The organism is Janthinobacterium sp. PSPC3-1 (genome assembly GCF_049896105.1).
Classification (GTDB): Bacteria; Pseudomonadota; Gammaproteobacteria; order Burkholderiales; family Burkholderiaceae_D; genus Janthinobacterium.
Map to the genome: position 1 here is coordinate 1 of NZ_JAFCTQ010000035.1, position 56,889 is coordinate 56,889.

Sequence of the window (56,889 nt, forward strand, 5' to 3'; positions counted from 1 at the left end):
GCTTACGGATTTCGGGACGCATCCTACTTCTTTCTGAAAATCAAGGATGCGTTCCCCGGTAAAGTGCGATGAACCTATTTTTTACCCGTCAGCAGGCTCTTGCTCAGCTCTTCAGTAAAACCCGGCAGGTCTTGCATCCGATGCTTGCCATCGGCCAGCGCCGCATCGCGGTGGATCAGCACGGTGCCATTGGCGCGCACGATATACACGTAGCCGGTCTGGCCGATCTTGTAGCTGCGGATGGTCTGGGCCAGCGTATCGATAGCCAGGCCGAGGCCAGCCGCATAGGGCTTGCCGCCGGCCGTCTGGCCGCGCGCATTGAGGTACAGCATGATGCTGCTGGCATCGACGGCCTTGTCGATATCGAGCGTGTAGGCCTTGTCGCTGGCCAGCAGGCCGTAAAACCACTGGTCCGACGCCGCATTCCTGTCCAGCGTGCGCAGCAGGCCGTCGGTGGTGAAATACTTGCCGGTGCTGCCCGAGGCCCAGTTGATCGATGCCGCCTTGTTTTTTGTTTTGATGGCCGTGGCGTAGCGCTGGAATGCGGCGATGCCCTCGTCGGGCAGGCCGGCGTCTTCCCAGTCCTGCAGGTAGATATCGTTGGCCATGGTCTGCACCACCGCCAGCGGCTGGCTGATCTGGCGCAGCACGTCGTTGCGGATCTCGCCCACTTGGGCCGGTAATTCCTGGCTGACCACGCGCTCGCGCACATAGTCACTGCTCATGCGCACGCTGAGGAGGGACGAAATCGCCATGAACAGCAGCAGGCAAAAGCCCATGCTGAACATCAGTTTTTTCTGGATCGAGAGACGGCGGAGAAAATGCATGGAAAACCTTGTGCGTGACCCCGCAGGCGGCGGGCAAGCGCGAAAGTATACCGACTGGCGGTATGCACACCGCTGATTTCCCTATCTTTCGGCCAGTTTATGTTGCGATGCAGCAACGTAGCTGAAGAGCAAACTTAGGCAAGCTGCAATAGTTTCAAGCCGGCAAACCATGCGAGATCAGTTCCAAGGGCAACTCCGTGCTGTACTTGATCTGTTCCATGGAGAAGGCCGACGATACGCCCAGCAACTGGGCCGCCTTGATCAGCTTCTTGTAGAACAGGTCGTAGCCCTTGATATCGGTGGTCACCACTTTCAGCAGGTAATCGATATCGCCGCTCATGCGGTGGAATTCCTGCACCTCGGGCATCACGATGACGGCGGCGGCAAAGCGGCGCAGCCATTTTTCGTCATGCTGGCCGGTGCGCACGCTGACAAACACGGTCACCGGCAAGCCGACTTTCTGGCGGTTGACGATGGCCACGCGGCTTTCGATATAGCCCTCTTCCTCCAGCCGCTTGACCCGCTTCCAGCACGGCGTGCTGGACAGGCCGATGCGCTCGCTCAGGGCGGCGATCGACAGCGTGCCGTCGCTCTGCAGGGCGGCCAGGATGGCGCAGTCGAATTTATCGAGCGGGTGAGAAAGAGAATTCATTTTTATATATCGCCATTGGTAGCATGCTCATGCTGCATGGTAGCCTATTTGCAGTATTGTTTGGCATATCTTCACGGGCAGCGCTTGGTAGACTATTGATCCGCCCAACCCCTAGCGACGATCATGAAAGACATTTACCTCGACTGCAACGCCACCACCAGCGTGCTGCCCGCCGCCGTTGCCGCCGCCAGCGCCGCCATGGCGCATGGCTATGGCAACCCCAGCAGCACCCATGCCACCGGGCTGCAAGCGAAGGCCATGATGGATGGCGCGCGCGCGCTGGCGCGCCGCCTGCTGGGCACGGGAGACGGGCGGCTGATGTTCAACAGCGGCGCCACCGAGGGCATCCAGACGGCCGTGCTGTCGGCGCTGTGCGCGCTGCGCGAACGGCGCGACGCCGGCCAGCGCATCGGCGCCCTGTTGCTGTATGGCGCCACCGAGCACAAGGCCGTGCCGGAAAGCCTGGCGCACTGGAACCGCTTGCTGGGCCTGAACCTGACCTTGCGCCAGTTGCCGGTCGACACCGACGGCCGCCACGATCTGGCCGCGCTGGGCGAACTGATCGGCGACACCGCCATGCTGTGCACCATGGCGGCCAATAACGAAACGGGCGTGATCAGCGACCTGTCGGCCATCGCGCAGCTGCTGAACGAACGCGGCGCCGATGCGTACTGGATGGTCGATTGCGTGCAGGCGCTGGGCAAGCTGCAACTGAACCTGGCCGCCACGCGCATCGATTACGCGCCGTTTTCCGGCCACAAACTGTATGCGCCGAAAGGCATCGGCATGCTGTATGTGCGCGCCGGCGCGCCATTCACGCCCCTGATGATGGGCGGCGGCCAGGAAACGGGCCAGCGCTCGGGCACCGAAAACATGGCCGGCATCGCCGCGCTGGGCGCCGTGCTGCAGGCCTTGGGCGACGGCAGCACCTTCCGCAGCGCGGCAGAGCTGGCGACCTTCCGCACGCGCCTGGTGGCCAGCCTGGAAAGCGCCTTGCCGGGCATCGTCTTCAATATGCCGTTCGCGCTGGCGCTGCCGACCACCCTGAATTTTTCCGTCCCCGGCCTGTCGTCGAAAGAACTGCTGGACCTGTTCGATGCTGCCGGCGTGCGCGTCAGTTCGGGCAGCGCCTGTTCGGCCTCGAAAGCCCTGCCCAGCTATGTGCTGGAAGCGATGCGGGTGCCGGCCTGGCGCGCCAGTTCGGCGATCCGCCTGTCGTTCGGCCCCTTGAGCGACGAAGCGACCATTCTTGCCGCCTGCGAACGCATCGAGCGCTGCGGCGAGGCGCTGCGCGGCAGCGGCCTGCTGCCGTCCGCATTGGCACCTCTGGCGGCCATGCGCGATGGCGTGACGGAACTGAGCGTCGACGGCCGCAGCACCTGGTTGCTGACGGATGCGGCCAGCGCCAGCTGCGTGGTCATCGATCCGGCGGCGGCGCTGGTGCCGCGCATTGCCGCCTTTATCCGCTGCCAGGATTACGTCGTAAGAGCCATTGTGCAGACCGACGCTGCGCAGGGCGGCGATACGGACCGCCAGGCCCTGATCGCCGCACTCGACATTGTTCAACTGGACGCATTCGACGCGCAAGGCCGACTGGCGTTTGGCGCCGGCCTGCGCCGCGTTGTGATCGGTGCATCTGCCGTGTATCTGCTGGGCCAGGAATTTGCCTTTATCGGTGCGCTGGCCCCGCTGACGACGATCGCCGCGCTGGGCGATGCCCTGAGCGATGACACCGTGCTGTGCGCCTCGCGCGACGACGGCAGCGTCTGCAATACCGTGCGCGCCGCGCAGCAATCCCTGGCGGCCACCACCGCGCCGCAGCTCGATGCGGCCGGCCTGGACGCGTTCCTGCGCGCGCACCCGGACGCCATCGTGGTCGATGTGCGTGAAGCGTATGAACATGCGGCGTGCGCCACGCGCGTGTTCGATGACTGCGCAGTGCAGAGCGTACCGTTGAGCCGCCTGGCCGGCGAAGTGGCCGGCTGGCTGCGCGCGCCGCAGCGTCCGCTCGTGTTTGTCTGCCGCAGCGGCAACCGCAGCGCGCGCGCCGCCGCCTGTCTGCACCGCCTCGGCCACCAGGCCGCCTGGCAACTGAACGGCGGCCTAGCGATGGCTGCGCTCGCCACGCGTCCATCACTGGCATTCGCGGCCTGACCGGGCGCAGTCAACGTCCTGCCGAGTCGCATTCACGCCACTCGGCAGGACGGCTTTATTACCCAATAGAATCATTCTTCCTGCCTCGCGGACACTTTCTTGCTCCGCATCCTCCCAAAGCCCCACGTATGTTCGCTAGCGCACGGTGTCGCACGGGGCGCGCCCCTACGATGAAGTTCAGAAAATCTCACTGATATTGAGATTCATCGCAACGCTCCGGCGCTTTGCTTTCCGTTTTTGCCAGTCCCTGCTTTGCTCCCGCAAACCGGCCCTGGCCTTGCGGCGGGTGCCGTCGTTTCATGCGCGCACCTAGCGAGGCCAAGTTGAAAGAGTACACAGCAGCAGTCAAGGAACAGCTTTCCCGGTTCAAGGACATTTTCCAGGGCAGTATCAATCCGGGCCGCCCGGGCGACAGCTTCGATGCCGCGCGCGACGACGCCTTGCCCTTGCGTTCGGAACTGTTCAGCGCCATGCAGATGGCGGCGCACGGCAAGAATATCGCCACCGGCCATGCGGTCGGCAAGCGCCAGGGCCGCGACCGGCTGCTGGCGCGCCTGGCCGACAATGCGGCCCTGATCACGGCCACCGTCAATGAGCTGACGGCCACGGTGAAAAGCGGCCGGCAAGTCACGCCCGCCTCGGAATGGCTGCTCGATAATTTCTACCTGATCGAAGAACAGATCCGCACCACGCGGCGCCACCTGCCGAAGAACTACAGCAAGGAATTGCCGCGCCTGACGACCGGCGTCGATGCCGGCTGTCCGCGCGTATATAAAATCGCGCTGGAAATCATCTCGCATGGCGATGGCCATGTGGACCTGGAAAACCTGTGCCACTTCGTCGAAGCCTACCAGGACGTCGCCACCCTGACCCTGGGCGAGCTGTGGGCCGTGCCCATCATGCTGCGCCTGGCGCTGATCGAAAACCTGCGCCGCGTGGCCGCGCGCGTGGCCGACGACCGCATGCAGCGCGACCTGGCCAACAGCTGGGCCGACCAGATGATGGACATCGCCGACAGCAACCCCAGCGGCCTCATTTTGCTGGTGGCCGACATGGCGCGTTCGAATCCGCCCACCACCAGCGCATTTGTCGCCGAACTGTCGCGCCGCCTGCAGGGGCAAAGCCCCTCATTGACGCTGGCGCTGTCGTGGCTGACCCACAAGCTGGCCGAATCCGGTCTCACCATCGACCAGCAGGTGCAGGTCGAGATCGGACAACAGGCGGCCGACCAGGTGTCGATCGCCAACAGCATCGGCAGCCTGCGCTTCCTGGGCACCATGGACTGGCAGGAATTCGTCGAGACCATGAGCGTGGTCGAACAGACCCTGCGCCTGGACCCGGCCGGCACCTATGGCGCGATGGATTTCGCCACCCGCGACAGCTACCGCCATGCGATCGAACGCATCGCCAAGCGCAGCGACCGCAGCGAAATGGAAGTGGCCGAAATGGCGGTGCAACTGGCGCAGACACATGGCGCCAGCATCGACACCCGCCGCGGCCATATCGGCTTTTACCTGGTCGGGCGCGGCGTGCTGATCCTGGAAAAACAGGCCGGCGCCAAGCTGCCATTGCGCGAAGCGCTGGAGCACACGGCGCGCGCGGCGCCGCTGGCCGTCTACCTGGGCGCGATCTCCTTCCTGAGCCTGGCCGCCAGCGCGCTGCTGCTGGAACGCGCCGTGCGCTACGGCGTGACTGGCTGGCCGCTGGCCGCGCTGGGGGGGCTGGCGCTGCTGGGCAGCAGCCAACTGGCCGTCGCCCTGGTCAACTGGGTGGCGACCCTGATGACCGTGCCGCATCCGCTGCCGCGCATGGACTACAAGGCCGGCATTCCGTCGGATGCGCGCGCCATCGTGGTGGTGCCGACGCTGATCTACAGCGAGGCCAACGTGGCCGAACTGTGCCAGGCGCTGGAAGTGCGCTACCTGGCCAACCGCGATGCCAACCTGCGCTTTTGCCTGCTGACCGATTTTGTCGACGCGCCCACGCAAACCCTGCCCGGCGACGAGGCCCTGCTGCGCCAGGCGCAAACCATCATCCGTGGCCTGAACCAGAAATACTGCGTCGAAGGCGAACAGTTCAAGGAAAACGGCGACCCGGCCGATGCGGAAGACCTGGGCCAGGTCGGCCCCTTCCTGCTGCTGCACCGTCCGCGCCTGTGGAATTCGCAACAGAACGCGTGGATGGGCCAGGAGCGCAAGCGCGGCAAACTGTCGGACCTGAACCTGTTCCTGCGCGGCGGCGCGCGCGACAAATTCATGCTGGTCGAAGGCGAATTGCGCGGCCTGCGCACCATCAAATACGTGATCACGCTCGACACCGACACACAGCTGCCGCGCGACGCGGCGCGCCATTTCGTCGCCACCATGATGCACCCGCTGAACCACCCCGTGCTCGACGCGGCCGGCTCGCGCGTGATCGCCGGCTACGGCATTCTGCAGCCGCGCGTGGCCGTCGCCCTGCCCAGCGCCAACGCCTCGCAGTACGAACTGCTGTGCGGCGGCGAGCCGGGCATCGACCCGTATACGCGCACCGTGTCCGACCTGTACCAGGATGTGTTCTATGAAGGCTCGTTCATCGGCAAGGGCATCTACGACCTCGACATGTTCGAGCGCGTGCTGGGCCAGCGCCTGCCTGACAATAAAATCCTCAGCCACGATCTGCTGGAAGGCTGCTACCTGCGCGCGGGCCTGTTGAGCGACTCGCAATTGTACGAAGAATATCCGGCCCGCTACGATGCGGACGTCAGCCGCCGCCAGCGCTGGATCCGCGGCGACTGGCAGCTGATCGGCTGGCTGCTGGGCCGCGTGCCCGGCCGTGGCGGCAAGCGCGAACGCAATCCGCTGTCGATGCTGTCGCGCTGGAAGCTGTTCGACAACCTGCGCCGCAGCGTGGTGGCGCCGGCCACCACCGCCTCCTTGCTGCTGACCTGGGGCCTCCTGCCGCAGGTGGCGTTCTGGAGCGCGGCGGTGCTGGCGATCATCTTCCTGCCGCCGGTGGTGTCGGCCCTGTACGACCTGCTGCGCAAACCGCGCGACACCTTGTGGCGCCAGCACCTGGCCGCCTTCGAGCGCCGCTGCGGCGTGCAGTTTTCGCACGCCATGCTGACCCTGGTGTTCCTGCCGTATGAAGCCTATATCAGCCTGGACGCCATCGCGCGCACGCTGTGGCGTCTGAGCGTCTCGCACAAGCATCTGCTCGACTGGCGCGCATCGAACCTGCACAGTTCCAAGGGCGGGCAGGGTGACAGCTGGCGCGCCATGTGGTGTTCACCGCTGCTGGCGATCGCCACCTTCGGCGCGCTGCTGCACTGGCGCCCGGAAGCCCTGCCGGCCGCCGCCATCATCTTGCTGCTGTGGCTGGCCGCGCCCGTCATCGCCTGGCGCATCAGCCGCCCGATCAAGCGCGCCGTCGCCCGCCTGTCGCCTGAGCAGGGCCAGTTCCTGCACGGCGTGGCGCGCAAGACGTGGGCTTATTTCGACACCTTTGTCGGCCCGGACGACCATTGGCTGCCACCCGATAACGTGCAGGAGCACCCGAGCATGGTGGTGGCGCACCGCACCTCGCCAACCAATATGGGCCTGGCGCTGCTGGCCAACCTGACGGCCTACGATTTCGGCTATATCACCATGGGCCAGCTGATCGAACGCAGCCGCGCCACCTTGCACAGCATGGGTGAACTGGAACGCTTCCAGGGCCATTTCTACAACTGGTACGACACGCAGACGCGCAAACCCTTGCAGCCGATGTATATCTCGACGGTCGACAGCGGCAACCTGGCCGGCCATTTGCTGACCCTGCAGCCTGGCCTGGTCGAACTGTATGACGCGCCCATCATCGGCAGGCAGATCGTCGACGGCATTCGCACCACGGCGCAGGTGCTGCAGGAATTCATCACCGCCGACGGCGGCGCGAATGGCGCGCGCGAGGCGCTGGCGCTGCTGCTGGCCGAGGCCACGCCGGCCAGCCTGCCCGAGTGGCACGCCTACCTGAGCGCGGCCAACAGCGCGGCCGATGCGCTGCTGTCGCTGTCCCTGCAAGACAGCGCCAATGAACTGGCGATGTGGAGCGATGCGCTGGCGCGCCAGTGCCGCGCGGCCCTGGCCGAACTGCTGCAACTGGCGCCCTGGGCCGCCCATGCGGGCCTCGATGGTGCGCTCGCGCGCGTGCCGACCCTGCGCGAACTGGCCACCCTGGACGCGGCGCCCGGCACCTTGCCCGAGCTGGCCAGCCTGCTGGCGCAAGGGCGCGAACAGGCGATCCGCCATGTGCGCGATATCGCCCAGGCGGCGGGCCAGGCGCGCGACTTTGCGCAGATCGAATACGCCTTCCTGTACAACCCGTCGACCAAGCTGCTGGCGATCGGCTACAACGTCAGCGAGCGCCGCCTCGACGCCAGCTATTACGACCTGCTGGCCTCCGAAGTGCGCCTGGCCAGCTTTATCGCCATCGCCCAGGGCCAGCTGCCGCAGGAGCACTGGTTTGCCCTGGGCCGCCAGCTGTGCATGGTGGCCGGCCAGCCGGTCTTGCTGTCGTGGAGCGGCTCGATGTTCGAGTACCTGATGCCGCTGCTGGTGATGCCGAACTACCCGAACACCCTGCTCGACCAGACCTACCACTCGGTGATCGAAGCGCAGATCGACTATGGCCGCCAGCGCGACGTGCCGTGGGGCGTGTCCGAGTCGGGTTACAACACGGTCGACGCCAGCCTCAATTACCAGTACCGCGCGTTCGGCGTGCCGGGCCTGGGCCTGAAACGCGGCCTGGCCGACGACCTGGTGATCGCGCCGTATGCCAGCATGATGGGCCTGATGGTGAAACCGGAAGAGTCGTGCCAGAACATGCAGCGCCTGCAGGCGGCCGGCTACATGGGCCGCTACGGCTTCTTCGAGGCGATCGACTTTACGGCGGCGCGCCTGCCGCGCGGCCAGGCCAGCGCCGTCATCCGCTCCTACATGGTGCACCACCAGGGCATGGGTTTCCTGGCCTTGAGCTACCTGCTGCACGACCGGCCGATGCAGCGCCGTTTCGAGTCCGATCCGCTGCTGCAATCGGCCCTGCTGGTGCTGCAGGAACGCACGCCGCAGGCGGGCGCCTTTTACTCGAACACGGCCGAACTGGCGGTGCTGCGCAGCAGCGCCACCGAGCAGACCATGCCGATGCGCATCCTCACCCAGGCCAACAGCGCCGTGCCCGAAACGCAGTTGCTGTCGAATGGCCGCTACCACGTGATGGTCAGCAATGCCGGCGGCAGCTACAGCCGCTGGAAAGACCTGTCGGTCACGCGCTGGCGCGAAGACAGCACGCGCGACAACTGGGGCAATTTCTGCTACCTGCGCGACCTCGATGAAGGCGATGTCTGGTCCACCACCTACCAGCCGACCCTGGTCGAGCCGAAAAAATATGAGGTGATCTTTTCGGAAGGGCGCGCCGAGTTCCGCCGCGCCGACCATGGCCTGGACCTGTACACGGAAATCGTCGTCTCGCCCGAGGACGATATCGAGATCCGCCGCACTCGCATCAGCAACAATTCGAACCGCCAGCGGCGCATCGAGATCACCAGCTTTGCCGAAGTGGTGATGGCGCCGTCGGCGGCCGACGCGGCCCATCCGGCGTTCAGCAAACTGTTCGTGCAGACCGAAATCCTGACGCAGGAAAACGCCATTTTGTGCACGCGCCGGCCCCGTTCGAAAGACGAGCAGATGCCATGGATGCTGCATGTGATGACGGTGCATGACGCCAGCGGCTACGAGGTCTCGTTCGAGACCGACCGCTCGCGCTTCATCGGCCGCGGCAACACGGCGCAGCTGCCGCTGGCGCTGCAGCAGGAGGGACCATTGAGCGGTGGCCAGGGTTCGGTGCTCGACCCGGTGGTGGCCATCCGTTACGTCATCACGCTGGCGCCCGACCAGGCCATCACGGTCGACAGCGTGACGGGCATGGTCGAGCAGCGCGAAGCGGCGCTGCACCTGATCGACAAATACCAGGACCGCCACCTGGCCGACCGCGTGTTCGAACTGGCCTGGACCCACAGCCAGGTGGTGCTGCGCCAGCTCAACGCCAGCGAAGCCGACGCGCAGCTGTATGCACGCCTGGCCAATGCCGTGATCTACCCGAACGCCTCGCTGCGCGCCGACGCCAGCATCCTGCTGAAAAACCATCGCGGCCAGTCCGGCCTGTGGGCCTACGCGATCTCCGGCGACCTGCCGATCGTGCTGCTGCAGATCCGCGATCCGGCCAATATCGAGCTGGCCCGCCAGATGGTGCAGGCGCACGCCTACTGGCGCCTGAAAGGCCTGGTGGTCGACCTGGTGATCTGGTATGAAGACCAGTCCGGCTACCGCCAGCTGCTGCAGGAACAGATCATGGGCCTGATCGCCTCGGGCATCGACGCCCAGGCGATCGACCGGCCGGGCGGCATCTTCGTGCGCCTGGCCGACCAGATCGCCAACGAAGACCGCATCCTGCTGCAATCGGTGGCGCGCGCCATCATCAGCGACACGCGCGGCACCCTGGCCGAGCAGGTCAAGCGGCCCGCCAGCCCCGTGCTGCGCATGCCGCCGCTGATGCTCGAAGGCGGCCGCGACCTGGTGCTGGCGCCGCACCGCGCGCGCAAGCGCGAGCTGATCCTGGAAAACGGTTTCGGCGGCTTCACGCCGGACGGGCGCGAATACGTGATCACCACCGGCGAAGGCCAGCGCACGCCGGCGCCGTGGTCGAACGTGCTGGCCAATGCGCAGTTCGGCACCGTGGTGTCGGAAAGCGGCCAGGCGTATACCTGGAGCGAGAACGCGCATGAATTCCGCCTCACGCCATGGCATAACGATCCGGTCTCCGATCTGTCCGGCGAAGCGTTTTATATCCGCGACGAAGACAGCGGCCAGTTCTGGTCGCCGACGGCCTTGCCGGCGCGCGGCAGCGGCGACTACGTGACGCGCCACGGCTTCGGCTTCAGCACGTTCGAGCACTGCGAGAGCGGCATCGCCAGCGAGCTGTGTACCTACGTGGCGCTGGACGCGCCGGTGAAGTATTCGGTGGTCAAGCTGCGCAACGACAGCGGCGTGGCGCGCCGCCTGTCCGTCACCGGCTATGTGGAATGGGTGATGGCCGATTTGCGCGCCAAGTCCGGCATGCATGTGGTGACGGAAGTGGACTCCATCAGCGGCGCGCTGTTCGCGCGCAATAACTACAACACCGAGTTTTCCGGCCGCGTGGGCTTTTTAAATACCGACGCCAGCATCCGCTCGATCACCTGCGACCGCAATGAATTCATCGGCCGCAACGGCAGCCTGGCGCAGCCGGCCGCGCTGCGCCGCGTACGCTTGTCCGGCAAGGCCGGCACGGGTCTCGACGCCTGCGCGGCGATCCAGGTGCCGTTCGAACTGCAACCGGGGCAGGAGCGCGAAATCGTCTTTATCCTGGGCGTGGGCGGGCGCCGCAATGCCGACGCCAGCACCATGGTGCAGCGTCACATGGGCAAGGATGCGGCCCGCGCGGCGCTGGCCAATGTGCACGCGCACTGGGAAAGCACGCTCGGCGCGGTGCGCATCGAAACGCCCGATCCCACCCTGGACGTGATCGCCAACGGCTGGCTGATGTACCAGACCATCGCCTGCCGCATGTGGGCGCGCAGCGGCTACTACCAGTCCGGCGGCGCCTTCGGCTTCCGCGACCAGTTGCAGGATGCGATGGCGATGATACATACCGCGCCGCAGCTGCTGCGCGGCCACCTGCTGGTCAGCGCCGCGCACCAGTTCCTCGAAGGCGACGTGATGCACTGGTGGCATCCGCCGGCCGACCGCGGCGTGCGCACGCATTGTTCGGACGATTACCTGTGGCTGCCGCTGGCCGCCTGCCGCTATGTGACGGCCACCGGCGACCTTGCCGTGATGGCGGAAACGGTGCACTTCATCGAAGGGCGCGCCGTCAAGCCGGAAGAGGATTCGTATTACGACCTGCCGGTGCGTTCGAACGAATCGGCCGACCTGTACGAACACTGCGTGCGGGCGATACGCCACGGCCTGCGGATGGGCGTGCACGGCTTGCCGCTGATGGGTTCCTGCGACTGGAACGACGGCATGGATAAGGTGGGCGAACACGGCAAGGGCGAAAGCGTGTGGCTGGCCTTCTTCCTGTATGAAGTGCTGCAGCGCTTTGCCGAAGTGGCGGTGCTGCGCGGCGACGAACCGTTTGCGCAGTTCTGCCGCGACGAGGCGGTGAAATTGTCGGCCAATGTCGAAGAGCACGCGTGGGACGGCGAGTGGTACCGCCGCGCGTATTTTGACGACGGCACGCCGCTCGGCTCGCACACCAACGAGGAATGCCAGATCGATTCGATTTCGCAAAGCTGGGGCGTGCTGTCGGGTGCGGCGAACAAGGAGCGCGTGGCCGGCGCCATGCGCCAGGTCGATGCGCGCCTGGTGCGGCGTGATTCGGGCGTGATTCAATTGCTCGATCCGCCGTTCGACAAGGCCGACCTGAACCCCGGTTACATCCGCGGCTATGTGCCGGGCGTGCGTGAAAACGGCGGCCAGTACACCCATGCGGCGATCTGGACGGCGATGGCGTTCGCGCGCATGGGCGACAGCGAAAAAGCCTGGGAGCTGATGCGCATGATCAGCCCCGTGCGCCATGGCGAGGACGCCGACTCGGTGGCGCGCTACAAGGTCGAACCGTATGTGGTGACGGCCGACGTGTATGCCGTCTCGCCGCACGTGGGGCGCGGCGGCTGGAGCTGGTACACGGGTTCCTCGGGCTGGCTGTACCGCCTGATCATCGAGTCCCTGCTGGGCGTGTCGCGCGAAGCGAACCGGTTGCGCCTAGCGCCCATGCTGCCGGCCGAGTGGAGCACCTTCAAGCTGCACTACCGCTTCGGCGAGAGCAGCTATGCCATCACGGTGGAAAGGGCGCAGGGACAGGCGCCTGGCCTGAGCGTCGATGGCGTGGCCGTGGCCGGCGACAGCATCGCCTTGCGCGATGAAAAGCGCGAGTACCAGGTCATGCTGCGGGTGTAGTGTTAAAAGCCCAGCGCCCTGCCTGCTCCCAGCAGGGTGGCCACGCCCAGCACGGCGAATACCAGCGCGGCGATGCCGTGCACCAGGCGCAGCGGAATGCGCCCGGCGATCCTGTCGCCCAGGTAGACGGCCGGTACATTGGCCAGCATCATGCCGAAGGTGGTGCCTAGCACCACCGCCAGCATGCTGTCGTAGCGGGCCGCCAGGGCGACCGTGGCCACCTGCGTCTTGTCGCCCATCTCGGCCATGAAAAAGGCCAGCAGGGTGGTCAGAAACACGCCGTATTTCGCCAGTTTGGCGTCATCTTCGTCGAGCTTGTCGGGGATCAGGGTCCAGGCGGCCATCACCAGGAAGGATACCCCCAGCACCCAGCGCAGCAGGTCCGGCCCCAGCATGCCGGTGATCCAGCTGCCGATGGCGGCGGCAAATGCATGGTTGACGATGGTGGCGATAAAGATGGCCAGCACGATGGGCACGGGCCGGCGAAATTTCGCGGCCAGCACAAAGGCGAGGAGCTGGGTTTTGTCGCCGATTTCAGCGAGACCGACGATGCCGGTGGAGATCAGGAAGGCTTCCATGGGGTACTCAGGTAAACGGGCCGGACGAATCAACCAATGATCCACGGACGACTCCGGCCCTGTGCGGCCGCCCCTGGATCAATGGTCTCGTCAAGTTCTTCAACCACCTGCACCATGGCCTGCGGGCCAATCATGTTGATACAGGTTCCGTGCCAAAAGGCGCGGACGACTACTCCCCAATGTTCGAGGCGCATGATACGCCAATGCGGCCTGGCGCGCCAGCTTGCACGGCGCCGCCGCCTGCGCCGTGTGGGCCTTCGACAACAATGATCGGTTTGCCAACGGACTCGACTTAGAATGCAGGCTGTCTCCCACTTTTCATGATGGAATGCGCCATGCCGGTCCTGGTTCGCTTGCTTGCCCTGTGTCTGCCCCTGTTGGTGTCCTTGCCCGGCCTGTGCGGCCCGGCCGCGCCGTTCGATGACAAGTTCCGCCAGCTCGAAGAATTGCTGCCCACGCCCAATAACTACCGCACCGCCTCGGGCGCGCCGGGCCACGCCTACTGGCAGCAGCGCGCCGATTACGTGATCCGCGCCACCCTGGACGAAGAGCGCCGCGCCATCACCGCCAGCGAGCAGATCACCTATCACAACCGCTCGCCCGACAGCCTGGCCTATCTGTGGCTGCAGCTGGACCAGAACGGCCTGCGCAAGGATGCCGACCAGCGCCGCGTGCTGAGCGCGCCGTCGCGCCAGGCCTGGCTCAGCGGCGACGAAGAGCAGGCCCTGAAATTCGAGGACCTGCGCGCCATCCACGCGGGCCGCGAATTCGACGGCGGCTTCAAGCTCGGCGCCATCACCTCGGCCAATGGCCAGCCGCTGGCGCATGTGGTCAACCAGACCATGCTGCGCATCGACCTGCCGGTGGCGCTGGCGCCCGGCCAGAGCATCACCTTCAATATCGCCTGGTCTTATCTGATCAACGACCAGAAGGTGCTGGTCGAGCGTTCCGGCTACGAGTATTTTGAAGACGACAAGAACACGATCTTCCAGGTGGCGCAGTGGTTTCCGCGCATGGCCGCCTACTACGATGCGGTGGGCTGGCAGAACAAGCAGTTTCTCGGTTCGGGTGAATTCACGCTGGAATTCGGCGACTACGAGCTGTATCTGACGGTGCCCGCGGATCACGTGGTGGCCGCCACGGGCGAACTGCAAAACCCGCAGCAGGTGCTGACCGGCGCGCAGCGCGAGCGCCTGGCCAGGGCCAGGAACAGCGAGGTGCCGCTGATGGTGGTCACGCCGGCGGAGGCGCTGGCGGCGGAGAAAACGCGCAGCACCGCCATGAAAACCTGGCACTACAAGGCCACCAATGTGCGCGATGCGGCATGGGCGTCGAGCCGCAAGTTCATCTGGGATGCGCAGGGTTTGAACAGCGGCGGCAAGCGCGTGCTGGCCATGTCCTATTATCCGAACGAGGGCAATCCGCTGTGGCAGCAGTACAGCACGCGCGCGGTGGCGCACACCATCGAGCAGTACAACAAGTACAGCTTCGACTACCCGTATCCGGTGGCGCTGTCGGTCAACGGCGCCGTCGGCGGCATGGAATATCCGATGATCGCCTTTAACGGCGGGCGCCCCGTGAAGGACAAGAAAACGGGCGAGCTGACCTACTCGAAAAAGACCAAGTACGATCTGATCGGCGTGATCATCCACGAAGTGGGTCACAATTATTTCCCCATGATCGTCAACTCGGACGAGCGTCAATGGACCTGGATGGACGAGGGCCTGAACTCCTTCGTGCAGTACCTGGCCGAGCAGGCGTGGGAAGAGGATTTCCCTTCCTGGAATGGCGAGCCGCGCAAGATCGTCGACTACATGCGCAGCCAGCACCAGGTGCCCATCATGACCAATTCCGAGTCGCTGCTGCAGTTCACGGCCAACGCCTACGACAAGCCGGCCACTGCGCTCAACATCCTGCGCGAGACGATTCTGGGCCGCGAACTGTTCGATTTCGCCTTCAAACAGTATGCGCAGCGCTGGAAGTTCAAGCGCCCCACGCCGGCCGATTTTTTCCGCACCATGGAGGACGCCTCCGGCACCGACCTGGACTGGTTCTGGCGCGGCTGGTTCTACACCACCGACGCGGTCGACATCAGCATCGACGGCATCAGCGAATATGGCGTCAGCACCAAAGACCCGGCCATCGAAAAGGCGTGGAGAAAGGCGCAGCACGATGCGCAACCGCTGTCGATTTCGGCCCAGCGCAACAAGGTGCTGCCGAAGAAGGTCGACCAGGACCCGTCATTGAAGGATTTCTATAACCGCCACGATGATTTCACGGTCACCAACAAGGACCGCAACAGCCATGCCGAAGAGCTGGAAGGGCTGGAACCGTGGGAGCGGAAACTGCTGGAGCAGCGCAACGCCGGCAAATACCTGTACCTGGTCGACTTTTCGAATCTGGGCGGCCTGGTGATGCCCTTGATACTGGAAATCGAACTGAAAAGCGGCAAGAAGATCATCGAACGCGTGCCGGCCGAAGTGTGGCGTTATTCGCCGACAAAAATCAGCAAGGTGATCGTCCTTGAGGAGCCGATGGTGAGCCTGGTGCAGGACCCGTACTGGGAAACGGCCGACATCGACACCAGCAACAACGCCTGGCCGCGCCGCATCACGCCATCGCGTCTGGAACTGTTCAAGCAGGACCGCGACAAGGACAATCTGATGAAGGATTTTAATACGCCGTTGAAGCCGGCAGAGGACAAGGCAGCAGGGAAATAAGCCCGGGTCAGGTGGCTGCTTCGAGCTGCAAGGCGACCCGCATGCCGGCCGCCGCCGCCATATTGACCAGGGTATCGATGGAAAACAGATTGATCTTGCCGCGCAGCAGATCGGAAATGCGCGGCTGCGTCACGCCGAACAGACTGGCCGCTTCCACCTGCGTCAGCTGGCTGCGGGCGAGATGACTTTTCAGCGCCATCATCAGCTCGGCACGTAGCTGCAGGTTGGCGGCCGCATCGGGCGTGTCGGCAATCGCATCCCAGACGCTGGAAAATTGTTCGTTGCTCATGCTGTACGTTCCTTTAGCAAATCCTTGTAGCGTGTTTGCGCCAGTTGAATATCCGGTTTACTGGTTTGTTGAGTTTTCTTCTGGAAACAGTGCAGGACATAGACCGCCTCTGTAAATTTGGCGACATACAGAATGCGAAAGGCGCCAGCGTTGTCCCGGATACGGATTTCATTCACTCCGGCGCCTATCGTCTTCATGGGTTTCCAGTCATCCGCTTCTTGCCCATGCTGAATTTGATGCAATTGATAGCCTGCTTCATTTCTCGGCGCCGGTGGAAAACTGCGCAGATCCTGAAGCGAGTTGCCTCTGAACACCACTGGTTTGGCATCGTCCATGGCCGAAATATACAATTTTTTATATATTTTTGCAAGTGGCCGCGTCAGCTGGGTTACCTGGGTTTTTCTGCCAGCCCCGGCCGGAAGTGCTATTCTGCGCGACGCCCCGGCCACCATGCTCCGGGGATTTCGCAAATCATTCAAAAGACGACCATGCAAACGATGACTTTCCTGCGCGCCCTCGGTTGCGCGCTGCTGTGCCAGGCCAGCCTGGCCGCGCACGCCGATCCCTTGAGCTATGCGCGCTACGACCAGGTGCGCACGCGCGACCTGCAGCTGGACCTGAAGGCCGATTTCACGCAAAAGACCTTGTCCGGCTATGCCGAGCTGACCCTGAAATGGATCGATCCGGCCGCGCGCACCTTGGTGCTCGATACGCGCGACCTGGCGATCGCCAGGGTGCAGGTGCAGGACAAGCGCGGCGCGTGGCAGATGGCGCCGTTCCAGCTCGATGCGCTCGACGCCGAGAAGGGCCGGGCGCTGCGCATCACCACCACCGGCCAGCCTGAAAAAGTGCGCGTGTACTACCACACGGCGCCGGGCGCCATCGCGCTGCAGTGGCTCACGCCGCAGCAGACCATGTCGGGCAAGCTGCCGTTCATGTTCAGCCAGTCGCAAAGCATCAACGCCCGCTCGTGGGTGCCGTCGCAGGATACCCCGGCCGTGCGCTTTACCTACAGCGCCCGCATCGAGGCGCCCGCCGGCATGCGCGTGGTGATGAGCGCCGAGAACGATGAAAAGGCGACCGGCAAGGGTGACTGGACCTTCCGCATGCCGCAGCCGATTCCGTCCTACCTGCTGGCGATCGCGATCGGCGAGCTGGAAGTGCGCAAGCTCGGCCCGCGTTCGGCCGTGTACGCCGAACCGCCGCGCATCAAGGCCGCCGAATACGAGCTGGCCGATACCGAGAAAATGATCAAGGCGGCCGAGTCGCTGTATGGCCCATATCGCTGGGGGCGCTACGACATGATCGTGCTGCCGCCATCCTTCCCTTACGGCGGCATGGAAAACCCGCGTCTGACCTTTTTGACGCCGACCATGATCGCCGGCGACCGCAGCCTGGTCGACCTGATCGCGCATGAACTGGCGCACTCGTGGTCGGGCAACCTGGTCACCAACGCCTCGTGGAAGCACATGTGGCTCAACGAAGGCTTTACCACCTACGTCACCACCCGCATCGTCGAGCAGCTGTACGGCAGCGAGGTGGCGCAGATGGGCGTGCAGGTCGACCAGGAAGAACTGGCCGCCTCGATCAAGGAACTGCCGGCCGCGAAAACGGCGCTGGTCACGCGCGACGCGGACGCCAATCCTGCCGAGACCTATACCGACGACGGCATTATCTATCCGAAGGGCGCCTGGTTCCTGGCCACCATGGAGCAGCGCGCGGGCCGCAAGGTGTTCGATGCCTTCCTGCGCGGCTGGTTCGACCAGCATGCTTTCCAGAGCGTGACGACCGACCAGTTCATCGCCTACCTGCGCAAGAATTTGCTGGCGCGGCATCCCGCGGTGATGCCGGAAGCGGAACTGAACGAATGGCTGTACGGCACCGGCGTGCCGGCCGGCGCCAAACCGGTGGTGTCGCCGCGCCTGGCGTTGCTGGACCAGCACCGCGACGCGTGGCTCAAGGGCACGCTGTCGACCAAGGAGCTGGGCATGGATCAGTGGATCGCGATCGAGTCCATGCACTTTTTAAACGATATCAACGGCCGCGCCAGCGCCGCGCAGCTGCGCGAGCTGGACCAGGTGTATGGCGTGGGCAAGAGCGGCAACAACGAAGTGGCCTACCGCTTTTATCTCGCGTCGGTGAATGCCGGCCATGACGTCAGCGCGCCGCTGCAAACCTTTTTGCTGAGCGTGGGCCGCCAGAAGTTCGTGGTGCCGCTGTACGGCGCGCTGATGAAGACGCCGCAGGGCCAGCAATGGGCGAAAGACGTGTATGCGCAAGCACGCGAACGCTACCACCCGGTGACGCAGGAAAGCGTCGACAAATTGATGGCCGCCCAAGTACATTGATCCACTTTCAGGAATCCACACCATGAAATTCACGCATCCGCTGCACACCCTTGCCGCCGCTGTTCTGCTGGCGTTTTCCGGCGCCGCCCTGCCGGCGCTGGCCGCCGACCCTGTCACCACGGCACCGGTCGCGGCGCAGTTGCCTGCACCTGCGCCGGCGCCCGCATTCTACCTGGCAAATGATGTCAACCGCGCCCTGAAAACGTTTGACGTGCCCGGCATCGCGATCGCCATCGTCAAGGACGGCAAGGTGATCGCCGCCACCGGTTTCGGCGTGCGCAAGCTCGGCGAGGCCGCGCCGGTGGACGGCAAGACCCTGTTCGAAGTGGCCTCCAACTCCAAGGGGTTCACCGCCGCCGCGCTGGCCATGCTGGTCGACGAAGGCAAGCTGGCCTGGGATGATCCGGTCACCAAGCACCTGCCCGGCTTCCAGATGCACGACTCGTATGTGACGGGCGAAATGACCATCCGCGACCTGCTGACGCACCGCAGCGGCCTGGGCCTGGGCGCGGGCGACCTGCTGTGGTGGCCGACCACCACGTTTACCACCGACGAGATCATCGAGAAGCTGCGTTACATCCGTCCGGCCACCAGTTTCCGCGCCAGCTATGCCTACGACAACCTGCTGTATATCGTGGCCGGCAAGATTATCGCCGAGAAAACCGGCATGAGCTGGGGCCAGGCCATGCACGAGCGCATCCTGGCGCCGCTGGGCATGACGGGCACCACCACCAGCCTGGCGGACAACGCGGGCAATCCCGACGTCGCCAGCGCGCACAGCAAGATCAACGGCAAGGTCGCCGCCGTCAAATCCATGCCGGTACCGAACGCGGTGGGCGCCGTCGGCATCAACACCAATGCGGAGGATATCGCCAAGTGGATGATGGTGCTGCTCGACGGCGGCAAGATCGCCGGCGTGCAGGACAAGGACGGCAAGGACGCGCGCCTGTTCAGCGCCAAGCAGGCGAATGAACTGTGGACCGCGCAGACGCCCGTCAAGATCGGCGAGCCGAAGCCGGAACTGGCGGCGACCAAGCCGAACTTCAGCGCCTATGGCCTGGGCTTCCAGCTGCGCGACTACCAGGGCATGAAAGTGGCCATGCACGGCGGCGCGCTGCAGGGCTTTTATTCGCGCGTGCTGATGGTGCCGCAGGCGAAACTGGGCGTGGCAATCCTGACCAACGCGGAAAACGGCGGTTCGATGACGGCTCTGCAGTGGCGCATCGTCGACCACTACCTGAACGCCCAGCCGTCGGACTGGATCGGCCTGGTGTCGAAGGTGGAGCAGGACATGCACGCGGAAGAAGTGAAAAAGCAGGGCAAGGCGTCCAAGGCGCGTGCCGCCAAATCGCAGCCGTCGCTGCCGCTGGCCAGCTATGACGGCGAGTACGAAGACGCGTGGTACGGCAAGGTGGTGATCGCGCCGCAGGGCAGGAAGCATATCCTGAGCTTCACGCGCACGCCGGACCTGAAGGGCGAACTGGAACACTGGCAGCACGACACCTTCATTGTGCGCTGGAAGGAGCGCAACTTCAACGCCGACGCCTACGTGACGTTCTCGCTGAAGCCGGACGGCAGCATCGACCGCGTGAAGATGGAGCCGGTCTCGGAAGAAACCGACTTCAGCTACGACTTCCAGGATTTGAACCTGGTGCCGGTCAAGGCGGACAAGAAGTAAAGCTGGGGTCACCCCCGTCACCGTTGGCGATGATATTTGCGTTGGCGGTGTTGAGGGTCTGACCCCGGCAGTTTGCCGACTTTACGGTTTGACGAACTTCAGCGTCATGCGGTCGCTCTCGCCGATCGCTTCATATCTGGCACGGTCGACATCCTTGTTGCCATAGGTGGGCGGCAGCGCCCAGACGCCGCCTTCGTGGTCGGCCTTGTCTTTCGGATTGGCGTTGATCTCCGATTTGCCGGCCAGTTTGAAGCCGGCGCTTTCGGCCAGCTTGATCACATACGCTTCATGCATGTAGCCGCTGCTGGCCTTGGCGTCCTGCGCCTTGTTCGCCGGCAGGCGGTGCTCGACGACACCGAACACGCCGCCCGGTTTCAGGCTGTCATACACCTGGCCGAACAAGACCTTCAAACCCTCGTCGCCGACCGGGATCCAGTTGTGGATATTGCGGAAGGTGAGCACCATGTCGGCCGTGCCTTTCGGCGCGATGCGGTAGGTGGTCGGTGGCGCAAAGGCGCCGATTTCCACCTTGTCGAAGGCAGCCGGGTTGGCGTCGAGTTTTTGCTGGAAACGGGCGGCGCTGCGGCGCGCGCCTTCGCTGCCCTGCGGATCGCTGCCGGCGGCAATCAGCTTGCCCTGTTCGCGCAGGTAGGGCGCCAGAATCTCCGTGTACTAGCCGCCGCCAGGGGCCAGTTCGACCACCGTCATGGTCGGCTTGATGCCGAAAAAGCGCAGGGTTTCATACGGGTGGCGGGCGCCGTCGCGCACCACGTTGGCGGGCGTGCGCGCGCTGCCGGCAATCGCCGCTTTCAGCGCCGCGTCGTCACCGGTGTTATCCGCTTTTGCAGCCAGCGCCGCACCGCCCATGGTCATTGCCGCGCCCAGGGCGGCAGCCAGGAATACTCGCTTCATCATCATCTCGTGCTCCATGCTTGTTAAGGAAAAAGGTTTTACTGCTGGTCCAGCATCCACTGCTTCAAGCCGTTGACCCAGTTCTTGGCCGGCAGGTTGACTTGTTTCTTGATGGTGGCCGCGCGTTCGTACAGCTCGCTGAAGTCCAGCAGCGGCGATTTTTTAAAGGCCAGCACGACGATGTTTTCGTCTTCCAGTTCCGGCACCCACACCACGGCGTCGAACACCAGTTCCATCGCCTGCAGGTTCTTGTCGTAGTTGGGAAAGTCGCCGAATACATTGGTGCACATGATGCCGTCATCCGTCAGGCAGTCGAAACAGGCCTGGTAGAACTCGGGTGTGTCGAGCACGGGGCCGCGCGCTTCCTCGTCGTACAGGTCGACCTGCAGCACGTCGACCGTGCCGTGGTTGGCGGTGTCGAGCACGAAGTCGAGCGCGTTCATTTCGCGCACGTCCAGGCGCGCGTCGTTCGGCGGCAGCGAGAACTGGGCGCCGCAGATGGCGATCACGTTGGGGTTCAGTTCGACCGCCGTCACCGTGGCGTCGGGAAAGCGGCGGTAGCTGAACTTGGTCAGCGCGGCGCTGCCCAGGCCCAGCTGCACGATGCGTTTTGGCTCGCTCTTGAACAGCATCCACATCATCATCATCTGCACGTATTCGAGCTCGATGGCGTCCGGTTTGTCGAGCCGCATGGCGCCCTGCACCCATTTGGTCCCCAGGTGCATGTAGCGGATGCCGCGGTGCTGCGTGATGGTGGCCGGCGGATGGCCGGGATGGCTGAAGGCGGCGTTGGTATGGGAGGTAAATTCTATCGTCATGGCGCCAGTGTAGCAGCCGGCAGTATCATCACCACGGCCAGGCCGCCGCCATCGCGGTTGGACAGGCTGATGCGTCCGCCGTGCGCTTCGGCGATCTCGCGCGCCAGCGCCAGCCCCAGGCCGGTGCCGCTGCGCTTGGTAGAGTAAAACGGCACCAGCGCGTTTTCCAGCACGGCGCCGCTCATGCCCGGCCCGCGGTCGCGCACTTCGATGCGCAGCATGCCCTGCGCCAGGCTCACATGCAGGCCGATCTTGCCCGGTGGCGAACCGGATTCGAGCGCATTTTTCAGCAGGTTGAGCAAGGCTTGCTGCAACTGCGCCGCATCGAACATGGCCGGCTGCGCGGGTGGCTCGCACTCCAGCGTGAAGACCGCTTGCGCGGCCAGGCTGTCGAGGAACGGCGGCCAGGCGCAGCTGGCCAGGCGCGGCGTGGGCAGCTTGGCAAAGCGCGCATAGCCGAGGATGAAGCTTTCCAGGTGGCGCGTGCGCTCCTCGATGGTGGCGAGGATTTGCGGCAGCCTCTCGGTCTGGCCGCGCCGCACCAGTTCCGCGCCCGAATGGGCTAGCGAGGCCAGCGGCGCCAGCGAGTTGTTCAGCTCATGGCTGATGACGCGGATGACTTTTTTCCAGGTCTGCACTTCCTGGCGCCGCAGCTCCAGGGTCAGCTGGCGCAGCAGCAGCAGCTCGTGGCGGCGCCCGTTCAGGCTGAAGCTGCGCCGGGCCAGGTGATACACCTCTTCCTGCTCTCCTTCGCCGCTGGTAAACAGACCATCGTTGCCGCGCGCCAGCGCTTCGGCCAGGGCCGGCGCGCCCTGGCGCACGATGTCCGCCAGGTGGTGGCCTTCGAGCCGGCGGCCGTGATGCAGCAGCTGGCGCGCGGCCAGGTTGGCGTAGACGATGGCGCTGCCGTCGGCCACCAGCAGCATGGCGACGGGCGTGTTCTGCACCATGGTGTCGAGCAGCAGTTCGCGCTGCACCAGGTCCAGGCGCTGCTTGCGCAGCACGTCGCCCAGCGCATTGTGGGCCGCCACCAGGTCGGCCAGTTCATCGTTCTGCGGCCAGCGCAGGCTGAAGCCGAAATCGCCGTCCTGGTAGCTGGCCACCGTGCCTGATAAAGCGCGAAACAGCGACAGCATCGCCTGCAGCTGGGCGCGAATGGTGATGATGGCCACCGGCAGCACGCACAGCAGGGTGGCGCCCAGCACCAGCAGCGGCTGGCCCGGAAAATAATGCGCCAGCAGCAGGGCGATGGCCACTCCCAGCACCAGCAGGGTGGCCACCAGCGCCGTCCAGCGCGTGAGCAGGGAAAGCCGCATGGTCCCGGGCGCCATCAGCCGCGCGCGATGCCCAGCCGTTCCATGCGCCGGTACAGCGCCTGGCGCGACAGGCCCAGCTCCTGCGCCGCCTGGGCCACCACGCCATGCGCGCGCGCCAGCGCGTCGACCACGCTGTCGCGGTCCGGTTCCGGTGCAGCCGATGGCGCGATGGGCGAGGCTGGCAAGCCCAGCTCCGGCGCGTGGATCACGCTGCCGGTGGTCAGCAGGCTGGCGCGCTGCATGACGTTTTTCAGTTCACGCACATTGCCGGGCCAGCCGTGCGCCAGCAGCGCCGCGTGCGCCTGCGCGTCCAGGGTTTTTTCGTGGCCCAGGAAATGGCGCGCCAGCACCGGAATATCGAGCGGACGCTGGGCCAGCGGCGGCAGTCGCAGCTCGATCACGTTGAGGCGGTAAAACAGGTCTTCGCGGAAGGTGCCGGCGCGGATCATGGCCGGCAGGTCGGCATTGCTGGCGCTGATGACGCGCACCTTGACCTGCCGTTCGCGGTTCGATCCCAGGCGCTCGAAGCGGCCCGTTTCCAGCACGCGCAGCAGTTTCATCTGCCCGGCCAGCGGCAGGTTGCCGATCTCGTCGAGGAACAGGGTGCCGCCGTCGGCCGCGTCGAACTTGCCGTCGCGCGCGCGGGTCGAGCCGGTATAGGCGCCCGCTTCGGCGCCGAACAGTTCCGCCTCGATCAGGTCGACCGGCACGGCGCCGCAATTGAGCACCACGAACGGGCCTTTGGCCACGAGTGAGTTGGCCTGCACGATGGCGGCGATGCATTCCTTGCCGCTGCCGTTCGGGCCGGAAATCAGTACCGGCACGTCGGCGCGCGCCACCTGGCAGGCCAGGTGCACCACGCGCTCGGTGGCCGGGTCCTGCCACACCATGCCGCGCAAATCGAACGCGTCCTCCAGCGCGTGGCGCTGGCGCTGTTCGGCCACCACGCGCGCGCGCAAGGCGCGGTTGGCCTGGCCCAGTTCCAGCAGGTTGCGCACGCTGGCCACCAGGCGCCGGTCGTCCCAGGGCTTGGCCAGGTAGTCGGCCGCGCCCGACTTGATCAGGTCGACCGCCGCATCGAGCTGGGTCCAGGCGGTCAGCAGGATCACCGGCAGGTCGGGGTGGCGCGCGCGGATCGCGTGGAACAGCGCCACGCCTTCCTCGCCCGAGGTGGTGTCGGCCGAAAAATTCATGTCCTGCACCACCAGGTCGACAGGCTGGCGTGCGAGCAGCGCCAGGCCCTCTTCGGGCGTGGCGGCGCTCAGGGCGTCGATCTCGTGCAGGGAAAACAGCACCTCGAGTGCGATCGCCACGGCGGCATGGTCGTCAATAATCAGTACGGTAGGCATGCGCGCAGCATAACATTGTCAGGTACGTCATAGTCAGGTGCTGCGGGTGGCGGTGGCCGGCGAAATGCTGGCCGCGCGCCAGGCCGGGCCGTACACCGCGCCCAGCCCCAGCAGCCAGAACACCAGCGCGCCGGCCAGCAGGTAGCCGGGCGGCAGGCGCGCCATTTCCAGCTGGCTGACCAGCAGGTGGTTCAGGCCCAGCGCCAGCAGCACGCCAGCGGCCACGCCGGCACTGGTGATCATGAAATTCTCGGTCAGGAAATAGCGCAGGATATCGATGCGCCGCGCGCCCAGAGCGCGCCGCACGCCGATCTGCTTGCGCCGCTGCGTCACCCACAGGCTGGCGATGCCGACGATGCCGCTGGCGGTCACCAGCAGCAGCAGGGCCGACACCGTGATCAGCATCCACGACAGGCCTTGGTCGGCCCGGTAGCGCTCCATGCGGTGCTGCTCCAGCGTGTCGATACGCACCAGGATGCGATCCGTGGTGGAGCTGCGGATCGCCTGGGCCGCCTCCTGCATCAGGCGGTCGCGCTGGCCCGGTTCGGCGCGCACGGCATACAGCAGCGTATCGCGCCCGCCCGTCATGCGCGCCGGCAGCAGCGCCGAATATTCGCCGCGCGGCTTGACCTGGGCACTCTGGGTCTGCAGCCGTTCGACGATGCCGACCACGCGCAGTTCCGGGTCGTTGTCGCCGGTGCCCTTGTAGATCGTCTTGCCGACGAAACTGGTCTCGCCCGGCCATATCTTCTGCGCCGCCAGGCGCGTGAGGATGACCACCTTGGGATAGATGTCGTCGACGTCATCATTGATCTCGGGTGCTTCCTCGGGCCGGAAGTCGCGTCCCTCGACCAGTTGCAAGCCATAGGTTTTCACCAGTGAATCGGGGCTGAAATAGGTGGCCACTTCCGCGCTGGGCGTGACCTGGTTGCGCTTGGCCGACACGCTGGTGATGTTGCCGGAGCGTGACAGCACCGCCTGCGACGTCAGCGCCACCGACATCACGCCCGGCAGCCCGCGCAGCAGGGCCGTCTGGCGCTGCTGTTCGGCCAGCTGGCGCTGGTGGCCGCCGCGATCCATGTTCTGGAGATTGACATAAAAAATATCGTTTTCAGCGGCCACGCCGGTGGGCCGCGCGGCCACGGCCTGGCGCACGTTGACGATATACAGGGCGTTGGCCAGGATGGCCAGACTGATCGCGACCTGCACGGCTACCAGGACGGCGCCGGTTTTGCTGCGCATCAGCGCCGAGAGGATGGGACGGATTTCCATGCTGGACCTCATCGTGGGTAAAGAGTGTTGATCGGGTTCATTGGGACTTGAGCTGGATCGCCGGCGTGACCTGGCAGGCGCGCCAGGTGGGCAGCAGGCCCGCCAGCAGGGCGGCAGTCACCGACATGGCAAACGTCAGCAGCAGCATCGGAATATCCATGTGCGCCACCGTGCCCAGATCCTCCGACTGCCGGCTGACCACGGCCAGCGCGCCAAACGCCAGCAGCAGGCCCAGCACACCGCCGGCCAGGCCGATCACGGCCGTCTCGATCAGGAACTGGCGGAAGATATCGCGCCGCGTGGCGCCCAGCGCACGGCGGATGCCCACTTCGGAAGCGCGCACGGAAAACTTTGCCAGCAGCAGGCCGACGGTATTGACCAGGCATAGCAGCAGGAAGCCGAACGCCAGCCAGGCGGCCAGCTTGTTGTCGTTGTCCACCACCTGCAGGTAAGCCATCCACTCGTTCAGGTCGTACAGCTGGTTCGGCGCATTGCGCATCATGCGGCCCAGCTTGCGCTGCTCGCCCGCGTAGGCGTCCAGGTACTGCTGCAGCTGGCCACGGTCGCCGCTGCTGGCCATCTCGAACCAGAACTGCAGCCAGGTGCAGCCCGAGGCCAGCATGCCCTGGTAGCCGGGAACGACATTGTCGCCATTGCAGCTCATGCCGCCATCGTGCACGGTCTCGTGGCGGATCGCGCTGGCAAACGGAATGAAGAATTCGTCTTCGGGGCCGAACGCTCCCTTGCTGCCGATAATGTGGTGGGCGCGCGGCACCACGTCCCAGGTCGCCAGCACGCCCGTCACCAGGTAGGGACGGCCCAGCACCATCACGCGCTGGCCGACCGGATTGTTTGTGCCCACCAGTTTTTCGGCCAGTGCACGGCTGAGCACGATCACGTCGGCGCCGCTGGCGTCATCGGCGTCGCTCCATGGCTGGCCATGCAGAAAAGGTGGCTCGAACATGGTAAAAAATTCGCGCGTGGGCGCCATGCCCTGGGCGAAGAACGAGCCGATATCCTTGCGCGCCGGTTCCACCTGGCCGGCCACGCCGTACATCACGGTGCGGCGCACGCCGATTTTGCTGCGCATGAAATTCTGCGCATCGATATAGCTCATCTGCATTTGCGAAAAGCCCGGTTTTTCACCGGGCACATAGCCTTTCACGGGCAGGATGTCGATCAGCGGCACGAACAGGCGGTCGCTCTTGTGCGGCAGTGGGTCGCCCGACATGGCGTGCAGGATGGTGACGGTCGAGACGCTGGCGGCTACGCCCACGGCCAGCGTCAGTATCATCAGCGCGGTCAGCGCGCGGTTGCGCAGCAGGCTGCGCAGGCCCAGCTTGAAATAGTAGTCGAACATGGTCGCTCCTCAGGCGGTGGCAGGATGGCGGGCGGCGGTGAGCGAGGCGCCGTGCTGCATCAGGTCCGACACCTGGCCGTCGATGATGTGCACATTGCGCTGGCTGCGCAGCGCCAGTTCCGGATCGTGCGTGACCATCAGGATGGTGGTACCCTGGGCGTTGATGTCTTCCAGCAGCTCCATCACGCCGCGCGCCATCTGCGTGTCGAGGTTGCCGGTCGGTTCATCGGCCAGCAGCAGCTTGGGCGAGCCGGCCAGTGCGCGCGCGATCGCCACGCGCTGCTGCTGGCCGCCCGACAGTTCGGCCGGATAATGTTTCATGCGCGACGCCAGGCCGACCTTGGCCAGCGCGTCTTCGATGCGTTCGCGGCGTTCGGCGCGGTTGAAGCCCCGGTAGCGCAGCGGCACGTCGACGTTGTCGAACAGCGACAGGTCGGGAATCAGGTTGAAACCCTGGAAGATGAAACCCAGCTTTTCATTGCGCAGGCGCGAACGCGCGTTGTCGTCCATGCCCTGGACGTTGACGCCGTCGAGGACGTACTGGCCGTCGGTGAATTCTTCGAGCAGGCCGGCGATGTTCAGGAAACTGGTCTTGCCCGAGCCGGATGGCCCGGTGACGGTGACGAATTCGCCTTGCTGCACGTGGATCTCGAAGCCGCGCAGGGCGTGTGTTTCGATCATGTGGGTGCGGTAGACTTTGCTCAGGTTTTGCATGCGCAGCATGGGGAGCCTCTTGTAAAAGTTAAATGAATCAATGTCAGTTGAGCGAGACGCGCGCGGCGTTCTCGAAGTTTTCGGTACCGGCGACCACCACCTTGTCGCCCAGTTTCAAGCCGTCCAGGATTTCCACGGCGGTCACGCTGGTCGCGCCCAGCTTGATCGGCGTGCGCATCGCCACGCCGTCGCGCACCACATAGGCGAAGCGGCCGCCTTCGGCTTCGACAAACGAGCCGCGCGCCAGCATCAGCACGCCCGGTTTTTCATCGATCAGGAGGCGCGCCGACACGCGCTGGTTCTGGCGCAGGCCGGCCGGCTGCTCGCCATCGAAACGCACGCGTGCCAGCACCTGGTTTTTCACTACTTCCGGCGACAGTGCCGACAGCTTGCCGGTGGCCTTGACCACTCCCGTTTCGATCTCTGCCCGCATGCCCAGGCCCATGTCGGCCACATAGGTTTCCGGCACCTCCAGTTCCACTTCCAGCTGCGACAGGTCGACCAGCGTCATCAGGGCCGTATTGGCCTGCACCACGCTGCGGTTGGCCACCGACAGGGTGCCGATAAAGCCGTTCACGGGCGCGCGCACGGTCAGCTCGTCGACGCGGCGCTGGGCGTTGTCGCGGACGAGGCGCTGGCGTTCCAGTTCATTGGCCTTGGTCTTCAGGGCCAGGGTCACGTCTTCGCTTTCCAGGCCGGCCGCCTGCGAGGCGTGCTTGCTGCGGATCTCGGCCGAATTGAGGGCATCCTTGGCCTTCTGGTAATCGATCTTGGCGATGATGCCCACCTGCGCCACGCTTTCGTAGCGCTCCAGGGTGCGCTGCGCCGACAGGCGTTCGATTTCGGCCGTATCGGCTTCGCGCCGCGCCAGCAGTTTCTGTTTCTTGGCCAGGATCTGCTGGCGCGCCACTTCCGCTTCGAGCTGCTGCACGCTGGACTGTTCGCGCTTGAGGGCGTCGGACAAATCGGGCGACTCGAGCACCGCCAGGATGTCGCCCTTTTTCACCGTATCGCCCGCCTTGGCCTTCAGGGTGACGGTGGCCACCGTGGTCGAATACAGGGTGGGGCTGATCGAGGCGACCACGCGGCCATTGACGGCGGCGTCGCGCACCAGGGTGCCGCGCGTGACTTCGGCGATGCGCAGCCGGCTGGCATTGACGGAATGCTCGCTGCCGCGCCAGCTGTGGAAGGCGGCATAGGCGCAGGCGAGCAATGCCAGGGTGCTTGCGGCGATCAGCAGGCGGCGCCTGGCGAACTGGCCCCTGGGGGCGGCGATAACGGCGTCTTGTTGGGAAGTGTCGCGGATCATGGTGGTGGCGTTAAAAAGAATAAGCAAGCTATTGCACGATACGTGCCAGCGCCAAGTGTTTGATTTGATTGAGCGGCAGGGCGCTTGTCCGCTGTCCGCAGCTGTCCGCGCTGTCCGTTGCGTACGGATTCCTGCCCGCATTTTTTCAGCCAGCAGGTGGGCGTTCTTGGTATAGTCGGCGAAGAAGTATTGCTTGATGTTTATGTTTTAATGACAATATAACGGGGTTGATATGAAAAATATGACAGTGCGTGCCAGTTTGCTCGGCGTGCTGCTGCTGTTTGCCGCGATGCTGGTGGTCGGCGCCGCGCTGGGCATTTATGCGCTGGGCCAGTCGACCCGTTCGATGTCCACCATGTACCAGGTCACGTCGCAGGTGATCGTCATCAACGACGCCTACAAGGACACCACGCGCGTGCGCGCCGCCCTGACGCGCGCCTATACCAGCATCCGGGATGGCGGCGCGGCGGCCGAGCGCGACGGCGCGCTGGCCAGCGCCAGGAAATCGCAGCAGCGCGCGCTGGAATTCATCGGCAAATACGACGGCGCGCCGGCTTATGACGGCCAGGATGCGGCGCTCAAGCGCGAGCTGATCGCTGCGGCGCGCACGCAGGTGCAGGCGCTCGAACGCGCCACCGCCGCGCTGGCCGGCAATGACGCCGATGCTTACACGCTGATCAATACGCGCGAGCTGACGCCGGCCGGCGCCGCCTTTTCGGCCCAGCTGGAAAAATTCCAGAAGCTCGGCGACGAGCAGAACACGGGCTTGATGGCGACGCGCGACCAGGACTACGCCATCGTCAAGTGGCTGGTCGCCCTGGGCCTGCTGCTGGCCTTGGCGCTGGTGGTGGGCGTGCACTACATGCTGCGCCAGGTGGTGATCGCGCCGCTGGCGCGCGCCGTGGTGCTGCTCGACCAGGTGGCGCATGGCGACCTGACGGCGCATATCGACGCCGGCGGCGACAACGAGATCGGGCGCCTGCTGGCGGCCATCCGCCGCATGCAGCAGGATCTGCTGTCGACCGTGGCGCGCGTGCGCGGCGGCGCCGAAGCGATCAACCGCGGTTCGCAGGAACTGGCGGCCGGCAATATGGAACTGTCGGCGCGCACGGAAACGCAGGCCAGTTCGCTGGAACAGACGGCCGCCTCGATCGAGGAACTGACCAGCACCGTCAAGCAGAATTCGGAAAACGCCCAGCATGCGCGCGGCCTGGTCGATGGCGCCTCCGGCACGGCGGCGCAAGGCGGCGAAGTGATGCAGGACGTGGTCAGCACCATGAACGCGATCAATGACTCGTCGAAGAAAATCGTCGACATCATCGGCGTGATCGACGGCATCGCGTTCCAGACCAATATCCTGGCCCTGAACGCGGCCGTCGAAGCGGCGCGCGCCGGCGAACAGGGCAGGGGCTTCGCGGTGGTCGCCACCGAGGTGCGCAGCCTGGCGCAGCGCTCCAGCCAGGCCGCGCGCGAGATCAAGCTGCTGATCGACGATTCGGTCGGCAAGATCGCGCTGGGCACCAGCCTGGTCGAGCGCGCTGGCGCCACCATGAACACCCTGGTGGGCGACGTGCGGCAAGTGACGCAGATCGTCGGCGAGATCGCCACCGCCAGCCGCGAGCAGAGCGACGGCATCGACCAGGTCAACCAGGCGATCGCGCAGATGGACCAGGTGACGCAGCAGAACGCGGCGCTGGTGGAAGAGGCGGCGGCCGCCACTCAGTCGCTGCAGGATCAGGCGGGCGAACTGGCGCGGACGGTGAGCGTGTTCAAGATCGCCCCGCATGCCGTGCGCGCCTGAGGTGCTTCACTTGAGCCGCATCACTTGATAATCTGGCAATCGTCCTGATATGGCCCGGTGATGAATGGCGCCGCCACCGCGGCCCGCATCCCACCTGGAGCATCATGACACTGCCCGACAAGAAACCTGCTTTCCCGATCCGCCTGCGCGGCTGGCTGCGCCAACTGGCCAGCCTGCCCGAGCCGCCGGAATACGATTATCCGTTTGCCCGCAGCGATATCGCCATGCTGGGCAAGGTGGAAGGCGGGCCGGTCCTGATCGATGCGCAGACCTGGGATGAAATGCTGCTCGATGGCTACAGCGAATCGCTGGCGGAACAAACCAGCATCTTCGGCCAGCAGCGCCTGCACCAGCGGCTGGCCGGCGGCGTCGCCGATCCCGCCTCGGTCGAACGCGTGCGCGCCTTGCTGGCCGCGCCAGCCGACATGGCGCGCTTGCAGCAGGCCATGCACGGCCTGCGCAGCGTCGACATGGAAGTGAGCGCGCCCCTGTTTGGCCAGCCGATCGCGCCGCCGCCCTGGTGGCGCCGCCTGTTGCTGCTGCCGCCGCTGGCGCTGCTGCTGTCGCTGGCGGCGGCCTTGCTGTTTGCGCCGCTGGCCTGGTTCGGCGTGCTGGCCGCCTGGGTGGTGCTGATGCTGTTGCAGGTGCAGTTCCATGACTGCTGCAAGTACTGGCAGCGCAGCGTGCAGACACTACAGCAATTGCTGCTGGCGCATGAGCGCCTGGGGGCGCTCGCTACGCCGTTCACGCAAGGCTGGCAGGACGAGGCACGCCGCGTCGGCCGCCTGCACCGGCATCTGACACCGATCCGCTGGCTCAAGCTGATACCGCTGCTGTCCGAATATGAGGACTGGTTCGTGCTGGGCGATGTGCGGCGCTATTTCCGCAGCCGCGTGGTGTTGCTGCGCCAGCTTGACGTTTTCCGCCGCAGCTTTTTGCGGGTGGCCGAGCTGGAAGCCGACCTGGCGCTGGCGCGCCACCTGCAGGCGCGCGAGCAGTTCTGCTGGGCGCAGGCGCTGCCTGGCGATGCGCGCGGGCTGAGGTTCGAGCAGGTGCGCCATCCCCTGCTGCCGGCGGCGCTGCCGCTGTCGCTGGCCCTGGACGGGCGCGGCGCCTTTGTCTCGGGCCAGAACGGCATCGGCAAAAGCACCTTGCTGCGCACCCTGGGCATCAACCTGGTCTGCGCGCGCGCATTCGGCTTTTGCCATGCGCAGGCAGCCCGCGTGCCGCTGCTGCCGCTGTACTCGAGCATGCAAAGCGAAGACTCGCTGGCCGGCGGCGAAAGCCTGTATCTGGCCGAACTGCGCCGCGCGCACGAACTGCTGGCGCTGGCCGGGAGTACTGAGCCTGCGCTGTTCATCATCGACGAGATCTTCCGCGGCACCAATCACCTCGAATCGATCTCGGCCGCCGCCGCCGTGCTCCATACCCTGGCGGCGCGCCACCTGGTGATCGTGTCTTCGCATAACCTGGTGCTGGCGCCGCTGCTGGAAGACTGCCTGGCGCCGTGGTGCGTGCGACGCGATGCCGGCGGCGCCTTGCTGCTGGCGCCCGGCGTGCTGCAGGCAACCAACGGCATCGCGCTGCTGGCCGAGCGCGGTTTCGGCCGCCAGATCGAAGACAAGGCGGGCCGGGTGTTCGACTGGCTCAGCACGCACATGGCGCAGCCGGCCGATTGCAGCGGCGTGCTGGCGCCGGCCTGACGGGTTTCCTCAGGCCGAATGCAGGCCCGGCTGCGCGCGCAATTGCCGCAGCGGCGCATGGTCGACCCACTCGCCGATATCGACGCTGTTGTCGAGAAAACCGCGCGCCAGCAGGAAGTCGTTGAACGATCCCAGCGCGGCCAGCGACTCGGGCGCCAAGTCGACCCGCAGCTTGCGGTGCAGCTGCGGACCGTAGGCGGCGCGCACCAGTTGCGGCGCCGAGCCCGTTTCATTGGCGATATAGCTGATGGTTTCCAGCGGATGCGAGGCGGCCCAGTGGCCGGCGTCGACCACCAGCTGCAGAAAGCCGCTGACGATGTCGGGAAACTCGCGCAAGGTCGCGCCGCTGACCGTCAGCGGGCGCGGCGTGCCGTTGTTGTTGCGGATCGCCGGGTCGGGATGAAAGCCGATATCGGCCACCACCAGCGCATTGAGCATGAGGGCGATTTCCAGCCCCGCCGAGCCGCGCACATAGATCGCGTCGACCTGGCCCGCCAGCAGCGCATGGGCTTCGGCCAGGTACAGGCGGCGCAGGTCGCGTTCCACTTCGACCAGGGTGACATCCTGGTCCGCCAGGCCTTCCAGGCTCAGGGCATTGAGCACGCCGCGCAGGGTGGTGGCGCGGAACATGTCGATCTCGATGTCGTCGCAGCGCGGCACGGCGATGCGCCGTCCGCGCAGGTCGCCAATGGCGCGGATGCCGGACTGCGGCAGCGCCAGGATCTGCTGCGCTTCGTCGGTCCAGGTCAGGCCGATCACGCGCGTGTCGGCGCCGCGCGCGCGCGCCCACAGGGCCGGTGCGCTGCTGCCCTGGCGGAAGGTATTGGCCAGCATGTATTCGAGCTGCTGCGTCGGGTTGCCGCTCGGCTGGCGCGTGCGCAGCGAACGGATCGCCACGCCATCGGCCGACGGTTCGCCATTGAGCCAGCCGAGATGCACGGCGATGCTGAGCGGCGTGGGCACGGGCGAGCGTTCGTACCAGAAGGGAGGGTGGGTTGCGGTCATGGGAGAGGGACGTAACGGGGACGTAGTGGTCGCGATACAACAAGCGTCAGCAAGAGCCATGCCACCGCTGGCGGCGCGCATTTCCGGCCTGCGGCGCGGCGCATTGCTGCGCCAGCAGCAGGCCATCAGCAGCGTCTTGCGCGCCTGGCAGCAACCGGCGCCGGATAGTCGTTTTATCTCTATGCATATGCAAAACCGTCGCTTCCCTGCCACCCCCGCGCCATGCTAACTTGACCGTGTCCCGATACCGATGAAAGTGTGCCATGGAGGTGCTCAGCCTGCCCAATCCCGCCGATCACGCGATCTCGATCCGTGCCAAGGCGCTCGCGTTCGAAGACCCCGCGTCCAGGGTGCTGCTCGAACGCATACGGCTGATCGCCCCCAGCGATGCGACCGTGCTGGTGACGGGCGAAAGCGGCACCGGCAAGGAGCTGATCGCGCGCCTTGTGCACACACTGTCCGAGCGCGGCGAACGGCCGTTCATCGCCGTCAATTGCGGCGCTTTTTCCGATACCCTGATCGAGAGCGAACTGTTCGGCCACGAGCGCGGCGCCTTTACGGGCGCGCTCGAAAGCCGCGCCGGCTGGTTCGAAGCGGCCCATGGCGGCACCTTGTTTCTCGACGAAGTGGGCGACCTGCCGCCGGCGGCCCAGGTCAAGCTGCTGCGCGTGGTGCAGGAGCGCGAAGTGGTGCGCGTCGGTTCGCGCAAACCCGTGAAAATCGATGTGCGCCTGGTGGCGGCCACCAATGTGCGGCTGGAAGCGGCCGTGCGGGCCGGCCACTTCCGCGAGGACCTGTACTACCGCCTGAATGTGGCCAAGCTGGCGCTGCTGCCGCTGCGCGAACGCCCCGACGACATCGCGCCGCTGACGCGCCACTTTCTCGACCTGTATGGCAAGCGCCTGCGCATCGCCGCGCCGGTGCTGGACGCCGATGCGCTGCTGCGCCTGAAACGCTATTCCTGGCCCGGCAATATCCGCGAACTGGAAAACGTGATCCACCATGCGCTGCTGATCAGCCGTGGCGGCAAAGTCACCGCGGCCGACCTGCATTTCTCGTCGCTGGGCGAATTGTCCGGCGCGGCCGCACCTGCCGCCACCGCCACCGCCACCGCCGCTACTGCGGCCGGCACGCCGCAAGAGGCCTTGCGCGCGGCGCTGCTGCGCCTGTTCGATGCAGACCATCCCGACCTGTGGCAGGCGATCGAAGGCGAGGTGTTTGCCAGCGCCTATGAATACAGCGACCGCAACCAGCTGCAGACGGCGCGCCTGCTGAACCTGAGCCGCAATATCGTGCGCGCCCGCCTGGCCGACCTGGGCATCATCAAGGGCGCCGCCGGCGCGCTGTGACGCTGCTGCAGCTGCTGCTGCTGCGGTGCTGCTGCCGCAGCAATGTGCTGAATTTCCCCCTCCCGCGATTCCCCATCCTGTGCATCACTTCCTTGCAAATCAATGACTTGCGTGGCGATCGGGCTTGGCACGCTTCCTGCAAATAGAAGCTCCAAAGGGCGCGTCACGCCAGAATGGCGGGGCGACGCCGGCACGGAGACTTCTATTCAATTCAACGCGCATGCGCACAGGGAGTGGCAATGAAAGCAGCAGCATCAGGCAGGGCGGTACAACATCTGGCGGCACGGCGCGGTACGCGGCGCTGCATGGTACTGGCGCTGGCCGGCGCCTTTGGCGCGCCGGCCTGGGCGCTGGACGACGTTCCCGCAGCGCCTGCGGCAGTGGTGGTCAGCGAGGACGATGGCGCCGTGCTGCAGCGCGTGGTGGTGACGTCCGAAAAGCGCCGCGACAATGTGCAGTCGATCGCCTCGGCGGTGACCGTGATCGGCGGCGACACGGTGGAAAACAGCGAAGTGCGCAATGCCGGCGACATCATCCGCTTCGTGCCCAACATGACGGCCGACACCACCGACGGCCATGGCCGTCCGAAGTTCTATATCCGCGGCATCGGCCTGTCCGACGCCTCGGTGTGGAACACCAATCCGATCGGCACCTACCTCGACGACGTGTATATCTGGAACGCCTCGACGGTGGGCTTTCCGCTGTTCGACCTGGAACGCGTGGAAGTGCTGCGCGGCCCGCAAGGCACTTTGTGGGGCAAGAACACCACGGGCGGCGCGATCAACTTCATTTCGCGCAAACCGACTTTCAGCAATGACGGCTACGTCAAGGCCAGCATCGGCGACAAGGGCAGCACCCTGCTCGAAGGCGCTTACGGCGGCGCGCTGAAGGACGACGTGCTGGCCGCGCGCGTGTCGCTGCACCGCGAACAGGCCGACCGCTATGCGCAGAACAGTTTCGTGCCGGGTACCGAAAAATGGCGCGACCTGGGCGTGCGCGCGCAATTGCTGGCGAAGTTCTCGAACACCTTCGACGCGCTGCTCAACCTCCATTACCGCGACTTCAACGGCCCGGTGCTGCTGAGCGGCACCACGGCCGTGCCGACCCAGACCCGCTTCAATATCCCGGCGCTGGTGGAACCGACCGACAGGCTGAAACAGAAGGGAGCGGCGCTGACCCTGAACAAGGAGCTGCCGGGCGGGCTGTCGCTGACCTCGGTCACGGGCTATGAAAAATTCGACCGCGCGCAGGGCAGCGCCGACTCCGTCACCTATGAATCGAGCCGCAGCCGCACGGTGTTCGCGGTCGACCAGCTGAGCCAGGAGCTGCGCCTGGCGTCGCCGAAGACCGGGCCGCTGTCGTGGATCGCCGGCGCCTATTTTTTTGACGGCAAACTCGATTCCAGCGCGCAGACGGGCGTGCTGCCAGGCTCGCGCACGGCGGCCGGCGGCAACAAGACGCGCAGCTACAACAGCACCGACTACACGCTCAAGTCGACCAGCTATGCGCTGTTCGGCAACGCCGATTACAAGTTCAGCGACAAGTTCGACGTGGCGCTGGGCGTGCGCGAAACGCGCGAGAAAAAGGAGATCGACTATCGTTATCGCACCGCGCCGGCCGGCGTGGCCTACAACAATGTGGCGCAGTGGTGGCTGGCGTCCAGCCTGAACGCGAACCTGACCACGGCGGCGGCCCAGGATGCCTCGAAGACTTGGTCGGCGTTTACCTACGACATCACGCCGGCCTACCAGATCAGCGACGACGTGCGCGCGTATTTCCGCTACTCGAAAGGATTCAACGGCGGCAGCTTCAACGCCGGCGCCACCACGCAAAGCCAGGTCACGACGATACAGCCGGAATACCTGAAATCGTATGAGCTGGGCGTGAAGAGCGAATGGTGGCAGCGCCGCCTGCAGGTCAACGTGGCCGGCTTTTACTACGACTACACCGACATCCAGCAAAAGGGCACCACGCTCAATCCGCTCAACCCGAGCCAGCAGGTGCTGACCTTCATCAACGCGCGCGGCGGGGAGGTCAAGGGCGTCGATATCGAGGTGGCGCTGGTGCCGGTGAAAGACTTGCGCCTGGCCGTCAACGTGGGCCTGAACCATACCGAGTTCACCGACTTCCAGGACACGCTGACGCACAACGCGGCCGGCAACTGGTTCAACCGCGTGCCGCGCGTGATCGGCAATGTGCAGGCCGAATACAAGTACCGCCTGGCGAGCAGCGGCGCGCTGGTGTTCAACACCGACTGGGGCTACCGCAGCAAGGCGTATTTCAATGCCGTCGACCAGAGCAGCGCTTTCCTGACCGAGAAGGCCTACTGGCTGGGCAATCTGTCGGCCGGCTACGTGGCGCCGCGCCAGCAGTATGAGGTGCGCCTGTATGTGCTGAACGCCACCGACAAGGTGTACCGCAACACGGCGCTGATCACCGGCCTGTATTCGTATGGCGCGCCGCGCACCTTTGGCGTGTCGGCCACCTACCGTTTTTAAGGAGCCACCATGAGCGATATTCCGACCACCCGCCGCCGGCTTGCCGCCGGCGCCCTGGGCTTGATCGTGCTGGGCGGCGCACTGTGGTGGGCGCTGCGCCCCGCCGCACCCGCCACCCCGCTGGCCCCGGGCAAGCCGGCCGTGGGCGTGCGCATCGCCGCCGCCGCGCTGGGCAACCCCGAGCAGATCAGCAAGCAGCTGCAGACCAGCGGCCCGCTCGGCTATGCGATCCACCTGGGCGTGTTCCAACGCGAGCTGGCGCACAGTGGTTTCCGCTTCGACGGCGTGCTCGGCTTTCCGCGCACGGCGGCGGCCCTGCTGGGCATGATGAGCGGCCAGGCCGAACTGGCCAGCACCGGCGACTCGCCGGCGGTGCTGTCGCGCGCGCGCGGCGAACGGCAGCGCGCCCTGTATGTCACGCCGCCCAGCGATACCGAGTCCGGTTTCTGGGTGGTCGGGCGCCCCGGCGGGCCGGCCACGCTGGCGTCCCTGGGCGGCAAGCGCGTGGGCCTGCTGTTCGGCTCCACCTTCGACTACGGCTTCCAGACCGCCGCGCAGGGGCTGGGACTGAAAGATGTCGCCTACACGCAGCTGCCCTCGTCGGCGGCGCTGCCGGCCCTGCAAAACAATCAGCTCGACGCCTATGTGACGTCGGCCGCCGTGGCCAAGCTGTGGATAGACCGCCATGGCCTGACCCTGGTGGGGAAACTGGGCGACGTGCCGTCCACCGGCCGCACCGTCAGCGTGATTTCCGCGCGGGCCGACTTCCTGGCGGCCAACCCGTCTTTTGCGCCGGCCTTCTGGCGCGGGCTGAAGGCGGGCATCGACGCGATCCGCCAGGACCCGGAAGCGTACTACCGCTGGAGCGCCGACAGCACCGGTTATCCGCTCGACGTGGTGCGCGCCACCACCAGCATCGATTTCGAGGATAAGGCGATTTCCGACGCGGGCGTGACGGCGCTGAAAAAACTGCTCGATTTCCGTGTCGCGCACCAGGTGGCGCAAGCGCCGTTTTCGGTCGATGACTGGGTGGTGCGCCAATGACGGCCGCCATCGTGAACGCCGGCGTGGCGCTGGCGCCGCCCACGCCCCTGCAAGCGCGGCCACGCTCGCCGCGCCGCAGCTTCCTGCTGCGCCTGTCGGTGCCGCTGCTGATCTTGCTGGCCTGGGCGCTCGGTTCGGCCAGCGGCGCGCTGCCGACCAATGTGCTGGCCGCGCCGTGGGTGGTGCTCGACAGCGCCTGGTCGCTGGCGCGCTCGGGCGTGCTGTGGCACCACCTGTCGCTGTCGCTCACGCGCGCCGGCCTGGGCCTGCTGCTCGGTGGCGGCTTCGGCCTGTGCCTGGGCATCCTGGCCGGCCTGTCGCGCGTGGTCGAGGAACTGGTCGACCCGACCATGCAGATGATACGGGCCGTGCCGTTCCTGGCGCTCATTCCACTGTTGATCGTCTGGTTCGGCATCGGCGAATCGTCGAAGATCCTGCTGATCGCGGCCGGCGCTGCCAAGCCCATGTATCTGAACGCCTATGGCGGCGTGCGCAATGTCGACCCGAAAATCATCGAGGCGGCGCGCATCTTCGGCCTGACGCGCTGGCGCCTGATCGCCGAGATCTATTTTCCCGCCGCGCTGCCGTCGCTGATGGTGGGCCTGCGCCTGTCGACCACCATGGCGCTGCTGGCATTGATCGGCGTGGAGGTGATCAACACCACCCAGGGCATCGGTTTCCTGATGCTGCAGGCGCAGGAATATTTCAAGACCGAGATCCTGATCGTCTGCGTGGTGATCTATGCGCTGTTCGGCCTGGCCACCGACCTGCTGGTGCGGGTGCTGGAACGGCTGCTGATGCCGTGGCGCGCGCTGGCGCGCAAATGAACGGTGCAACTTTGAACGGAAACGAGATGGCGACAATTAGCAAGCTGCGGCTGGCCGGCGATCCGGCACCCGCACATCCCCCGGCGCCGGCGGCGCAGGTGCGCAACGCGCACAAGGTCTTCGACGGCAAAGCGGTGCTCGACGGCTTTGAGCTGGACATCGGCCAGGGCGAATTCATCGCGCTGCTGGGGAAAAGCGGCAGCGGCAAGACCACCTTGCTGCGCATGCTGGCGGGCCTGGACGAGGTCGACAGCGGCAGCGTGCTGGTGGCCGAACGGCGCACGGTGGTGTTCCAGGAACCGCGCCTGGTGCAATCGAAGCGCGTGCTCGACAATGTGCTGCTGGGACTCGACAAGCGCAGCCAGCGCGAGGCGGCCTTGGCCGCGCTCGACGAAGTGGGACTGGCCAGCCATGCCGATGCCTGGCCGGCCACGCTGTCCGGCGGCGAAGCGCAGCGCGTGGCGCTGGCGCGCGCCTTGCTGCGCGCGCCGCAGCTGCTGATGCTCGACGAGCCGTTTGCCGCGCTCGACGCGCTGACCCGCATCAAGATGCAGGCGCTGGTGGCGCAGCTGTGCCGCCGCCACCAGCCGGCCGTGCTGCTGGTGACGCACGATGTCGACGAGGCGATCCAGCTGGCCGACCGCGTGCTGGTGCTGAGCGGCGGGCGCACCGTGCTGGACGAACGCATCGCGCTCGATCATCCGCGCCAGCGCGGCGCGCAGGCCTTCGACCTGCTGCGCGCAAGGCTGCTGCGCACCCTGGGCGTGACGGAAACGCCGTGAGCGCCGCGACGATCGCTCCCATCCTCCCCGTCACCCGCTATCCGCTGCTGCGCTGCCTGGCCATCTACCGCTGCTGGCCGGCGCCACCGTGCTGCTGTTCGTGCTGGTGAACGCGGCGCTGGTATGCCAGCAATGGCTGCTGGGCCAGGCCGTGCACGATGTCACCGCAGGGCGCGCCGTGCTGCGGCTGGCCGACGGCACGCTGGACCATGCGCCGGCGCTGCGCTGGCTACTGCTGCTGGGCGGCGTGGCGCTGGCGCGCGCGCTGATGCTGTATGCGGTGGCGCTGGCCTCGCAGCAATGCAACCAGCGCCTGCTGACACAGCTGCGCGCGCGCATCTTCAGCCATATCCAGCAGCTGCAGCTGGCCTATCACTGGCGCCAGGGGATGGGCGAACTGGTGAACCGCACCACGCGCGACGCCGACAAGGTGCGCGACGCCATGATCACGTTCTGGCGCCAGGGTGTCGACACGGTGCTGGTGCTGGTCGCCGTGCTGGGCCTGCTGTGCTGGTACCACCCGGCGCTGGGCCTGGTGCCGCTGCTGCTTTGCATGGCCGCGCTGGCGCTGCTGCTGCGCCAGGCCGGCCATCTGGTGCGGCTCGACCGCGCCACCGGCGCCGCCTACGACCGCGTCAGCCAGGATATCGCCGAAGGCGTGACGGGCGTGCGCGTGATCAAATCGTTCGTGCTGGAACAGCAGCGCAGTACCCGTTTTGCGGGTGAGGTGGCGCTGTTCGCACGGCAGGCGCGCGCCGCGCTGGCGTATGCCAGTTCGCGCGTGCCGCTGCCGCAGGCGGTGGTGGCGATGGGCCATGTGTGGATCATGCTGTATGGCGCGCTGCTGGTGGAACGCGGCCAGCTGAACCTGGGCCAGCTGACGGCCGCGCTGCTGCTGGCCACCATGCTGGTGTTTCGCCTGGAAGGCGTGGGCCGCGCCATGCAGGCCTGGTCCGATGCGCGCGCGTCGGCCGGCCGCATCTGGGAGCTGCTCGACACGCCACTGGCGCTGGCCGGCGGCGCCGGACAGCTGCCACCCGGTCCGCTGGGCTGCCGCCTGGCACGCGTGGCGCTGGCCGCGCCCGGCGGCGGCAAGCTGATACTCGACGACTGCAGCTTCACCATCGCGCCCGGCGAGACGGTGGCGCTGGTGGGCGCCACCGGCGCCGGCAAGAGCATGCTGGCGCATTTGCTGCCACGGCTGCTGCAGCCCGATGGCGGCAGCGTGCATCTGGGCTCGGACGCCATGGGCTGGCACGATGCGGCCGGCCTCGACTTGCCGGCGCTGCGGCGGCGCGTGCATGTGCTGCCGCAGGAGAGTTTTCTGTTTTCCGACACGGTGGCGGCCAATCTGCGTATGGCCGCGCCCGAGGCCAGCGACGCCGAGCTGCGGCGTGCCCTGCAACTGGCCAGCGCCGGCGAAATCGTCGCCGGCCTGGAACATGGTATGCAAACGCGGCTGGGCGAGCGCGGCACGACCTTGTCCGGCGGCCAGCGCCAGCGTCTGTGCCTGGCGCGCGCGCTGCTGGCGGCGCCCGACCTGCTGGTGCTCGACGACGCCACCAGCGCGCTCGACGCCGTCACCGAACGGCGCATCCTGGGCGCGCTGCGCGGCGAAGGGGGCGCGCGCACGATGCTGCTGGTCGCCAGCAAGCTGTCGACCGTGCTGCATGCCGACCGGGTGCTGCTGCTGGAGGGCGGCCGCATTGCCGCCGCCGGCACGCATGCGCAACTGCTGGCCAGCCAGCCCGCCTACCGCGAGCTGCTGGGGATAGCCGGCGAGGGCGGCCATGAATAAGCCTGCCGCCCCGGGCAGCGACCTGGCCACCGAAGAGGCGCTGGCCGGCCAGGCCATGCGCCGCACGGCGTGGAGCCGCCTGCTGCCGCTGCTGCGCCCCGTGCGCGCGCACATCGCCGCCGTGGTGCTGCTGGAAGTGTTGCTGGTCGCCTCAATCTTCGTGCGGCCCTGGTTCGTGCGCGTGCTGGTCGACCGCGGCCTGCTGCCCGCCGGTGTCGGCGGCTGGCGCCTGGACTGGCCGCTGCTGTGGTGGCTGGGGGCGGGGCTGGCGGCGACCTGGGTGGCGCGCTTTGCGCTGGCCGGCGCGGCCCAGTACCTGGCCGGCAGCGCCGCCATCGGTGTGCTGAACGACCTGCGCGTGCGCGCCTTTGCCCATGTGCAGGCGCTCAGCGTGTCGTATTTCGACCGCGCCAGGGCCGGGCGCATCATGTCGCGCCTGGACCGCGATATCGACGGTCTGGAGCCGCTGCTGATACAGGGGCCGCCCGAACTGCTGTCGGCGCTGCTGCGCTGCGTGCTGGCCGGCGTGCTGCTGTGGCATATCGCGCCGCCGCTGTTCTACAGCCTGGCCGCCGTGATCGTGCCGCTGGCGGCCGGCACCTGGCTGTTCCGCCGCCTCACGCGCAGCAACTGGGCCAGGGTGGCCGAGCACCGCAGCGGCTACACGGCGCATTTGGTGGAAACCGTCACCGGCGTGCAGCTGCTGCAGCAAAGCGGCCGCCAGCAGGCCAACCTGCTGCGCTACCAGCAGTTGCTGGGCCTGTTCAGCGCGGCCATGCTGCGCGGCGGCGTGACGGCCGGCTGGTTCGCGCCGTATGCGGGCCTGCTGTCGAACCTGGCCATGGCGCTGCTGCTGATGGTCGGCGCGCATGGCCTGGCGCAGGGCCAGGTGACGGCCGGCCAGATCATCGAAAGCCTGTTCTACGTGATGCTGTTCCTGGGGCCGCTGCAGGAACTGGGCGACCTGTTCGAGCGCCATGCGGCCGGCATGGCCTCGGCCGAACGCATCTTCCTGCTGCTCGATACGGCGCCCGAGATCCGCGACCGGCTTGTCACGCGCGCGCCGGCGCCGGTGCGCGGCCAGGTCGATTTCGAGCAGGTGCGCTTCGCCTACCGCGCCGACGCGCAGGCACCGGTGATACGGGGCCTGGACCTGCGCGTGCGCGCCGGCGAAATGCTGGCCATCGTCGGCCCGACCGGCCACGGGAAAAGTACGCTGGTGCAGCTGCTGACGCGCTTCTATGACGTGCAGCAGGGCCGCATCGCGCTCGATGGCGTCGATGTGCGCGACTATGCGCAACACGATCTGCGCCGCCATATCGGCGTGGTCCTGCAGGACAACGTGCTGTTTACCGGCACCATCCTCGACAACCTGCGCCTGGCTTCGCCCGCCGCCAGCGACGCGGTCCTGATCGACGCGGCGCGCGCGCTGGGCGCCGACGAGGTGCTGGAACGCCTGCCGCACGGTTATCACACGGAAGTGGGCGCGCTGGGCCGGCGTTTGAGTCATGGCCAGCGCCAGCTGGTGTGCCTGGTGCGCGCCTATCTGGCCGATCCGGCCGTGCTGGTGCTCGACGAAGCCACCTCGGCGGTCGACATGCACAGCGAGCGGCGCATCAGTCGCGCGCTGCGCTGCCTGTGCGCCGGGCGCACGTCCATCGTGATCGCGCACCGCCTGGCCACCATCCGCGACGCCGACCGCATCGCCGTGATCCGCGATGGCGTGGTGGCCGAACTGGGAGGGCACGACGCCTTGCTGGCGCAGGACGGCTTGTATGCCGAGCTGTATCGCAGCCATGACGGCGTCATCGCTGCTGCACCAGCAGCCTGCGCGGCGGCTGTTGCTGGCGCAGCAGGCTGACGCGGTGATGGCCTGCAAAACGCGCCAAAAACACCGCAAAAGCCTGGCATGGAGTTTGCAAAACAAGTGAGACGAGCAGGGCCGCCGGCCAGGCCGTATGACGCAGGAGAGCATGATGAGCAAAACACTGGACACCTTGTGGTACACCCGCTGCCCGGTTCCGACCGGCCTGGGCATCGCGCTGCAGCGCGGCTGGCTGGAAGAATCGTTCGCGCAGCAGCACACCGCCATCAGGTCGCTGCAGGAGTCGAACGACGCGGCCGTGCGCGAATCGCATTTCGACCATACACTGCAAAACTCGGTGCGCCATGGCGGCAATATCCCCGCCATCTGGGCCCGCGCCAGCGGCCGCGACACCCGCGTGATCGGCCTGTCCTGGGCTGATGAAATCCAGCTGATTTTGACCTTGCCCGGCTCCGGCATCGACAGCGTGCGCGACCTGAAGGGCCGCAAGTTCGGCCTGCCGCTGTGGCGCAACGTGCAGATCGATTTTGCGCGCGCCCAGGCCATCCGCGCGCTGGAAAACGCGTTGCGCCTGGACGGCCTGGAAGTGGCCGATGTCGAGCTGGTCGACTTCGTGATCGAACGGCGCCACAGCGACGAGCCGGTGCAGCGCATCGACGGCAAGGCGGACCTGAGCACCGGTGGCGGCTCGCGCAATGCGGAGCTGGTGGGGCTGCTGCGCGGCGAAGTCGATGCGATCTTCCTCAAGGGCGCGCATGCGGCGCAGCTGGTCCACCATTTCGGCCTGCAGGTGGTGATCGACACGGGCGCGCATCCGGAACCGCTGGTGCGCGCCAACAATGGCACGCCGCGCACCCTGACGGTGGACCAGCACCTGCTCGACCATCATCCCGAGACGGCCGTGCGGCTGGTGGAAGCGACGCTGCGCGCCGACGAATGGGCGCGCGCCCATCCGCTGGAAGCGCGCCAGTTCCTGGCCCGCGAAACCAACAGCAACGACTTCTGGGTGCGCCGCGCGTATGGCGAGGACGCCCACCTGCGCCTGCGCACCGATTTCGACCCGACCTCGATCGCGGCGCTGCAGGACTTCACCGATTTCCTGCAGCGCTGGCAATTCATCCCCGCCACCTTCGACGTGCGCGCCTGGATCGATGTGGCGCCACATGAACAGGCCCGCGCGCGCTTGCACGCGCTGGCCGCGTGAGGAGCGGCCATGAGCAATCCAGGTTTGCAGCAACTGTGGTTCACCCGCTGCCCCGTGCCGACCGCCACCGGCCTGGCTTACAAGCTGGGCTGGCTGGAGCAGGAATTCGCGCCCGACGGCATTGCCGTCGCGACCCTGCAGGAGCAGCCGGCCGGCAGCGGGCTGGCGCGCCATCACTATGACCACGACCTGCCCGAGCTGATACGCGAGGGCGGCAACATGCTGGCGCTGGCCGCGCGCGCGCAGGGCGCCGACACGCGCCTGATCGGCCTGACCTGGATCGACGAGGGCCAGGCCATCATCGTGCGGGCCGGTTCCGGCCTGCGCCAGGCGGCGCAGCTGAAAGGGCTGCGCGTGGCGCTGCCGGCGTATGTCGACCATCCGATCGCCGCCCATGTGCGCGGCTGCAGCATCGCGCGCGGCATGACGCTGCATGGCGTGAAGGGCGTGCTGGCCTTTGCCGGCCTGTCGTTCGACGATGTGCGCCTGGTCGAGGTGGAAGCGGCGCTGCGGCGCGATGGTCCGGCCGGCGGCCTGCAGGGGCTGTGGGCGGGGCTGGAGCACCTGGCCGCCGGCCGCGTCGACGCGGTCTATGTCAAAGGGGCGGCGGCGCTCGATGCGGCGCGGCGGCTGGGACTGGAAGTGGGCATCGACATCGATGCGCTGCCGCAGCGCTACCGGGTCAACAACGGCACGCCGCGGCCGATCACGGTGCACCGCCACCTGCTTGAGGAACATCCGGAACTGGTGGCGCGCTTCCTGGCGCAGGGCCTGCGCGCGGCCGACTGGGCGGCCGGCAACCTGGAGGGCGTACAACGCGTGCTGCAGGATGAAACGCGCGGCAGCGCGCAGGCGGTGAGCGAGGCCTATCGCGACGGTTTTCACCAGGCCCTGCATCCCGACCTGTCGCCCGAGCGACTGGCGCTGCTGCGCCGGCAGGCGGATTTTTTGCTGCTGCACGGCTTTCTCGACGCCGACATCGACCTCGACGCCTGGACCGATCACCGGCCGCTGGCGGCGGCCCGCCTGCTGCTGCTGGAGCGCGAGGCCGCCTGACGCGGTTTATTTCTCCTGCTTCCTTGGCGTGCTCCTGTCGATCACTTCGCGGCAGTCGCCGCGCAAGGTGGCGTTGTCGTAGTCGGTCCAGCCGTAGCTGTCGACATAGCGCTTGTGCTGCCTGAAGCTGGCGTTGGCGATGCTCCATTCGGGCTGTTCGCCGGCGTAGCGGATGTCGCCCAGGTCGAGCAGGGTGTGGAACATGTTTTCGGTCGACAGCTTCGACTTCCGATGGCGGCGCACCTGCTTGACCTTGTCCGGGTAGCGCAGCGCGAATTGCGGCGAGTACCAGACAAACGAGGGCACGTGGAATTCGAACTGCGTGTTGTGGCCGTGGAAAGCCAGGCGGCAGGTGCCGTCGTACAGGGTCTGGCCGTGGTCGGACACATACACGAGCGAGCTGCGCAGCGCCGTGCGTTCGCCGTCGTCCTTCAGCACGCCGATCACATTGGACAGGAACCAGTCCGTGTACAGGATCGAACTGTCATAGCTGTTGCTCAGCTGCGGCTTGATGGCGGTATCCGTGTAGACCGGCTTGTCGACGCCGAACAGCGAGGGTTGCCACTTGTCGAACTGCTTCGGATAGCGCTGGCTGTAGTTCCAGTGGCTGCCCAGGGTGTGCAGCACGATCAGTTTTTTCGGCGCCGGGTCGGCCAGCGCGTTCTTGAACGGGTCGAGCAGGATCTGGTCGAAGTTCGAGCTGTTGGTAAAGCCGCCCAGGTTCAGGAACTGCACCACGTCGGCCTCCTTGGCAAACACGGAAACGGGTGTGTCGAACTTGCCGAACGAAATCTGGTTCGACAGCCAGTAGGTCTTGAAGCCCGCTTCCTTGTAGGCGGACAAAAACGATTTTTCCGAAAAGCCGGCCTTCAGGCTTTCGGTGGCCTTTTTGCGCGAAATGATCACCGGCACCGACAGGCGCGTGGCCGAGACGGCCGTGATGACGTCGGCCAGCGGCACCAGGTTGTCTTCCTGCTTGAGCAGGGGATTGGTGTCGCGCGCATAGCCGTTCAGGCTCCAGCGGTCGTAGCGCGACGATTCGCCGATCACCATCACCACCACTTCCGGCTGCGTGTCGGGGTCCTGCTGGTGGGCGCCGAAGGTGAAGCGGCTGCTCTTGTCGCCCAGTTCGGCCAGGTAGCGGCGCTCCTTGTAGAAATCATAGCCGCGCGCCATCAGGCCGAAGGGCCAGGCGCCGCTGACGGTCTCGACACCGTAGGGCAGGCGCAGCCAGCGCGGCAGGGCCGGCCAGTCCAGGCCGGTGTCGTCGGCACCCTCGATGCCGGCCTCGGTGCTGGCAGAGGAGTGGGCGGCCGGCGCGCCGGCGGCAATGCCGAATTCATGGCCGTACCACCAGCCGGCGCCCAGCAGCAGCAAGACGGCGATGGCGGCCGGCCGGCTTTTGCCGCGCCAGTCCAGGCTGCGCGTGCGCGTCGCCGCATACCAGCTGAGCAGGCACCACAGGAGCACGCCCAGCATCACGGCGCCCATCAGCCACACTTTCTGGCCGAGGAATTCCATCGCTTCCTTGGGGCTGGTCTCGAAGATGATGCCCAGGTGGTGGGTGGAGATGCCCTGGCCATAGAACACGAACAGGTAAATCTCGGTCGGCAGCGCCAGGAAGGCGGGCACCAGCAGCCAGTGAAAATACGCGGGGCGTTGGAAGATGCTCCACACGGCCAGCCAGGCCAGCAGCTCGAAGCCCAGTAACTGCCACGGGTGTTCGGGCGTGCGTCCCAGCAACACCGGCAGGAAGGGCACGGCCGTAAGCAGCGCGTAGGTCAGCAGCAGGAAGGCGTTGGCCAGGCTGGCGCCGGCAGGGCGAAACAAGGAGCGCATAAGGGATGGCGGCGGGGCGGCAGCGAAAAAATGTCCGCTATTATCATTCCTTTTGTCATCTTGCGGTCGTTCAACATGGCGCTTGCCATCGCGGCGGCATCGGGGCTTGCATTGGAAAAATTGGCGTAAATGCCACGAACGGGCGTTTACTTTGCTCTTTTTTATAGCAAAAAGCCGTAAACTGATTGACCCCCTGTAACACTAGGTCTAAACTAGCGAGTTCTCGATTTTATTCTGCACATCGTTTACGTGTTACCTGGCATTTCTCAGCCGCTCCTCGTCGAGTGGCTACGGGCGCCTGCGGTGTGGAACGATAAAAGCGGGACGAGGTTTTAGTCGCCGGGCAGCAATGTCCGGGTTATTAATCGTAGTTTTTTGTTGGATTTATAACGATGCCAACCATCAATCAATTGATTCGCAATCCACGCGTCGCCTTGACCGTGAAGAGCAAATCGCCGGCGCTGGAAAACAGCCCGCAAAAACGTGGCGTCTGCACACGTGTTTACACCACGACTCCAAAGAAGCCTAACTCGGCTCTGCGTAAAGTCGCCAAAGTACGTCTGACCAACGGTTTCGAAGTGATTTCGTACATCGGCGGTGAAGGCCACAACCTGCAAGAGCACAGCGTTGTTCTGCTGCGCGGCGGTCGTGTAAAAGATTTGCCAGGTGTTCGTTACCACATGGTTCGCGGTGCTCTGGATACCCAAGGCGTCAAAGACCGTAAGCAATCGCGTTCGAAATACGGTACCAAGCGCGCTAAAGCAGGCAAGAAGTAATAGTTGTAGCAGCAAACCCAAGTTTCGCTCAGTGGCAACTAACTAAGTGAATGTAGTCGACCGCATCTGGTCGAGTAAGTGGGTGACTATGATGGTCGTCCGCGAGTGTGCGAAGAACGCGCGCTCAACTGAAGATTGAAAGGAATTGATATGCCACGTCGTCGTGAAGTACCCAAGCGCGAAATTTTGCCAGATCCAAAATTCGGCAACACTGATGTCGCCAAATTCGTAAACGTGTTGATGCTGTCCGGTAAAAAATCGGTTGCAGAAAACATCATCTACGGTGCTTTCGAGCACATCGCAGCGAAATCGGGTAAAGATCCACTCGAAGTTTTTGTTACCGCAATCAACAACGCCAAGCCGCTCGTTGAGGTGAAATCCCGTCGCGTCGGTGGTGCAAACTACCAGGTGCCGGTCGAAGTTCGCCCAGTGCGTCGTATGGCCCTGTCCATGCGTTGGTTGCGCGAAGCTGCTAACAAGCGCAGCGAAAAATCGATGCCACAACGCCTCGGCGGTGAGCTGATGGAAGCGGCTGAAAGCCGCGGCGGCGCGATGAAAAAACGCGACGAAGTCCATCGCATGGCTGAAGCGAACAAAGCGTTCTCGCATTTCCGCTTCTAATAAAAAGCCAGCTACCGCAAGGCGGCTGTCAAGTATCTGTTGTTCGAGGCCGGGCTCATTTTTGCAAAAAAATGCTGCTCGGTTTTGTCCATTCATTTAGGATTAATTATGGCCCGCAAGACCCCCATTGAGCGCTACCGCAATATCGGTATCTCCGCTCACATCGATGCAGGTAAGACGACCACCACCGAACGCGTACTGTTCTACACCGGTATCAATCACAAGATTGGTGAAGTGCATGATGGCGCCGCCACCATGGACTGGATGGAGCAAGAGCAAGAGCGCGGCATCACGATTACCTCGGCAGCGACCACCTGCTTCTGGAAGGGCATGGCAGGTAACTTCCCTGAGCACCACATCAACATCATCGACACCCCGGGCCACGTTGACTTCACGATTGAAGTTGAACGCTCGATGCGCGTGCTCGATGGCGCCTGCATGGTTTACTGTGCAGTCGGCGGCGTGCAGCCACAATCGGAAACGGTATGGCGCCAGGCTAACAAGTACAAAGTGCCACGTCTGGCCTTCGTGAACAAGATGGACCGTACCGGCGCCAACTTCTTCAAGGTCTACGAGCAGATGCGTGCCCGCCTGAAAGCCAACCCGATTCCGCTGCAGATTCCTATCGGCGCCGAAGAGAACTTCCTGGGCGTGGTCGATCTGGTCAAGATGAAGGCCGTGTATTGGGACGACGCGTCGCAAGGCATGAAGTTCGACTACCGTGATATCCCTGCAGAGCTGGCTGATCAAGCCGCCGAGTGGCGCGAGAAGATGGTCGAAGCGGCTGCCGAAGCGTCGGAAGAGCTGATGAACAAGTACCTGGAAGAAGGCGACCTGACGGAAGCTGAAATCAAGGCGGCTCTGCGCGCGCGTACGCTGGCATCGGAAATCGTGCCGATGATGTGCGGTACGGCGTTCAAGAACAAGGGCGTTCAAGCCATGCTGGACGGCGTGATCGAATACCTGCCATCGCCAATCGACATCAAGCCGGTCGAAGGCATGGACGAAGATGACCAGCCGACGTCGCGTAAAGCGTCGGACGACGAGAAATTCGCCGCGCTGGCATTCAAGATCATGACCGACCCATTCGTGGGCCAGCTGATCTTCTTCCGCGTCTATTCGGGCACGATCAATTCGGGCGACACCGTCTACAATCCGATCAAGGGCAAGAAAGAACGCCTGGGTCGTATTCTGCAGATGCACGCGAATCAGCGCGAAGAAATCAAGGAAGTGCGCGCCGGCGATATCGCCGCTGCCGTTGGTCTGAAAGATGCAACCACGGGCGAAACCCTGTGCGATCCTTCGGCCATCATCACCCTGGAAAAAATGGTTTTCCCTGAGCCAGTGATCTCGCAGGCCGTCGAGCCGAAGACCAAGGCCGACCAGGAAAAAATGGGCCTGGCGCTGAACCGCCTGGCACAGGAAGATCCTTCGTTCCGCGTGAAGACCGATGAAGAATCGGGCCAGACCATCATCGGTGGTATGGGCGAGTTGCACCTGGAAATTATCGTTGACCGCATGAAACGTGAATTCAACGTTGAAGCGACCGTCGGCAAGCCACAAGTGGCTTACCGCGAAACGATCCGCAAAACTTGCGAAGAGTCGGAAGGCAAATTCGTCAAGCAATCGGGTGGTCGTGGTCAATACGGTCACGTGGTTCTGAAGATCGAACCGCAAGAACCGGGCAAGGGTTTCGAATTCGTTGACGCGATCAAGGGCGGTACCGTTCCTCGCGAATACATCCCTGCAGTTGAAAAAGGTGTGCGCGACACGCTGACCTCGGGCGTGATGGCTGGCTACCCAGTGGTAGACGTCAAGGTCACGCTGTTCTTCGGTTCCTACCATGATGTCGACTCGAACGAAAATGCATTCCGCATGGCCGCTTCGATGGCATTCAAAGATGGCTGCCGCAAAGCATCGCCAGTCATCCTGGAGCCGATGATGTCGGTGGAAGTGGAAACGCCGGAAGATTACGCCGGTACCGTGATGGGCGATCTGTCGTCGCGTCGCGGCATGGTGCAAGGTATGGACGAGATTGCTGGCGGTGGCGGCAAGATCATCAAGGCCGAAGTACCACTGTCGGAAATGTTCGGTTACTCGACCTCGCTGCGCTCCGCAACGCAAGGCCGTGCGACTTACTCGATGGAATTCAAGCACTATTCGGAAGCTCCGAAACACGTGACTGAAGCAATCGTAAGCTCGAAAGCTAAGTAATTGTTGTGCCGGACCGGCTTTCACGAGAGTGCCGGTCCCTACATTTAAATCATTGTTCTAAGGAAGAATAAAATGGCAAAAGGTAAATTCGAACGGACCAAGCCGCACGTCAACGTCGGCACCATCGGCCACGTCGACCACGGTAAAACCACGCTGACCGCTGCAATCGCAACGGTTCTGTCGAAAAAATTCGGCGGCGAAGCCAAAGCATACGACCAGATCGATGCGGCTCCAGAAGAAAAAGCACGCGGCATTACCATCAACACCGCTCACGTCGAGTACGAAACGGCTACCCGTCACTACGCGCACGTTGACTGCCCAGGCCACGCCGATTACATCAAGAACATGATTACCGGTGCAGCACAGATGGACGGCGCGATCCTGGTTTGCTCGGCAGCTGACGGCCCAATGCCACAGACCCGCGAACACATCCTGCTGGCCCGCCAAGTTGGCGTTCCATACATCATCGTGTTCCTGAACAAGTGCGACCTGGTCGACGACGCAGAACTGCTGGAACTGGTTGAAATGGAAGTGCGCGAGCTGTTGTCGAAGTACGAATTCCCAGGCGACGACCTGCCGATCATCAAAGGTTCGGCACGTATGGCGCTGGAAGGCAAAGAAGGCGAAATGGGCGTTGACGCAGTACTGCGTCTGGCCGATGCACTCGATGCTTACATCCCGACGCCAGAGCGCGCTGTTGACGGTGCCTTCCTGATGCCAGTGGAAGACGTGTTCTCGATCTCGGGTCGCGGTACCGTGGTGACCGGTCGTATCGAACGCGGCATCATCAAGGTCGGCGAAGAGATCGAAATCGTCGGCATCACCGATACCGTCAAAACGACTTGCACCGGCGTGGAAATGTTCCGCAAACTGCTGGACCAAGGTCAAGCAGGCGACAACGTTGGTCTGCTGCTGCGCGGCACCAAGCGTGAAGACGTGCAACGTGGTCAAGTTCTGGCAAAACCAGGCTCGATCAAACCGCACAACCACTTCACCGGCGAGATCTATGTCCTGTCGAAAGACGAAGGCGGCCGTCACACGCCATTCTTCAACAACTATCGTCCACAGTTCTACTTCCGTACCACGGACGTAACCGGTTCGATCGAGTTGCCAGCAGACAAAGAAATGGTCATGCCAGGCGATAACGTGTCGATCACCGTCAAGCTGATCAACCCGATCGCGATGGAAGAAGGTCTGCGCTTCGCTATCCGCGAAGGCGGCCGTACCGTTGGTGCTGGTGTCGTTGCAAAAATCCTGGCTTAATTCTTAAGCCTGCATAAGGACGCCGATTAAAACCTGCTGCGCGTCGGTATTTGCGGCCTGCGATGCTCACTGTACCTCCGTACAGTTGCGCTTCTCAGCCACAACTACCTTCCGCTCGCTACGGTTTTGTTCGGCGTTGTAAAAGAAGACGCGTCGTCGCCCGGCGCCCTTCTTTTTGTTCAACTGCCGGGGTAGGCAAGCATTTTGGTGCTATCATGTCGACCCTGACGGTTGTTGTGTCAGAAATTCCCCGTATGACCTCATTGCCGTGCAGACCGCGCGGTTCGTTCTTTTAAGGAAATATCATGTCGGCACCAAACCAAAAAATCCGTATCCGCCTGAAGGCTTTCGATTACAAGCTGATCGACCAGTCCGCCCTGGAAATCGTTGAAACCGCGAAGCGCACCGGCGCTGTCGTCAAAGGCCCAGTACCGCTGCCTACCCGTATTCAGCGTTTCGATGTGCTGCGTTCCCCGCACGTCAACAAAACTTCGCGCGATCAGTTCGAGATCCGTACGCACCAACGCCTGATGGACATCGTTGACCCAACGGACAAAACCGTTGACGCGCTGATGAAGCTGGATCTGCCAGCTGGTGTTGATGTCGAAATCAAACTGCAATAATCGATTCAAGGTGGCGGCCGGGGTTTCCTGACCGCCAGCTGATAAAAAGCCGGGCCTCTTCACGATCGTGGACAGGCCCGGTTTTTTTACGTCCAGGCAGGTACCTGTCTATACGTTCCGAGCCGGGGCCAGGCAGTGCGCACTATGACAATATGGAAAAATTTATTTTAATTCATTGCTAAATGGGCATTGAATATGATTCCAGAAAACAACAGACCACGCACAAAATGAGTCAATCATCACAATATCCGGCTTTTTCCCTTTGCAGGGCTACTTCGATGTGAGAAATTCATGGCGCACGTTACAAAGTACGATGTTCTTACAAGGAATATCACTTGCTCGTGTCGACAATTCATACAATAGAAAACGACAGCTCGGGAGTAGTCTTGAATAAATCTGCAATCAACAAACCAGGTTTTAAAAAAAGCACCATTGCAATCGCATTGACCTTGGCATTTTCGCAACATGCATTCGCACAACAAGCTGCAGAACCTGTAGAAAAAATCCAACGCGTCGAAGTCACCGGTAGTAGCATCAAGCGTACCGAAGCGGAAGCGGCTGGCTCGGTCCAGATCCTGACCCGCGATGACATCGAGCGTACCGGTGAAACCACCGCGCTGGGCATCCTCAATTCCTCGTCCGCCGTCAGCACCTCGATCGACTCGGCCAACAGCAGCTCGGGCAGCTTTGCCACGGGTTCGTCGGGCGTGGGCATGCGCGGCCTGGGCAAGGTCGCCACCCTGGTGCTGGTCAACGGCCGCCGTATTGCACAATATGGCCTGGCTGACGGGGCACAACAGAATTTCACCAACCTGGATGCGATTCCAGCTTCCGCCATCGACCACATCGAGATCCTGAAAGACGGCGCGTCGGCCATCTACGGTTCCGACGCCATCGCCGGCGTGATCAACATCATCCTGTTGAAAAACTTCGAAGGCGCGAAGATTACCGCCAACTACAAGGAATCGGACGGTTTCAACGATCAGCGCAACCGCAATGTGTCGGGTATCGTCGGTTACGGCGATATCGACAAGGACGGTTTCAATACCTACCTGACGTACGAAGCCTACAAGAGCGACGGCTTTACCACCGGCGACCTGAAGAGCCACTATCCGGAATGGCACCGCCAGACCCCGGGCCGTTCGACCTGGGATGCGCTGAGCTCGTTCTCGCCTACCGGTAACTACTACCGCAGCAGCACCAATATCGTCGCTGCGCCAGGCTGCCCGACCGCCAATATCGACCCGAAAGACGGCCTGTGCAAGATGGACGTCCTGCCGTACACCGGCCTGGCCACCAATGCCAAGCGCTATGCGCTGGCCAGCAACACGCACTTCCGCATCGGCAAGGATATCGACGCCAACTTCGAGATCACCAATGCCGGCGCCAGCAACGACTACATCGTTGCGCCATTTAACGTCAGCAACGGCAGCGCCACCACCTCGTCGAGCACCTGGTATGACGCGATCAACGGCAAGATGGTTGGCCCGTTCTTCTATCCGAAGCTGCCAGTCGGCCATGCGATGAATCCTTACTCGGTCGCCACGGAATACCGTGCCCGCATGATGGACACCGGTAACGGCTTCAACTTCAACCGTACCGAATCCGACCAGACCCGCGTCATGCTGAGCCTGAACGGCGATATCGGCAACTTCGACTGGAAATCGGCTGCCGGCTACATGAACTCGAAAGCGACCAAGGCCACCCGTGCCGCGAGCGCCAAAGGTTACACCGACGCCATCGTCAACGGTACCTACAAGTTCGGCCAGCAAAATGATCCTGCGCTGCTCGAATCGATGTTCCCGGTCCGCACCACCAAGGGTGAATCGAAGATCGCTTTCATCGACGCGACCGTGTCCGGTGAAGTGGCGCAACTGCCTGCCGGTCCGCTGAGCGTGGCATTTGGTACCGATATCCGTCAGGAAAAGTATGAAATGGCCAGCTCGGACAACGTGCTGCGTGGCGAACTGGTCGGCATCGCCGGCCTGCAAGTCAAAGACAAGATGGATCACTACGCGCTGTTCGCCGAAGCGACCATCCCTGTCATCAAGCGCGTCGAGCTGAACGCTGCGTTACGTGCCGACAAATCGACCAACAGCGACGTGCACTTCTCGCCGAAACTGGGCTTGCGCGTGAACGCGACCGACAACTTGTTGTTGCGCGCTACCGCATCGGGTGGTTTCCGCGCACCAAACGTCGTGGAAACTGGTAACGGCCTGGGCCGTAGCTCGTTCGCGACCAGCATCAACGATCCAAAACGCTGCTCGACCGCCAATACGCTGAACAACCTGGTGCAAAGCAATCCGAATGCCACCACCGCCGACAAGGCGCAGGCCAACAGCTTCCGCAGCGGCGATTGCGTCGGTGGCGTGCCGACTTTCGTGTCGTCGAACAAGGACCTGAAACCGGAAACCTCGCGTTCGATCACGGCCGGCTTCGTGTTCGAGCCAGTAAAAAACTGGACCGTGGCACTGGACTACTACCATATCGAACGCAAGGACGAAATCGGTACCCGTGCGGTATCGGACATCCTGCGCGGCGAAGATAGTCTGGCACCAGGTCAGTTGATTCGTGTCGACAACACCGCTGCTGATGCGCAATTCCTGTCACTGGTGAAGAAATACGCTCCAACCAATACCGTCAACTTCGGTAACGTTGGCGTGATCGGTCTGTTGTACAACCCATACGTCAACAGCGGCCGTACCCGTGCTTCGGGCTTCGACTTTGATGCGTCGGGTCGCTTCAATACCGCCATCGGCCAGGTACGTCTGAAACTGGAAGGTACTTACCAGTGGAAATATCAGGAATTCAGCGTCACTGACAATGCCTATGACACCAATATGGCAGGTACCTATGACATGGGTTCGCGCCTGAGAACCAAGCTGCGCGCCAGCCTGAAATCGGGTGCCTTCGACCACGGCGTGACCGTCAACTACGCCAGCGGCTACAGCAACAACAGCCTGTCGTCGCCGACCTACTGCGTCACCAACAAGGTAGCCGCCGAAAACATGTCGGCTTGCGAACGCGTTGGCAGCAACACGACGTTCGACTACAACCTGTCGTACAACGGTATCAAAAATACCCGTATCAGCCTGTACGTGGACAACCTGTTCGAAAAAGATGCGCCGATTCAATGGCGTGCCGGCTACGCCGACACGTTCCAGATGCGTCGTATCGGCGTCACCGCCAGCTACACCTTCCTCTGATCGGCGCCAGCTGACAGATGACCGCCCGGCAGCGATGCCGGGCACATGAAAAACCAGGCCTCGCGCCTGGTTTTTTTTGGCTATGTCATCGAAAGCAGTGGGAACGCCAAGCCGTTGCCGAGGTCTAACTGATCAGGTATTTCCTTCC

At 64.5% G+C, this 56,889-nt stretch carries 38 protein-coding genes and 1 riboswitch; of the genes, 22 read left to right on the top strand and 16 right to left on the bottom strand.

The annotated features are described in order from the left end of the window. Positions 1–74: 74 nt before the first annotated feature. Both ACP7B7_RS25625 and ACP7B7_RS25630 read right to left on the bottom strand, forming a co-directional pair. Positions 75–827 (bottom strand): PDC sensor domain-containing protein, encoded by a 753-nt coding sequence (locus ACP7B7_RS25625; protein WP_426078554.1) that lies wholly within the window; start codon positions 825–827, stop codon positions 75–77. Between the two features lie 154 nt (positions 828–981). Beyond that, positions 982–1,479, bottom strand: coding sequence for an Lrp/AsnC family transcriptional regulator (locus ACP7B7_RS25630; protein WP_426078555.1), 498 nt, complete (start codon positions 1,477–1,479; stop codon positions 982–984). 123 nt (positions 1,480–1,602) lie between these two features. On the opposite strand from ACP7B7_RS25630, the gene ACP7B7_RS25635 reads away from it, so the two are divergent. Together ACP7B7_RS25635 and ACP7B7_RS25640 are read left to right on the top strand one after the other, a co-directional pair. Further along, positions 1,603–3,633, top strand: coding sequence for an aminotransferase class V-fold PLP-dependent enzyme (locus ACP7B7_RS25635; protein ID WP_426078556.1), 2,031 nt, complete (start codon positions 1,603–1,605; stop codon positions 3,631–3,633). A gap of 299 nt (positions 3,634–3,932) precedes the next feature. Continuing rightward, the gene (locus ACP7B7_RS25640; RefSeq protein ID WP_426078557.1) at positions 3,933–12,644 is read left to right on the top strand and encodes a GH36-type glycosyl hydrolase domain-containing protein; all 8,712 of its coding nucleotides are present in this window, start codon (positions 3,933–3,935) and stop codon (positions 12,642–12,644) included. A 2-nt stretch (positions 12,645–12,646) separates the two neighbouring features. On the opposite strand, the gene ACP7B7_RS25645 is transcribed toward ACP7B7_RS25640, so the two are convergent. Beyond that, positions 12,647–13,222 (bottom strand): TMEM165/GDT1 family protein, encoded by a 576-nt coding sequence (locus tag ACP7B7_RS25645; RefSeq protein ID WP_308923515.1) that lies wholly within the window; start codon positions 13,220–13,222, stop codon positions 12,647–12,649. 9 nt (positions 13,223–13,231) lie between these two features. After that, a riboswitch (yybP-ykoY riboswitch) is annotated at positions 13,232–13,412 on the bottom strand. A 145-nt stretch (positions 13,413–13,557) separates the two neighbouring features. Here ACP7B7_RS25645 and ACP7B7_RS25650 point away from each other — a divergent pair. After that, on the top strand, positions 13,558–15,942 hold the full coding sequence (locus ACP7B7_RS25650) for a M1 family metallopeptidase (protein ID WP_426078558.1): 2,385 nt from the start codon (positions 13,558–13,560) through the stop codon (positions 15,940–15,942). Between the two features lie 7 nt (positions 15,943–15,949). Here ACP7B7_RS25650 and ACP7B7_RS25655 read toward each other — a convergent pair whose 3' ends face one another. Together ACP7B7_RS25655 and ACP7B7_RS25660 are read right to left on the bottom strand one after the other, a co-directional pair. Next, a complete protein-coding gene (locus ACP7B7_RS25655; protein WP_426078559.1) occupies positions 15,950–16,231 on the bottom strand; it encodes a helix-turn-helix domain-containing protein in 282 nt (93 codons plus the stop codon). After that, positions 16,228–16,566 carry a type II toxin-antitoxin system RelE/ParE family toxin gene (locus ACP7B7_RS25660; protein WP_426078579.1) on the bottom strand — a complete coding sequence of 113 codons (339 nt, stop codon included), beginning with the start codon at positions 16,564–16,566 and terminating at the stop codon, positions 16,228–16,230. Before ACP7B7_RS25660 ends, ACP7B7_RS25655 begins: the two co-directional genes overlap by 4 nt. Positions 16,567–16,719: 153 nt before the next feature. Between ACP7B7_RS25660 and ACP7B7_RS25665 the strand changes: the two genes are divergently transcribed. Further along, positions 16,720–18,579, top strand: a complete 1,860-nt coding sequence (locus ACP7B7_RS25665; protein ID WP_426078560.1) for a M1 family metallopeptidase — start codon at positions 16,720–16,722, stop codon at positions 18,577–18,579. 22 nt (positions 18,580–18,601) lie between these two features. Continuing rightward, on the top strand, positions 18,602–20,257 hold the full coding sequence (locus tag ACP7B7_RS25670) for a serine hydrolase (RefSeq protein WP_426078561.1): 1,656 nt from the start codon (positions 18,602–18,604) through the stop codon (positions 20,255–20,257). An 81-nt stretch (positions 20,258–20,338) separates the two neighbouring features. On the opposite strand, the gene ACP7B7_RS25675 is transcribed toward ACP7B7_RS25670, so the two are convergent. From ACP7B7_RS25675 to ACP7B7_RS25715, 9 genes are all read right to left on the bottom strand, one after another. Then, positions 20,339–20,785, bottom strand: a complete 447-nt coding sequence (locus ACP7B7_RS25675; protein WP_426078562.1) for a class I SAM-dependent methyltransferase — start codon at positions 20,783–20,785, stop codon at positions 20,339–20,341. Positions 20,786–20,929: 144 nt separating this feature from the next. Continuing rightward, on the bottom strand, positions 20,930–21,175 hold the full coding sequence (locus ACP7B7_RS25680; protein WP_426078563.1) for a hypothetical protein: 246 nt from the start codon (positions 21,173–21,175) through the stop codon (positions 20,930–20,932). A gap of 32 nt (positions 21,176–21,207) precedes the next feature. Next, positions 21,208–21,987, bottom strand: a complete 780-nt coding sequence (locus tag ACP7B7_RS25685; protein WP_426078564.1) for a spermidine synthase — start codon at positions 21,985–21,987, stop codon at positions 21,208–21,210. Continuing rightward, positions 21,984–23,303 carry a sensor histidine kinase gene (locus ACP7B7_RS25690; RefSeq protein ID WP_308923520.1) on the bottom strand — a complete coding sequence of 440 codons (1,320 nt, stop codon included), beginning with the start codon at positions 23,301–23,303 and terminating at the stop codon, positions 21,984–21,986. The genes ACP7B7_RS25685 and ACP7B7_RS25690 overlap by 4 nt, the downstream gene beginning before the upstream one ends. Before the next feature lie 14 nt (positions 23,304–23,317). Then, positions 23,318–24,652: a sigma-54-dependent transcriptional regulator gene (locus ACP7B7_RS25695; protein ID WP_426078565.1), complete on the bottom strand. Its 1,335-nt coding sequence runs from the start codon at positions 24,650–24,652 to the stop codon at positions 23,318–23,320. A gap of 33 nt (positions 24,653–24,685) precedes the next feature. Next, a complete protein-coding gene (locus ACP7B7_RS25700; protein ID WP_308923522.1) occupies positions 24,686–25,924 on the bottom strand; it encodes an ABC transporter permease in 1,239 nt (412 codons plus the stop codon). Positions 25,925–25,961: 37 nt separating this feature from the next. Then, positions 25,962–27,284: an ABC transporter permease gene (locus tag ACP7B7_RS25705; protein ID WP_426078566.1), complete on the bottom strand. Its 1,323-nt coding sequence runs from the start codon at positions 27,282–27,284 to the stop codon at positions 25,962–25,964. 9 nt (positions 27,285–27,293) lie between these two features. Next, a complete protein-coding gene (locus tag ACP7B7_RS25710; RefSeq protein WP_308923524.1) occupies positions 27,294–28,007 on the bottom strand; it encodes an ABC transporter ATP-binding protein in 714 nt (237 codons plus the stop codon). A 34-nt stretch (positions 28,008–28,041) separates the two neighbouring features. Then, a complete protein-coding gene (locus tag ACP7B7_RS25715) occupies positions 28,042–29,307 on the bottom strand; it encodes an efflux RND transporter periplasmic adaptor subunit (RefSeq protein ID WP_426078580.1) in 1,266 nt (421 codons plus the stop codon). A 232-nt stretch (positions 29,308–29,539) separates the two neighbouring features. Between ACP7B7_RS25715 and ACP7B7_RS25720 the strand changes: the two genes are divergently transcribed. Together ACP7B7_RS25720 and ACP7B7_RS25725 are read left to right on the top strand one after the other, a co-directional pair. Continuing rightward, entirely contained in the window at positions 29,540–31,108 is a 1,569-nt protein-coding gene (locus ACP7B7_RS25720; RefSeq protein ID WP_426078567.1) for a methyl-accepting chemotaxis protein, read from the top strand. A gap of 104 nt (positions 31,109–31,212) precedes the next feature. Beyond that, complete coding sequence (locus ACP7B7_RS25725; RefSeq protein WP_426078568.1) at positions 31,213–32,811, top strand: MutS-related protein; 1,599 nt, start codon at positions 31,213–31,215, stop codon at positions 32,809–32,811. A 9-nt stretch (positions 32,812–32,820) separates the two neighbouring features. Here ACP7B7_RS25725 and ACP7B7_RS25730 read toward each other — a convergent pair whose 3' ends face one another. Continuing rightward, complete coding sequence (locus ACP7B7_RS25730) at positions 32,821–33,816, bottom strand: ABC transporter substrate-binding protein (protein WP_426078569.1); 996 nt, start codon at positions 33,814–33,816, stop codon at positions 32,821–32,823. A 263-nt stretch (positions 33,817–34,079) separates the two neighbouring features. Here ACP7B7_RS25730 and ACP7B7_RS25735 point away from each other — a divergent pair, with 263 nt between their 5' ends. From ACP7B7_RS25735 to ACP7B7_RS25775, 9 genes are all read left to right on the top strand, one after another. Next, complete coding sequence (locus ACP7B7_RS25735; RefSeq protein ID WP_426078570.1) at positions 34,080–35,165, top strand: sigma-54 interaction domain-containing protein; 1,086 nt, start codon at positions 34,080–34,082, stop codon at positions 35,163–35,165. 239 nt (positions 35,166–35,404) lie between these two features. Continuing rightward, on the top strand, positions 35,405–37,663 hold the full coding sequence (locus ACP7B7_RS25740; RefSeq protein ID WP_426078571.1) for a TonB-dependent receptor: 2,259 nt from the start codon (positions 35,405–35,407) through the stop codon (positions 37,661–37,663). A gap of 9 nt (positions 37,664–37,672) precedes the next feature. After that, positions 37,673–38,707 carry an ABC transporter substrate-binding protein gene (locus ACP7B7_RS25745; protein ID WP_426078572.1) on the top strand — a complete coding sequence of 345 codons (1,035 nt, stop codon included), beginning with the start codon at positions 37,673–37,675 and terminating at the stop codon, positions 38,705–38,707. Further along, on the top strand, positions 38,704–39,534 hold the full coding sequence (locus ACP7B7_RS25750; RefSeq protein WP_308923532.1) for an ABC transporter permease: 831 nt from the start codon (positions 38,704–38,706) through the stop codon (positions 39,532–39,534). Before ACP7B7_RS25745 ends, ACP7B7_RS25750 begins: the two co-directional genes overlap by 4 nt. Before the next feature lie 26 nt (positions 39,535–39,560). Further along, complete coding sequence (locus ACP7B7_RS25755) at positions 39,561–40,316, top strand: ABC transporter ATP-binding protein (protein ID WP_426078573.1); 756 nt, start codon at positions 39,561–39,563, stop codon at positions 40,314–40,316. An 88-nt stretch (positions 40,317–40,404) separates the two neighbouring features. Then, positions 40,405–42,114, top strand: coding sequence for an ABC transporter ATP-binding protein (locus tag ACP7B7_RS25760; RefSeq protein ID WP_426078574.1), 1,710 nt, complete (start codon positions 40,405–40,407; stop codon positions 42,112–42,114). Next, positions 42,107–43,975, top strand: coding sequence for an ABC transporter ATP-binding protein (locus tag ACP7B7_RS25765; RefSeq protein WP_426078575.1), 1,869 nt, complete (start codon positions 42,107–42,109; stop codon positions 43,973–43,975). Before ACP7B7_RS25760 ends, ACP7B7_RS25765 begins: the two co-directional genes overlap by 8 nt. Before the next feature lie 112 nt (positions 43,976–44,087). Then, on the top strand, positions 44,088–45,143 hold the full coding sequence (locus ACP7B7_RS25770; RefSeq protein ID WP_426078576.1) for an ABC transporter substrate-binding protein: 1,056 nt from the start codon (positions 44,088–44,090) through the stop codon (positions 45,141–45,143). 9 nt (positions 45,144–45,152) lie between these two features. Then, positions 45,153–46,199 carry an ABC transporter substrate-binding protein gene (locus tag ACP7B7_RS25775; RefSeq protein ID WP_426078577.1) on the top strand — a complete coding sequence of 349 codons (1,047 nt, stop codon included), beginning with the start codon at positions 45,153–45,155 and terminating at the stop codon, positions 46,197–46,199. A gap of 6 nt (positions 46,200–46,205) precedes the next feature. Here the strand turns inward: ACP7B7_RS25775 and ACP7B7_RS25780 are convergent, their stop codons facing one another. Continuing rightward, complete coding sequence (locus tag ACP7B7_RS25780) at positions 46,206–48,038, bottom strand: phosphoethanolamine transferase (protein ID WP_426078578.1); 1,833 nt, start codon at positions 48,036–48,038, stop codon at positions 46,206–46,208. Between the two features lie 392 nt (positions 48,039–48,430). On the opposite strand from ACP7B7_RS25780, the gene rpsL reads away from it, so the two are divergent. From rpsL to ACP7B7_RS25810, 6 genes are all read left to right on the top strand, one after another. Further along, on the top strand, positions 48,431–48,814 hold the full coding sequence (rpsL, locus tag ACP7B7_RS25785) for a 30S ribosomal protein S12 (RefSeq protein ID WP_010394376.1): 384 nt from the start codon (positions 48,431–48,433) through the stop codon (positions 48,812–48,814). A gap of 150 nt (positions 48,815–48,964) precedes the next feature. Next, positions 48,965–49,435 carry a 30S ribosomal protein S7 gene (gene rpsG / locus ACP7B7_RS25790; RefSeq protein WP_065310159.1) on the top strand — a complete coding sequence of 157 codons (471 nt, stop codon included), beginning with the start codon at positions 48,965–48,967 and terminating at the stop codon, positions 49,433–49,435. 108 nt (positions 49,436–49,543) lie between these two features. Beyond that, positions 49,544–51,649, top strand: coding sequence for an elongation factor G (gene fusA / locus ACP7B7_RS25795; RefSeq protein ID WP_308923539.1), 2,106 nt, complete (start codon positions 49,544–49,546; stop codon positions 51,647–51,649). 72 nt (positions 51,650–51,721) lie between these two features. Beyond that, on the top strand, positions 51,722–52,912 hold the full coding sequence (gene tuf, locus ACP7B7_RS25800; protein ID WP_308923540.1) for an elongation factor Tu: 1,191 nt from the start codon (positions 51,722–51,724) through the stop codon (positions 52,910–52,912). Between the two features lie 305 nt (positions 52,913–53,217). Beyond that, entirely contained in the window at positions 53,218–53,535 is a 318-nt protein-coding gene (rpsJ, locus tag ACP7B7_RS25805; RefSeq protein ID WP_010394389.1) for a 30S ribosomal protein S10, read from the top strand. Between the two features lie 449 nt (positions 53,536–53,984). Next, positions 53,985–56,741: a TonB-dependent receptor plug domain-containing protein gene (locus tag ACP7B7_RS25810; RefSeq protein ID WP_308923541.1), complete on the top strand. Its 2,757-nt coding sequence runs from the start codon at positions 53,985–53,987 to the stop codon at positions 56,739–56,741. Positions 56,742–56,889: the final 148 nt, after the last annotated feature.

Excerpts from the sequence above, each read along its gene's own strand:
- ACP7B7_RS25780 (WP_426078578.1), bottom strand. The coding sequence starts at position 48,038 with ATGCGCTCCTTGTTTCGCCCTGCCGGCGCCAGCCTGGCCAACGCCTTC.
- ACP7B7_RS25755 (WP_426078573.1), top strand. The coding sequence starts at position 39,561 with ATGGCGACAATTAGCAAGCTGCGGCTGGCCGGCGATCCGGCACCCGCA.
- ACP7B7_RS25700 (WP_308923522.1), bottom strand. The coding sequence starts at position 25,924 with ATGGAAATCCGTCCCATCCTCTCGGCGCTGATGCGCAGCAAAACCGGC.
- ACP7B7_RS25725 (WP_426078568.1), top strand. The coding sequence starts at position 31,213 with ATGACACTGCCCGACAAGAAACCTGCTTTCCCGATCCGCCTGCGCGGC.
- ACP7B7_RS25740 (WP_426078571.1), top strand. The coding sequence starts at position 35,405 with ATGAAAGCAGCAGCATCAGGCAGGGCGGTACAACATCTGGCGGCACGG.
- ACP7B7_RS25635 (WP_426078556.1), top strand. The coding sequence starts at position 1,603 with ATGAAAGACATTTACCTCGACTGCAACGCCACCACCAGCGTGCTGCCC.
- tuf (WP_308923540.1), top strand. The coding sequence starts at position 51,722 with ATGGCAAAAGGTAAATTCGAACGGACCAAGCCGCACGTCAACGTCGGC.
- ACP7B7_RS25655 (WP_426078559.1), bottom strand. The coding sequence starts at position 16,231 with ATGAGCAACGAACAATTTTCCAGCGTCTGGGATGCGATTGCCGACACG.
- fusA (WP_308923539.1), top strand. The coding sequence starts at position 49,544 with ATGGCCCGCAAGACCCCCATTGAGCGCTACCGCAATATCGGTATCTCC.
- ACP7B7_RS25735 (WP_426078570.1), top strand. The coding sequence starts at position 34,080 with ATGGAGGTGCTCAGCCTGCCCAATCCCGCCGATCACGCGATCTCGATC.
- ACP7B7_RS25640 (WP_426078557.1), top strand. The coding sequence starts at position 3,933 with ATGCGCGCACCTAGCGAGGCCAAGTTGAAAGAGTACACAGCAGCAGTC.
- ACP7B7_RS25705 (WP_426078566.1), bottom strand. The coding sequence starts at position 27,284 with ATGTTCGACTACTATTTCAAGCTGGGCCTGCGCAGCCTGCTGCGCAAC.
- ACP7B7_RS25660 (WP_426078579.1), bottom strand. The coding sequence starts at position 16,566 with ATGGACGATGCCAAACCAGTGGTGTTCAGAGGCAACTCGCTTCAGGAT.
- rpsL (WP_010394376.1), top strand. The coding sequence starts at position 48,431 with ATGCCAACCATCAATCAATTGATTCGCAATCCACGCGTCGCCTTGACC.
- ACP7B7_RS25745 (WP_426078572.1), top strand. The coding sequence starts at position 37,673 with ATGAGCGATATTCCGACCACCCGCCGCCGGCTTGCCGCCGGCGCCCTG.
- ACP7B7_RS25775 (WP_426078577.1), top strand. The coding sequence starts at position 45,153 with ATGAGCAATCCAGGTTTGCAGCAACTGTGGTTCACCCGCTGCCCCGTG.
- rpsG (WP_065310159.1), top strand. The coding sequence starts at position 48,965 with ATGCCACGTCGTCGTGAAGTACCCAAGCGCGAAATTTTGCCAGATCCA.
- ACP7B7_RS25695 (WP_426078565.1), bottom strand. The coding sequence starts at position 24,652 with ATGCCTACCGTACTGATTATTGACGACCATGCCGCCGTGGCGATCGCA.
- ACP7B7_RS25680 (WP_426078563.1), bottom strand. The coding sequence starts at position 21,175 with ATGATGATGAAGCGAGTATTCCTGGCTGCCGCCCTGGGCGCGGCAATG.
- ACP7B7_RS25630 (WP_426078555.1), bottom strand. The coding sequence starts at position 1,479 with ATGAATTCTCTTTCTCACCCGCTCGATAAATTCGACTGCGCCATCCTG.
- ACP7B7_RS25715 (WP_426078580.1), bottom strand. The coding sequence starts at position 29,307 with ATGATCCGCGACACTTCCCAACAAGACGCCGTTATCGCCGCCCCCAGG.
- ACP7B7_RS25670 (WP_426078561.1), top strand. The coding sequence starts at position 18,602 with ATGAAATTCACGCATCCGCTGCACACCCTTGCCGCCGCTGTTCTGCTG.
- rpsJ (WP_010394389.1), top strand. The coding sequence starts at position 53,218 with ATGTCGGCACCAAACCAAAAAATCCGTATCCGCCTGAAGGCTTTCGAT.
- ACP7B7_RS25720 (WP_426078567.1), top strand. The coding sequence starts at position 29,540 with ATGAAAAATATGACAGTGCGTGCCAGTTTGCTCGGCGTGCTGCTGCTG.
- ACP7B7_RS25710 (WP_308923524.1), bottom strand. The coding sequence starts at position 28,007 with ATGCTGCGCATGCAAAACCTGAGCAAAGTCTACCGCACCCACATGATC.
- ACP7B7_RS25750 (WP_308923532.1), top strand. The coding sequence starts at position 38,704 with ATGACGGCCGCCATCGTGAACGCCGGCGTGGCGCTGGCGCCGCCCACG.
- ACP7B7_RS25690 (WP_308923520.1), bottom strand. The coding sequence starts at position 23,303 with ATGCGGCTTTCCCTGCTCACGCGCTGGACGGCGCTGGTGGCCACCCTG.
- ACP7B7_RS25685 (WP_426078564.1), bottom strand. The coding sequence starts at position 21,987 with ATGACGATAGAATTTACCTCCCATACCAACGCCGCCTTCAGCCATCCC.
- ACP7B7_RS25645 (WP_308923515.1), bottom strand. The coding sequence starts at position 13,222 with ATGGAAGCCTTCCTGATCTCCACCGGCATCGTCGGTCTCGCTGAAATC.
- ACP7B7_RS25625 (WP_426078554.1), bottom strand. The coding sequence starts at position 827 with ATGCATTTTCTCCGCCGTCTCTCGATCCAGAAAAAACTGATGTTCAGC.
- ACP7B7_RS25650 (WP_426078558.1), top strand. The coding sequence starts at position 13,558 with ATGCCGGTCCTGGTTCGCTTGCTTGCCCTGTGTCTGCCCCTGTTGGTG.
- ACP7B7_RS25770 (WP_426078576.1), top strand. The coding sequence starts at position 44,088 with ATGATGAGCAAAACACTGGACACCTTGTGGTACACCCGCTGCCCGGTT.
- ACP7B7_RS25730 (WP_426078569.1), bottom strand. The coding sequence starts at position 33,816 with ATGACCGCAACCCACCCTCCCTTCTGGTACGAACGCTCGCCCGTGCCC.
- ACP7B7_RS25665 (WP_426078560.1), top strand. The coding sequence starts at position 16,720 with ATGCAAACGATGACTTTCCTGCGCGCCCTCGGTTGCGCGCTGCTGTGC.
- ACP7B7_RS25765 (WP_426078575.1), top strand. The coding sequence starts at position 42,107 with ATGAATAAGCCTGCCGCCCCGGGCAGCGACCTGGCCACCGAAGAGGCG.